This is a genomic window from Bacillus sp. OTU2372, from assembly GCF_038440275.1.
Taxonomy (GTDB): Bacteria; Bacillota; Bacilli; order Bacillales; family Cytobacillaceae; genus Neobacillus; species Neobacillus bataviensis_B.
In genome coordinates, this window is record NZ_JASATK010000003.1 from 230687 (window position 1) to 288357 (window position 57671).

Below are 57671 nucleotides of genomic sequence, written 5' to 3' on the forward strand. Positions count from 1 at the left end.
CTGGCACCGGTAAAACGCAAATGGTTCGAACGCTCGCAGGTCTTCTGGGAGGCAGCTTTAACCGGATTCAGTTCACACCGGATTTATTGCCTAGTGATATTACGGGCAGCACGATTTATAACATGAAAGAAAGTACGTTTCAAACACTTAAGGGGCCGATTTTTACCAATATCCTATTAGCTGATGAAATTAACCGAACCCCTGCTAAGACACAAGCCGCCCTTTTAGAGGCGATGGAAGAAAAGCAGGTGACCATCCAAGGAGAAACCTATCTTTTACCGGATGTATTTTTTGTGGTCGCTACGCAAAATCCAATTGAATTTGAAGGTACATATCCACTTCCAGAAGCACAGCAGGATCGTTTCTTATTTAAACTTTACATCGATTTTCCTTCCTTTGATGAGGAGAAAGATGTATTGAAGATGGTGATTGAAAACACTATTGAAGAAAGCTCGTTAATATCCATCTTGGATATGGACACTTTTATTGCGATAAGAAAAGAAATTGAAAATGTAACCATTAGTGAGACGGTGTTAGGGTATATTCTACAGATCGTTCGTAAAACACGAGAAGCGGAATCAATTCGTTTTGGAGCCAGTACGAGAGCGGGGATTTCAATTGGGAAAGCGGCTCAAGCCTGGGCCTATCTTTCAGGGAGAGACTATGTGACGCCAGATGATATTAAGATGGTTGCCAAACCGGCATTAAGACATCGGATTCAGTTATCCCCACATATAGAATTGGAGGGAGCAACCGTTGACCAAATCATTGAAGAGCTTGTGGGCTCGGTTCCTGTTCCAAGATAGAGGGATTTTGCCTACCAAACGGTTATTGTTCGTTTACCTCATAATTTCTCTAGTTTTTATGATCGGAACGATTATTGGTCTCTCATGGGCCTATGTCATTACCTTTAATATATTGGCACTTTGTATTAGTTTATTGGACTTACTTTTTTCACCTAGTAAACAGCAGCTCTCCTTTAACCGGACATTGCCTAAAGAATTGGAAAGAGGTATCTCTTATTCAATCGAGATCGAGGTTAGCAATTCCTCACCTTATTTCCTTTCCTACCAATTGTTGGACGGCCTGCCACAATACTTCGAAAGGCCGTTTCCACTTATGGGACAAATTCAAAAGGATTCTGCCGTAGTGATTACCTATGATACCACTGCTACGATTAGAGGAGAATATGAAGTACAAAAGTTGTATTTTCGATATAGTAGCCGCTTTGGTTTATGGGAAAAACAAACAACCATTTCATTAAAGGAAACGGTGAAAGTTATTCCAGATTTAACCGAGACAAAACATTATTTAGAAAATGCTCAAAGCTATTTAAAGTATGAAGGATTAAACATCCGCAGACAAAGGAGCGGTGTTGGTGATTTTTCAAAAATCCGAGAGTTTGTAGTCGGTGATGATCCGCGTAAGATTAACTGGAGGCAAACGGCCAAACTGCGGGAAGTCATGACAAATGACTATGAGCCAGAGCATGGCAAATATATAACGATTTTAATTGATTGTGGGCGTATGATGGGAGCCGAGTTGAAAAGGGGGAATCGGCTAGAAAAGGCGTTAGAAGCAGCCCTGACTGTCACGGCAGCCGCATTAAAAAAAGGTGATTATGTTTCTGTTCTTGCTTTTTCAAAGGAAATCCATGTTTTTGTTCCCCTTGCTAAAGGAATGTCTCATTTAAAGACCATTTTGCATGCTATTTACAATCTAAAGGTAGACGCATCTGAGTCTAATTATGGAGCTGTTTTACGGTATTTAGAAACGGTTCAAAAGAAACGAAGTCTGCTGCTCTTATTTAGTGATGTTCGTACTTTTTTACATGAGGAAAGTGCGTTAGTCTATTTACTACGGCTTCGTCAGCGCCATTTATTTTTGATGATCGGCGTGGAAGACCAGACTCTATTAAAGAGTGTAAAGGAAGTGCCTGAAACGGTACAGCAAGCAATGGTGAAAAGTATTGCTCAGCAGCAAGTCATTATAAAAAAGCGAGAAAAGAGCAAATGGGAGAAACAAGGCCTCCAGATGATAGAGGCCCGAGAGGAAAAGTTGGCTGTAACGGCCGTGTCCAATTATATTGAAATTATGAATCAAAATCTTTTATAGGCTGGGATTTGGCTAGTTTAAGTTTGCCAATTAACACATATAGGATAAGGCCGGCAACGGTTAGGACCGCAACGATATATTTTGCTTCCAACGAAATCTTTGCCGGTGTAATGAACCCTTCGATGATTCCAGCAATTACAAACAATGGAATTGTACCAAGCAAAAGCTGAACGGATCGTTTTGCATGGCGCTTTAATTGCCAGACTCTTGTGTATTGCCCCGGAACAAAGAGCTTATAGCCCATTAAAAGCCCGGCACCGCCCGCGATAAAAATAGCTGTAAGCTCGATCATTCCGTGTGGAACAATAAAGGCCCAAAAATCATAGGATTTGCCGTGATGCCAAAAAAGGGCAGCAAGTGCTCCAATAATAACCCCGTTATAGACCATTAAATAAACGGTAACGAGCCCAAAAGCAATGCCACCAGCAAAGGCAAAGATGCCGACTTTTATATTGTTAGTCATAATACTCGCTGACATCAGGGAAGAATCAACGGCACCAGAGCCTTTTCCTAATTTATCAGGATCAACGCCTTGAGAAATTTCCGCAGGGAGAATCGAATAAATATGGAGCGGGTCGTTCATAACCGATAGAAAGCTTCCGATGGCTCCAATTAAAAATAAAATCATCGCGGCGACGACAAATTTCCATTGCTCAAGCAATAAACCAATAAATTTAGTGCTAAAGAAATAACGAATCTGTTTAAAGCTCGAAACCTGGTCTTTGTACAAAATGTTATGTGCTTTCGAGACAAGGCCGTTTAAATAGGGCGTTATTTCATCATTTGGAAAATAAGTTTGACTGTAAGAAAGATTTTGTGCTGCCTTTTGATATAATCGATGAAACTGTGTAATGGTTTCACCGGTAAAGTCCCTTTTTCGCTTGCTTAATAGGGTAACGAATTGTTCAAGTTGTTTCCAATCTTCACGGTGCATTTTGACAAATTGCTTGAGATTCATTTTGACACCTTCTTTTACAGAACTATGTAAATTTTATACTTTTCTCCTTATTATAGAAAATTGGTAGGAAAATAGAAACCATATCAGAGAAAATCAACGAGATTTAAGGGGGAAATTTGATGACAGAAGATCATTTAGATATCAAAACACCAGAATATGTAGCCATACAGTTTCATATTGCTGGATTGGGGAGCAGAGCCGCAGCCTTTATTATCGATCAGGCCCTGCTTATGATCATAAATATACTGACAATCGTGATACTTTTTTTTGTAATGGATGGGATGGAAACGTCACCTTTTTTTCTTACGGATAGTACCTTTCCGATTGCGGTTGTTGTGATAGGTTTGTTTGTTCTAAATTGGGGCTACTTCTTTTTCTTCGAGTTTTTTTCTGGGGGTCGAACCCTTGGTAAAAAAGTGGTCGGGATCCGAGTTATTCAGGAAAATGGGCACAGCATTACATTGCTGTCTAGTTTTATTCGAAATCTTGTTCGTCTGATCGATTCACTGCCAACTGCTTATTTTCTTGGTATTATCCTGATATTTTTCCATCCTAAACATAAACGGCTTGGTGACCTTGTTTCAGGTACGATTGTCGTTCATGAACGAAAGGCCAAAAAGAAAAAGAAGCTTACACCCATTGAAAAAGAAATTAATCTCAGAGGACTTACGGAGAACGACCTTGTATTGGATGACTGGACGTTAAAATCATTTACAGCTAAGGATTGGAAGTTGGTGAGTACCTATGCAAGCCGTTTTCATCAGTTGCCAGTGGAGGAGCGAAATCAGCTGACAAAACAGATTGCTGATTTGCTGCTGACTAAGAAAGGAATCGAAGTGGCCGGAAAAACGGATACGGAATTAGAAAATACTTTACTTGTTCTTTACTTAGTTCTTAAAGATGAATGGGAATTTGAGCTTTAGATTTTTTACCTATAAAATTCAGTATGAAATTCTACAAATAGCACATAATTCCTTTAGGTATTACCAATATTCAAAGGAGTATTTCCATGCATTGGTATGAAAAATTAAATCAATATTTCCCGATTGAGGAAATGAAATCAAAAGAACATATGGAGACTTTAATGAAAGAACGCTCTGAAATCTATCATAAGGATGAAGGGCCCAATCATGTTTTAATGTATGTAGAGCTTGATAATTTTATTTTCATCGATTATCTTTTTGTATCTAAAAATGCCCGTGGTCAGGGACTCGGTCATAAACTTATGGAAAAAATGAAGCACAGAGGGAAACCGATTATTCTAGAAGTGGAACCGGTGAACTATGGAGACAGTGATACAGCAAAACGGCTTCGTTTTTATAAGCGAGAAGGTTTTGAACATGCAGAGTCAATTGGATATGCACGGAGGTCTTTAGCCACAAATGAAATTAATAAAATGGAAATACTTTATTGGGCTCCAAATAATGAGTCAGAAGAAATGATATTTGATGCCATGAAAAAAACGTATAACTTAATTCACACCTATAAAGACAAACGCTTCTATGGCGAATCCTATCAACCGGTTGAAGAGGTACTGACTTTTAACGAAGAAACTGAAAATGGAAATATACTTGATAATTTATAGTATCCTTTGTTCTAGTCATTAGGAACAATAAACCTCTGCCTTTGTAATTATAAAAAGCCTGACCTCACTCTTCTGAAGGTCAGGCTTTTTATCTTACTTCATAAATAACTTGATTTTTTCCAGTCCGTTCTTAACATTTGGATAGCGGAACGGTATATCAAACTTTGTTGTTTGTTTAAGGACACTTTTTTGATGAGAGAACGTGTCAAAATTCCCTTTTCCATGATAAGCCCCAATCCCGCTGGTACCAACACCGCCAAACGGCAGATATGGAGAGACAAAATGATAAACAGTATCGTTAACACATCCGCCCCCGAAGGAGACTTTATTTAAGACTTCCTCTTGGATGCTGTTATTTTCCGAGAAGATATAGAGAGCGAGTGGTTTTGGATGACGATGAATGCCTTCGATCACCTCTGATAGATCATCATATTCCAGCACGGGAAGAAGAGGTCCGAAAATTTCATCCTGCATAATCGATTCTTCCCAAGTGATATCAGTTAAAACGGTAGGCTCGATGGTTAATCGTTCCTTATCCGTATTGCCACCCATAAATAATTGCCTCTTGTCTAAAAATGAAGAAAGTCGATTAAAATGCCTTTCACTGACAATCCGCGTAAAGTCAGGATTCTTTAAAGGCTCTTTTCCATACAATTCAAGTGTTGTTTCCTTAAATTGCTGGAGAAACACATCTTTAATACTTTTATGAACATAAAGATAATCCGGAGCGATACAGGTTTGTCCGGCATTCGTAAACTTCCCCCAGGCAATCCGTTTGGCAGCCAGTGTAAGATTGGCATCCTCATGAACAATACAAGGGCTCTTTCCACCCAGTTCTAATGTTACCGGGGTTAAATGTTTTGCAGCCGCCTCCATAATAATTTTTCCGACAGGAACACTTCCTGTGAAAAAGATGTAATCAAGTTGTTCATTTAACAGGGCTTGACTTGTTTCGACGCCGCCTTGGACGACCGTAATATATTCCTCTGGAAAAATTTCTTTTATAAGGGTCTTTAATACCTCGGATGTTTTAGGTGTCAATTCAGACGGTTTGATTATGGCACAGTTTCCAGCAGCAATCGCACCAATTAACGGCGCGACTGCCAATTGAAATGGATAGTTCCAAGGTGCAATAATCAATGCTACCCCATAAGGCTCAGGATAAATATAACTATTGGAACCAATATGGGTAACCGGTGTTTTAACCTTTTTGGGGGCTGCCCATGAACGCAGATGTTTCATCGTAAAACGCAATTCTTCCAAAACAAATCCGATTTCTGATGTGTATGCGTCAAATTCTGATTTATTTAAGTCTGTTCTTAAGGCCTCCATTAGTGTTTTTTCATTTTTTTTAATGGCATTTCGGAACTTTTGAAGGGCTCCAATACGGAAATCGACATTTTTAGTTTTTTCCGTTTTGAAATATAATTTTTGCTTGTTAATGAGAGAACTGTAGGTCTCCATTCTTTAGCCACCTTTAATTTATTCCTTCTTGAAAACAGGATGCTATTCCTTTATTAGCTGGTAAAGTTGAAACAGGTCATCCTTATGAAGAATTCGCGGAACAGGATAGAGAGGATTTGCTTCTGCGAGAGCCCGCTCGACCATAACGGGAATATCACTTTCAATAATCCCGCTTACTTTTTTAGGGATGTCCAACCTTTCATTCAAATTCTTAATTGCCGCTATGAATTTCTCGGCATTTTGTGCGATTGATTTCTCCGGGTCAGCAATGCCGATGACGTCTGCAAGTTCAGCTAACTGCTTTTGGACAGAATCACCGTAATACTCGAGGACATAGGGTAAGATGATCGCATTTGCAAGCCCATGGGAACCGAATAGAATCCACCCAAGGTATGGGCAATCGCATGTACATAACCAACATACGCTCTAGTAAAAGCCATTCCAGCCAGATAGGCCGCCTTTTGCATATTTGAACGTGCCGCAAGATTGGTCCCGTTTGCGTATGCTTCATCGAGATTATCAAAAATTAATTTTACAGCATCGATACTGTACTGTGCTGTATTCTTAGTATTACTCCTGCCAATATAGGCTTCAACAGCATGTGTCAAAGCATCAATCCCGGTTGCTGCTGTAATATGAGGGCGGAGTTTGACGGTTAACAAGGGATCCAAAACGGCAAAATGCGGAATGAGAGATGTATCCATTATGGCATATTTTTCATGGGTTTCGCTATTAGAGACTACGGCTGCAAGGGTTGCTTCACTGCCTGTACCAGCTGTGGTAGGAATCGCAAAGAGGGGAGGGAGCTTCCTTAATATCTTTAATACACCTTTCATTTGCGGGACGGTTTTTTGGGGCTTAGCAACCCGGGCGCCTACAACTTTCGCACAATCCATTGGGGAACCCCCGCCAAACGCGACTAAGCCTTGACAGTTATTATCCAAATACATTTGTAATGCTTCTTCAATATTTTCGATCGTGGGATTTGGGACTGTTTTGTCATAGATTACGTAGCTAATTTTTTCACTGTGAAGATCTTCTAGAAATTCATCGATCAGTCCAACCGAGACGTTTCCTTGATCGGATACGATTAAAACGTTTTCAATTCCTTGGTCTTTAATAAGTTTGGTCAGTTTCCTTAGACTATTTTCTCCTTCTAATGGGTACGGTTCCCGCCAGGGCAGGAGGGAGGAGGTCGTTTTCATGACCCCTTGAAACGTTCGGCAATAAGCTTTGTACATAGCATTACCTCACTTTACCTAAGATCTAGTGATCCTTCTTTCTAAAATAAAGGGAATTTTAAATCTACCAAAATGCAAGGTAGGATAAGGAATAGTTTAAAAACCAGTGGTGTATACAAATTTATAACGTACTTAATTTCGAAAAGTCAAGTTAGTTTTATGAATATAATTAAAATTCAAAAAATATTACTAATGTTATGAAAAATCTGTTGGAAAAGATTATTCTGCGATTTTTTTGGACTTGAACAGGGTGAGAGAGGGAAGAAAAGATGGGTAATATAAAAAAAGCCTAGAAAACTAGGCTTTCATCTTAGTATGGGAATTGTGAAGAATAGTTGTTAAATTGCTGATATGCCTGATCGATTTTTTGCTGTTCTTCCGCTTCTAGCTTATACCAGCCATGCTGGAACATTAAGTTATAAAGCTCACGGCTACTTTGGTGCGTCTCATTAAGTATTTGCTGTAATTCTTGATGCAGCTGTTCATGGCTGGCTTCGCGAACGGCAATATTTAAGCTGTCAGTTAAATATTTGCAGGTACTAAGCGCATCATTCACATAGTCACGATCGTTCATTTCCGGACTTTTTACCTTTGGCAGTTCACCAGTTTGCGGATTTGCTATTTGATTCTTGTTTTGGCTTTGTTGTGATTGTTGGTTTTGCATCACTTAACCTCCGTTTTTCTTTTTTGAGATTATTGTAGTTGTGTATTAGGTAAGCTTGCTAAAGCTGCATTATTATCGACTTGTAGGTGACCAAGGATTCTTTGAAAATGATTTTGGTGCATTTGGCCGACTTTATCGAGCGCTTGCTTAAATTGTGGATTTTGCACTTGCTGAGCCATAGAATGAAATTTCTTAAATGCAAGCAACTCCCATGACATAGCATCCTTTAAATATAAAAGATCCTTTGTGGTAATGGCACGTGGCGGGTTGGGAATAGGCGGTTGATTATTTTGCATCATTTGCATAATAAGACTCCTTTACTATTTTAGTGTTTAACAAATATAGAATTTGCAATAGTGAGTGATTTTATGAAAAATACCAGTTGGTTAAAAAATAAAGACGCCTTATTTGGATATATTAACGTTGGAGGTGAATGTGTATGGATAAGAATAAAAAACAAGGCAGTCGCACCGTTGAAGATAACCAAGCGGAGGCATCGCGCCATCAAGCTGGTTCATCAGGAAAATACGGAACTGAATTTGCTTCAACAGACAATAAAGTTACAAGAAAAATTGAGCCGTAATAAGGCGCCCATTAAGGGTGCCATCTATTTTCTTTGATGTCCTGATAATTGATAAGGAAGAAGGCATATTTTGTGGAAACAGACCAAATACATAAAGTGAATTTTAAAATGGAAGACATGGATGGAAAAATTGAGGTTAAAGGAGAAATATCTGGAGCAGCAAAAATACCGAATCATGATGATCTCAAATTTAAAGCAATTATTGCATTACTTAATTCTATAGATAAACAGAACTTTATCATAACAGATAATCTTCCATTATTTGATACGTTTGTAACTGAAATCGAGGAAACCATAATTGAAGTCTCAAAGTACGAATCATTTCAAGGAAAGAATACTAAAAGAGAATGAACATCCTAAATTTTAGCTTATACCACTAATTTAGAACTATATTGGACGACAAACTGCCTAAAAGCATGAAGTATATCCGTTGTCAATTTTATGGAAAGGCTCATCTTTTTCCTAAAGTGCATACCATATCGGCAGGTGGTGAGTATATGTATAATCGAATCGACAATGAGTTGTATGAAAATGAATATCAGGACGCTAATTTTAATGGCGTAAGGCAGCAAATGGGTCTGCCAAGCGAGGAAGAAGCAGGGCAACTAGCAAATCATCATGGAATTGACAATGATTGGCATGGAAATAAAAATCAAGACTCTGATTTTAATGACCGTAGGCAGCAAATGGGGCTGCCAAGCGGGGAAGAAGCAGGGCAACAAGGAATTCATCATGTAATTGACAATGATTGGTATGGGAATAAAAATCAAGACTCTGATTTTAATGACCGTAGGCAGCAAATGGGGCTGTTAAGTGGGGAAGAAACAGGGCAACATGTAATGCATTATGAAACCGAAAATGATTGGTATGGAAATGAAAATCAAGACTCTGACTTTAATGACGAAAGGCAGCAAATGAGTCTGCCAAGTGGGGCAGAAGCATGGCAACAAGCCACCCAACAGGCTCGATATCAATCAGGGTTCCAGGCTGGATTCCAGGCAGGGTTCCAAACCGGATTCCAAACCGGATTCCAAACCGGTTATCAAACTGGTAACCAACCTCGATTACAAACAGGGGCACAGGCAGGTGTTCAAATGAGGACCCAAGTTGGGACACAGGCAAGAACACAAGCAGGAACTCCTCAAGATGGGGTACAGGCTGAAGCACACCCAGAGCAACAACTATGGCATCCTCACGCTGGGCATCAGTTTGGTCCAAGGGATTTAAGTTATGAGTAGATTCAGATAACCATTGATTTTAAAACCATGAATTCTATTTTTTAGCAGTAGACAAACAAAAAAAGGCGGATGGGATAACCAAATCCCTATCTGCCTTTCTTTAATTTATCAATATTGTCTTTTATTTTTGTATTCAAATTTAATAGTAAACTATCATCCCTATTCCGTTTTGGTAAGGTTCCAGAGGGCTTATCGGTTAAAAAGGGGCTTTTCTTTTTTCTTACTCCCACATGATCATCTCCCATACAAATCCCTGTCCATATATATACTGTTTGTATGGTCAAATTATGAAGGTTTTAATCAAAAAAGACAGGAGTATCTCCTGTCTTATCGTCTTATTTTGCGTAACGGCTATCTTTTAAGCGATCTACAGCTTCGTCACTTCTCTTAAATAATTCCCGTGTATACAATGATGGAGAAGTTCGTGGAATTGTTCGAGTAGTCTTCTCTTGTAAAAAAGGAGACTTCACTCTACCGCTGCGTCTTCCAACAATAGTTACTACATTTGCTTCTGGTTTGTTCGTACGCTCTGGCATTTTATCCACTCCTTTCCTATCTTTACCCTCATTTTATCAAACCTGCACTTTTTTATCTACAATGTTTGCCAATTCGTTTGTTCATCTTGTGGTTTTTTTAACCAGCTATGGATCAAAGCCAGATTAATGATGTGATCTATGTCTATATCCAACACATGTTCTTTTTCCGATTCAATCGAAATGACTACTGGAAAAACTTTTTCGAGGTAGGGGATAAGAACTGTTTGTTTGTTGATATGGACTACAGTATTGTCATTGATGGATTTCATTTGTTCTTCTGTAAGATTGATTCCAAGTACTGTACCAACCTCTTGTTTAAAATGAATGTCATGATCCTTCTTGAATACGGTAATCTCTTGTCTGCAAGTCTCCCCATATGAAAATAAAAAATCCTCTAAACTCTCTCGATAACTTTCTACTTCAGCCCATTCCTGCGTTGCAAAAGAGGCTATTTGGATCATGTCCAATAAGTATGTAAATTGTAAACTTCTATTCTGCGTTTGTGCAATGACTTTCTTCATTTCTTCATTGACACTTTCAACCTCATTGATTTGTTCCATTTCAGCCCCGCCGATTTTCTTGATAGATGGAGTAAGAAACAAGGCTAAATCAATAAAAATGAACATTCCTGCTAACAATGTATAACGTTGCCACTCTGTCACATCAAAACCAGTTTGATTGAGGAGCAGAACCACCCCAACAATAAACAAGAAATACCATGTTCTGCGAAGATTTTGTTTATGGCTGGTAAAAAAGTCTTTAAAGGCCCAGCTTATGTAAAGAATGACAGCTGAAAATACAGTAAGTATAAACCACTTGTTTTCCTGGGTGTAGGAGAGGATGGTATCTTTCCAGATCATCTTTACAAAAAGTAGAATAATTACAAGAATGATAGGGATTACTATTTTTAAAATGATTATGCAGTGGGGTTTCTTATACCATTTTTCAGGCACCTCTTGATTCCCTTCCATAATTCACCTCCTCTATGATTATATCATATTCTGGCAGGCGTACCTCTCAAGGAATTTTATCATAAATAATCGAATACTTTATGTTGAACACAATGAACGTAGGTAGTTTTTATAGTATTCAAGATGTTTTCATAGATAGAGATGGAACGATTAGTGGAAGTATGGAAGCAATTGAAAGACCAAAAGGGGAACTGATAATGAAGGAACTAAAATATTTTAAAGATTATAAGCATGATGAGGGCCTTAGAAAAAGCTTCAATGAACTTGCTGCGAAGGTATTTGGCATTAATTTTGAAAGTTGGTACCAAGTAGGATTTTGGAATAACCGATATATCCCGTTTTCTTATATTGATGATAGTAAAGTTGTCGCAAATGTTTCGGTTAATGATCTAAATTTAGTTATTAATGGTGAGAAAAAAAATGCATTACAGATTGGCACAGTTATGACCCATCCTGATTATCGAAAGAGAGGCCTTTCTGCAAGTTTAATGAACAAAATATTAGATAAGTATGAGAATGAGTACGATTATATGTACTTATTTGCTAACCAAACTGTTTTAGATTTTTACCCAAAGTTTGGGTTTAAGCCAGTTAATGAATATCAATATTCCATGCAATTTACACCGAGTCAAGCAGATGTTTCTGCTATTCGGAAACTTAATGGTCACAATCCCGAGGATCTTCATTTTATTTATGGATTCGCGGCCGAAAGATTACCTGTATCTAAACTGTTTGGAACGGAAAATACACAAGGGGTTTTAATGTTTTACTGTATGCACGTATTTAACAACGATGTTTACTATTTAGAGCGTGAGGATGTTATCGTAATCTACAAAAAGGATGAAAATAAAATTGATATTTTTGATATTATTTTTAAAAAGGAAATTAATATTCAAGATATTCTTTCTAAAATTACGGATCGACAAATCAATAAAATTGTTTTTCATTATACCCCCGATTATGAAGGAATAAATACAGATAGTAATCTATTTAATGGAAAGGAAGTATTGTTTGTAAGAGCAAGTAGTAACAATCGTTTACCATTACAAATTAAACATCCCCTTACAGCACAAGCTTAAAAAAACTACATTATTTAAATTAGTGTCAACTTATTTTTTATCAAAAAGTATGTTAGGAGTGAAAATAATTCTTAACGAGAAATCCATTAAATTTATGGGAATGGGGATTCACAGTCTTCAATTAGCTGGATTCATCCCAACTACCAATTCTCAAAGCATTCCAAGTATAGAATTTTTTGCACTTTATCCATCATGGGAAAGCACTATACCACAGATAATCCTAGTACTCATCGCAGCTTTTATTCTCTTGTTCAAAAATATAAAAAGCAAAAAACTTAAAACTTCTACAAACATTAATATTTAAAAAAGGTGGGAAATTTATTATGAAAAAGTTAACATCATTGGTCTTATCTATTGGTCTTGGAGGTTCTTTAATTTTAGCAGGATGTAGTTCTGATAACAGTAAAGTATCAGAAGGAGTCGCTCAAATGTTGGATACAACGGAACAGCTTTCAAACGCGATTGATAGTGGAGACCAAGCAAAAGTAAAAGAGGTTGGACCAAAATTAGAAGATCAATGGTCTTCATTCGAAGATGATGTCAAGAAGGACAACAAAGATCTTTATGAAAAAATTGAAAAATACCTAGATCCACCCATTGCTGGTTCGGAAGCAGCAACTATTGATAATGAAGCTTTAGGTACTCTAAATGACCAGCTAACGGTTTCATTAAAGGAATTGGATGAGAAAATAAAATAATGCTTGTAAAAAAAGAGACTTTCCTAAGGTCTCTTTTTTTTGGCTCCATTTAACAGGTTCGGTTCAGAGGGAGAACACAAGAACTAATCCTACAATTGGAGTTCAGGATTCGCAAGGCGATTAGCTTCAGTACATAGTGGTTTACAAAGCTAGTTTAACAACATATCAAACTTAATATTTCCTTAAAAAAATAGTAAATAATAAATTTTTACAATGAGTTCATAATAGATTTACAATTTTCGTTTATAGTAAAAAAGTCAGAAAGATTAAAAAATGATTAAAATCTCATTAGATTTTAATTAAAAAAGGGAGAGGAGAAAAATATTATGAAAACTGGCTTTAAGAAGAAGGCGATTCCTTTCATCGCCACGACAGTTCTCGCGACCACGGCTCTTACAACGCAAACTTTATTTAATGACGGTGGTAAACCAAACGCTAAAGCACAATCATTGTCAAAAGAAGAGGTGAAAAAGAATGGTGCATCATGGCTAGCAGGTGACCACCATGTACATAGTGAATGGAGTGTAGGTTGGGACAATTCTACAACCCCTCCTACTGCAATACGAGGCGGAGATGCCATTTATCCAATTGTTAAAAATGCAGAAAATGGTAAGAAGTATGGACTTGATTGGATGATGACAACCGATCATGGAGGTCCTAACCATTCCAAGGTTAACTTAGAACAAGCATATCCTGAATTATTAAAATCCCGTGAAGCTGTTCCTGACGTTCTTCAATTCTACGGAATGGAGCTTGATACACCAGGAGCTGACCACAGCACGCTAATGATTCCAAAAGGGGAAAATGAATCACAAGTGCTTTATGATCTTGAAAGCAAGTTTAATTCTCGTGAAGCTTATCCAAATGACCCAAGCCGTAACACTGAATCAAAAATGATTGAAGCTCTTAACTATATGAAACAAATGGACGAACTTCCAATCTCTATCGCACATCATCCATCCCGTTCAGCGACAGGTGTTGGTGTATGGGGACAAGATACTCCGCAAGAGTTCCGTAATTGGAATGATACAGCACCAAATATCTCTATCGGTATGGAAGGAGCTCCTGGTCACCAAGCAGGTGCTATTAATCCAGATGGATCTCTTGACCCTAAAGGGTCACGTGGCAGCTACTCAAACGTAAACGCTCCAACAATGGGTGGTTTCGATCAGATGAGTGCTATCGTTGGTGGTTTATGGGATTCGATGCTAGGTGAAGGAAGACACTGGTGGATTACGGCTACCTCTGACTCACATGTTAACTGGCGTGATGGAGGAAGTGACTTCTGGCCTGGTGAATATTCTAAAACATATGTAAAAGCAGAGAAAAATTATGAGGATGTAATGGAAAACCTTCGTAAAGGGAATGTATTTGTAACAACGGGTGACCTAATCTCAGAACTTGATGTTAAAGTACAAGCAGGAGGCAAATCACCATTGCATGCAGAGGCAAAAGGAAATTCAGCATCTATCGGTGAAACACTTACACTTCCAAGTAAGAAGTCTGATGTAACAGTAACAGTCCGCATCAAAGATCCAAACGCTGCGAACTCTCATGGAGATAAGCCAAATGTTCAACGTGTTGACTTAATCATGGGAGAAGTGAATGGAAAAGTGGAAGACCGCTCAACAGCTTCTAATCCTACAACAAAAGTAGTAAAGCGTTTCACAGAAAGTGACTGGAAAAAAGATGGTGAATACATCACCATTACTTATACTTTAAAAGACGTGGACAAAGATAGCTATATTCGTTTACGTGGTACTAACACGAATCAATTAGAACCGGTGCAGGATCCAAAAGGAGAGAATCCATGGAATGACCTTTGGTTCTACTCAAATCCGATTTTCATCCAAGCAGATAAGTAATTGGGGAAATGGAAAGACGAGGGGGGATTTAACACTCCTCGTCTTTCTATTATCTTATGTCACAACAACCTTGAATTGAAAACAAAAGGAAATGGACGTGGATCTTATGAAAAAGGTATGGTACTCGATTTTTCTCCTCTTACTCACATTTAGTTCAATTCTTCCTTCCCCAGCATCTGCTCATACCAATAATAGTGAGGGGTTTTCTAACATTGTAGTCAAAAATAAATCGTTAGATTACGAGTTGAAGCTCGATCTTGAAGAACTGGGGCACGCCCTTAATAAGGCAACAAATGAAAGGGAGTTAATTAACAATAAGATTGTGCAGCGTTATATCAATTCCCATATCAAGATATATGGTGATAGTGAATTACTTGAGGGCAGTGTACTGAAAACGGATATAGAAATGCTTAAGGAGCGTCCGTTTGCCGTAATAAAAATGGAATACAATACAAACCATAAACCCAAAAAACTAGTGGTTCAATATAATATGTTTATGGATGATTCCGATCCAAGTCATGCCAATTTTGCAACAGTAAAAATGGACGGGAAGCAACAAGAAAAGATTTTGACATTCGAATCTAGGGAATTTGAAATTGGCAACATAAGTTTCATGCAGAACGCTATACAATTTTTAACGCTGGGATTAAAACATATTTTCACTGGTTATGATCATATTCTTTTTGTCATTAGTTTGCTGTTTGGCGCGAAAACCATTCGTCATATTCTTTCCTTAGTAACAGCCTTTACAATTGCACACAGTATTACTTTGGCTCTGGCAACTTTAGATATCGTTCACCTGCCAACTAGATTTGTAGAGTCGGCTATTGCATTAAGTATTATTTATGTAGCACTTATGAATATTTTTAATCAAGACTCAAAACACCAGCCATGGCTTGCTTTTGCTTTTGGGTTAATCCATGGATTCGGATTTGCAGGAATTCTTTCTGAAATGAGATTAGATACGAACCATATGGCCGCATCACTTTTATCTTTTAATATCGGGATCGAAATAGGTCAACTATTAATTGTTTCGCTCGTTTTCCCGATTATTTTATGGGTTAAGAAGTTAACCGTGAAGCCAGTTAGATGGGTCATTCCTGGAACCTCAGCGGCAATATTAGCATTTGGTCTTGTTTGGTTTATTCAGAGAGCTTTTTAAGGATAGGGATAAAATGCAAAGTTTAAAGAGTATAGAGATAAAAAACGATACCCAGTCAATGTTAGCTGGGTATCGTTTTTTATTTTGGTTTGATTAATACTAACTTTTAACAGTCAAAACCATAAATTAATCAAAAATCGTTTTTTCAAGGAAATCCATGTCATTGGACAGGGGACAGTTCCAAATGTTAATGGTATCTCGTTAGACATTAATTAAATGACATTTAAAGGGAATAGGCGTTGAAATCCCACTTTCACATAATTACGTAAAATATAAATTTGACGTAATTATGACTATTAGGTAAAATATAGAAGTGAGGTGTTATTATGGTAAATCAGGATAAACAAACTAATTTCAAGAAATTACAAACCTTGCTGAACGAACTTCCTTGGTATGTTGAAGAATACATTAATCACAAGCTGCGGAAACTTTCGACCGCATCCTTATTTAATTACTGTCATGACTACAAGATCTTTTTCAACTGGATCATAATGGAGCAACTGTATCAAGGTCCTGTTAAGGATATCCCATTAGAACGTCTCGAACACATGACAGTTTTAGAGGTTGAAAACTTCTTAAACTATCTCCATTACCAATTAGATAACAAGGAATTGACCGTTAATCGTAAATTATCAGCCTTAAAGTCGTTATTCAACTACTTGCAAAATATTGCTGAAACGCCTGATTTAAAGCCATATATTAACCGTAATGTCATGGCTAAAATCGAATTTAATGAAGTAAAAGACAGCATGGAAACGAAAGCAAATAAAATGGAAGGTAAAATCCTTCTTGGCGATGAATATGAAAAGTTTCGTTTGTTTGTAGCGAATGATTATGGTGAATTAAATAAGGAAAATAAAAAGCTTTATAACTTTTATTTGTTAAATAAAGAACGCGATACAGCGATTGTTTCTTTAATTTTAGGATCAGGCCTGCGGCTTTCCGAGTTAGTCGGTATCGAATTAGACGATATCGATTTCAGTAAATACTGCGTAAGAGTGATTAGAAAAGGAAATAAAGAACAATTCGTATACTTTAGCCAGGTGGCCATGGCTGATCTCCAGGAATATCTTTCGGTGAGAGTTTCAAAGTATAAAGTCGATAAAACAAATAAAGCATTGTTTATTTCTGCACCGGTAGGTCCAAAAGGAAAATCACGAAGGCTAACAGCAAGATCTGTTGAAAAACTAATTGAAAAATATGCAGAGGCATTTGGTAAACCATCATTATCGGTACATAAACTGAGACATTCGTTCGCAACGAGATATCATGCTGAGATAAATGATGTGCCAAAATTAAGACGACAATTAGGTCATTCGTCTATACAAACAACGATGATTTATACACATATTAAGAATGACGATTTAAAAATAGCTGTAGATAAAATGGATATGCCTAAAGAACAAATTGAATAAAATAATGGAAAAGCTGCCCCTTCTCGGCAGTTTTTTCTAATTATATCAGTTTACATAATATTATTATGTAAACAAATGCATAAATTGTCTCATATCCTAAGTATACTTAAGAAAATGAGACGAGATTAAATTTTACATTAATGCTCCAGAGAAAAAAACGCCTAGGATCACCCTAAGCGCCATACATTAACCTACATTTGTCCGACCGGCAAACTGACTATTATATAGATCAGCATAAAAACCGCCTTTTTCCAATAATTCCTGATGTGTACCTTTCTCAAACACCGTACCATTATTCATGACAAGGATTAAATCAGCATCCCGGATGGTCGATAAACGGTGCGCAATCACAAAACTAGTGCGTCCCTTCATCAAATAATCCATTGCCTTCTGAATCTGTACTTCCGTTCGAGTATCGACACTGCTAGTTGCCTCATCAAGAATAAGAATCGCCGGATCCGCTAAGATAGCCCTAGCGATCGTGAGTAATTGTTTCTGGCCTTGAGATATATTCGATGCTTCTTCATTTAAAATCGTATCATAGCCTTCCGGAAGTGTTCTGATAAAATGGTCAGCATTTGCAGCCTTAGCAGCTGCTACAATTTCCATTTCCGACGCACCTTCTCTTCCATAAGCTATATTATCACGGATCGTGCTGTTAAACAGCCATGTATCCTGAAGAACCATTCCAAATAGACTTCTAAGTTTCTCTCTTTTTAAATCCCTTGTATCGATTCCATCGATTAATATTCGACCGGAATTAAGTTCATAGAACCTCATCAATAAGTTAATTAGAGTAGTTTTCCCAGCTCCAGTTGGACCTACAATCGCAACCTTTTGACCTGATTTAACATCGATGTTCATATCTTCAATCAACAATTCATCTTTCTTATAACCAAAGGAAACATGTTCAAAACTTACATTACCTTGTGGTAATTGAATTTCTTTTGGCTGAACCGCTTCTGGAACCTCTTCTGTTTCATCTAAGATTTCGAATACACGCTCTGCACTAGCAATAGTTGATTGGATGACGTTGGCAATTTGAGCTGTTTGTGCAATTGGCTGCGAGAATTGACGGGCATACTGGATAAAGGCCTGGATATCCCCGATTTCAATCGCCTTTTTAGTAACTAATAGGCCGCCCGCAACAGATACAAGCACATAGCCGATATTATTGATAAAAGACATAAGCGGCATAATCATTCCAGAAACAAACTGGGCCTTCCACCCTGATTGATAAAGTTTGTCGTTAATTTCTTCAAATTGTTCGATTGATTTCTTTTCATGCCCAAACACTTTTACCACTTTATGGCCCGTATACATTTCTTCCACATGCCCGTTCAACTGACCAAGTGATTTTTGCTGTCCTTTAAAATACTGCTGTGATTTTTTCGCAATGTTAGCCGTAGTAATAAAGCTCAGCGGCAGTGTAACGATGACAATCAAAGTCATTAATGGACTGATTGAAAGCATCATCACGATGACACCAATTAAAGTAACAACAGAAGTAATCAGCTGTGTTAAGCTTTGCTGCAGCGTAGTACTGATATTATCTACATCATTGACGGCCCTGCTTAGTATTTCACCATGGGTCTTAGAGTCAAAATACTTTAACGGCAGGCGATTCAGTTTTTCTTCCACTTCTTTTCTCAAATGATAGACGGTTTTTTGGGCTACCCCTGCCATGATATATCCCTGTAAATAGGCAAAAATCGCACTCAATATATAGAGCCCTATTAAAAGTAATATGATTTGACCGATATAATCAAAATCAATTTTAGCGCCGGGAACACCCTTTAACTTCATCATTAACCCTTCAAAGAGCTTGGTTGTGGCCTTACCCATTATTTTCGGGCTGACAATTGAAAAGATAGTACTAATGATTGCTGTGATAAGGACAGAAACAAGCTGCAATTTATATGGCTTTAAGTAGACTACGAGTCTTTTAAGAGTTCCTTTAAAATCTTTTGCCTTTTGGACAGGCATCCCCATTCCACGAGGTCCGAATCCTCCTCCTGGACCTAGTTTTTGTGGAGCTCCACCGTGTTCTGGACGCTGATTTTTTGAATCCGTACTCATGCAATTTCCTCCTCTGACAGCTGTGACATTACAATTTCACGATAAACTGAACAAGATCCCATGAGATCTTTATGTGTGCCAATCCCGGAAACTTTTCCATCATCTAATACAATAATTCGATCGGAATCCATAATCGTACTTACCCTTTGCGCCACAATCAAGACTGCAGAATCAACGGTTTCTTTTTTTAAGGCTGCACGGAGCTTTGCATCAGTCTTAAAGTCCAATGCTGAGAAACTATCATCAAAAATATAAATTTCCGGTTTTCTTACAAGGGCCCGCGCAATTGATAGGCGCTGTTTTTGACCGCCCGAAACATTCGTTCCCCCTTGGGCAATAATCGAATCGAAACCCTCAGGCATCGATGAAATAAATTCGTTTGCCTGAGCAATGTCTGCCGCATGATGGACTTCTTCATCTGAGGCATCCTCTTTCCCATAGCGGATATTTTCAGAGATCGTTCCAGTAAAGAGAACAGCCTGCTGGGGAATAAAACCAATTTTTTGTCGCAGCTGTTCTTGTGTCATCTCGCGAACATCTACTCCGTCTACCAGCACATGACCACTATCAACATCATAAAAACGTGGAATTAAATTAATAAGGGTTGATTTTCCTGAACCGGTACCTCCAATAATTGCCGTCACTTCGCCAGGATGCATCGAAAAAGAAATGTTTGAAATAGCTGGCATTTCAGCACCCGGATAGCTGAAAGTAACATCCCGAAATTCTACATGGCCTTTTTCTCCTTCAATGGATGCAGCAGATGCTGGGTCCTTAATATCGGCCACTGTCTCAAGTACTTCATTAATCCTTACAGCTGAAACAGAAGCTCGCGGGATCATAACAAACATCATTGATAGCATAATGAACGAGAACATGATCTGCATCGCATATTGGATAAATGCCATCATATCCCCTACTTCCATATGTCCATTGCTGATCCGGTGACTGCCGAACCAAATAATCGCTACCGTGGTAAGGTTCAGGACCACCATCATAATGGGCATCATCGCCGCCATAATTTTATTAACCTTAATGGCGGTTTGTGTTAAATCCCAATTCGCTTCATCAAAGCGTTTTTTCTCATGCTCTACCCGGTTAAAGGAACGAATGACCCGAATGCCAGTTAAATTCTCCCGTAAAACACGATTAAGTTTATCCAATTTAACTTGCATGGCTTTAAACAAAGGAATTCCTTTTCTAGCAATCACCACGATCGCTGCAATCAGAAAGGGAATCGCAACCGCAAGGACCAGAGTGAGTTTGGCATCTTTTGAATACGCCATGATAATGCCGCCAATACACATCATTGGTGCAGCGGCCATCATTCTTAGCATCATAATCATCACTTGCTGTATTTGCGTAATATCGTTCGTTGTTCTTGTAATAAGTGATGCTGTCCCTAGTTTATCAAACTCACTTAAGGAAAAATTCCCTACATGCGAGAAGACCTTGCTCCGTAATAATCTTCCGAAGCCGGATGCTGCCTTTGCTGAGAAAAAACTGGCGGCTATCGAACAAATCATACCGCCCGCGGCTACCAGCAGCATAAAACCGCCGATTTTCCAAATATAGTGGGAATCACCAGTCACGACCCCTTTGTCCACGATATCAGACATGAGTGTCGGTAAGTATAATTCTGATAGGGATTGTAAAAGGACAAGCACAAGGACGAGGTATATCGGAATCTGATATGGTTTAAGATATTTGATTAATTTTAACAAGAAGAACCCTCTCCATTTTCATGTTAAATTTTATTGGTTGTCTAATTGATTGAAATAATCGTGTACCTTAAAGAGTAGTTCCGCTAGCTGCTCGCTATCCTTTTCTCCTAGGTAATCGATTAAACCTAAAAAGGTTTCATTAAATTTCTTTCTGGCTTGTTCTGTTGCTTTTAGCCCGGCCTCCGTCAGGCTAATCTTTACAGCCCGGCGATCTTCAGGATTTACGGTCCGTTCAATATAACCATCCTTTTCTAGACCATTGATGATTTGTGTTACGGTTGGCGGGGTCACTCTCAATTTCTGACTAATTTCTGAAACCTTCATCTCATTATTGTTCTCATTTGCACGTTGAATTAGGAACAATACCCTGAATTCACTTGGGTTAAAACCGGCTATTTTCTTTTCATTCCTTCCAGTTTTACGGAATTGCTGAAAAGCTTTAATTAGTTTTTGTGCCGTCTCATTTTCATTACCAGCTTCATTACCAGCCATTTATATCACCTCTTTTATTTACCAGACTAATAGTTAGGCAACTTAATTATTTATAGACCTAAGTATATTACGCTTAAGGATGTTCGTCAATTTTTAATTAAAAGAAAAAACACAGAAGATATCTCCTGTGTTTTGAATGCGATTCACACCAAAATTTGCCAATTACGATGGTTTAACATCTGCTTTAAAAAGCTTCCATTGTCCATGATCATAATACCAAATTGATTCAACTAAAGCGATTGTATCGGCATTTGCGATCCCTGTCACCTTCTGCTGTCCCTTTAATCCGATTCTTTGTTTGTCGATGTGAATCGGTTCCACATTGTTATAAGTGTTTACTGTAAGTTCAGTTGGCTCATTTAATTTTCCTCTATAATAAAATCCGAGTTTTTTGTAATATTCTTTGCGCTCTTTTAAATCAAACAGATAGGATTTTCCAGAGTCGGATAATTTAATTTCTGCTTTGTATCCATTTTTAAATTTTGCATCCATCTCGAGAGGTTCAGGAACAGTTAACTCGGTTCGGACAAAATCCTTTAAGGTATACAAATAGCTTTTGACAGTGCCCTCGGTTCCACTTGATAATACGTTTGCAAATAAATCTTTCAATCCATCATGGTTTAAATCTACCATCTTCAGTGATGCCTTAGTACCACTTTCTAATGGGAGGCTGTATGTTCTGCCATTTGACGCCGATATTTCAATATAAATATTTTGTAAATTGGCCTCTTCGTCTTGATCAGGTACCCCTTTTAGGAAGATGGTCTCGTTCTGTCTATCGCCAGTCAAATCTGCCTCCAGTTTGGAAATGGTGACCGTTTTGTTTTTTTCTTCAATCGCATAAACCCCTGTTATGGTAGATAGCGATATAAGAAAAAACGAAATGATTACTAGCAGCATCTCTTTTTTCATCCAGTTCCCCTCCAAATCCTTTTGTTTTACTTAGCATGTCCAATTTTGGGAAAAAAATGAAAAGAACCTCCCAATTTCCTGGGAGGTTCTCTAATCTTTTTATTCGGTTACTGCTGCTGGTACGGATACCTTCCAAACGTTTGTTACTTTGCCGTTCTCATCCTCATCAAGGATAAATGAGCCGTTAGAATAACGGTCACTAAAGCTAATATCCGCTGTTTTTAGCGTTTCGGAATAGCCTTTTTCTGTCTCGATAATAATTAAGTCTTGTTCATTTGCGATGACAAAGCCAGTAATTCGATGCGGTTTTGCTTTAAGCTCCCTTAGAATGACGACACCACGCTTCGCACGAGTTGCTTTTTCAAACTCTTTTAACTTCATGCGTTTTAAGGCGCCGCGCTGGGTAGCTACGACAATCGATTCACTGCTGTCTGGAGTAATCAGCTTTCCACCAATGACAACATCGCTTTCTTTTAAGTTAATGCCTTTTACACCCGCAGCCCGCTGTCCGACGATACTGATCTCTTCCTCATGGAACCATAAAGCATATCCCAAGGTAGTGACTAAGAAAAGTTCTTTAGAACCATCAGTTAGATGAACATCAACCACCTGGTCGTCATCCTTAAGATTTACGGCAACAAGTGGTTTAGAGTAGCGCTGCGCTTTGTAGGCTTTCAACTCAGTCTTCTTAACCATGCCATTTTTCGTTACAAAAACAAGATAAGCATCGATCTCAAAGTCTTTAACGGAAATGGCGTGAATAATCTCCTCGTCACGGTCAATTGGAATAATGTTGGCTACATGCTGGCCAAGATCCTTCCAACGTATATCTGGCAGCTCATGAACAGGGCAGAACAGGTAGTTCCCCTTATTGGTAAAGAGCAATAATACATCTTTTGTATTCATATCTAATTGGGCAAGGAGACGGTCAATTTCCTTCATTGCCAAATCTTGTCCGCCGGATGCTGCAAAAGAACGCTGACTTGTTCGTTTGACGTAACCTTCTTTTGTCACTGTGACAATGACATCTTCACTTGGTACGGTGACATCAAGGTTGATTTTAATTTCTTCAATTTCCGCTTCAATCTTAGAACGGCGCTCATCAACAAAACGTTTTTTCACGTCTTTGAGCTCTTTTTTAATAACGGATAATAATTTTTTCTCGCTAGCTAAGATGCTAGTAAGCTCTTCCACTTTTTTTGCTAACTCTTCTGCTTCCTGTCGTAAAGCTGTGATGTCAGTATTTGTTAAACGATAGAGCTGCAAAGAAACAATCGCTTCTGCCTGTATTTCTGTAAAGGCAAATTTTGCAATTAAGTTATCTTTTGCATCCCGCTTGTCCTTAGATGCGCGGATGGTGGCAATGACTTCATCAAGAATCGATAAAGCCTTCATTAAACCCTCAACAATATGCTGGCGTTCCTTCGCTTTATTGAGGTCATATTGAGTACGTCTAGTCACAACTTCTTTTTGATGCCCAATATAGGCATCGAGTAACTCACGAATTCCCATAAGTTTCGGGCGCTTATTATAGATCGCAACCATATTAAAGTTATAGGTTACTTGAAGATCACTATTTTTATATAAGTAATTCAAGACACCTTCTGCGTGGGCGTCCTTTTTTAATTCAATCACGATTCTTAAACCGGTTCGGTCCGTTTCATCACGAACCTCTGACATTCCCTCAACTTTTCGATCGATTCGAAACTCATCCATCCTCTTGACGAGATTGGCTTTATTAATTTCGTAAGGAATCTCCGTAATCACGATTTGCTGCTTACCGCCGCGAACCTCTTCAATTTCGGCTTTTCCACGGACAATGATTTTCCCTTTACCAGTTTCATAGGCTTTTTTAATGCCTTCTATCCCTTGAATGATCCCGCCAGTAGGGAAATCTGGTCCTTTAATCACGGTCATGAGTTCATCTACGGTTGAATCTGGTTGATCCATTCTCATGATCACGCCATCAATGATTTCACCCAAATGATGTGGAGGAATATCAGTGGCATAACCGGCTGAGATTCCTGTTGACCCATTTACAAGTAAGTTTGGGAACATAGCTGGTAAAACAGTCGGTTCCTTTGAAGTATCATCAAAGTTTGGAATAAATTCTACTGTATTTTTTTCAATATCCCTTAAAAGTTCAGCGGCGATTGCCGAAAGTCTTGCTTCTGTGTAACGCATCGCAGCGGGCGGGTCACCATCGACACTACCGTTGTTACCGTGCATTTGAACAAGCACATTCCGAACCTTCCAATCCTGACTCAAACGCACCATGGCTTCATATACAGAAGAATCACCATGTGGGTGATAGTTACCAATAACATTACCGACTGTCTTCGCCGATTTACGAAACCCTTTATCAAATGTGTTGCCTTCCACATGCATAGCATATAAAATACGCCGCTGTACAGGCTTTAAACCGTCCCGTGCATCCGGCAGTGCACGTTCTTGGATAATATACTTACTATACCTTCCAAAACGATCACCAATTACATCTTCTAGAGGTAAGTCCCGAAATTTTTCAAGTGCACTCATCCTTCAGTAACCTCCTCGGAGACGGTAATATTTTCATTTTCTAAAATCGTATCATCTTCTTCTAAACCAAATGCTACATTACTTTCAATCCATTTACGGCGCGGTTCAACCTTATCACCCATTAGCGTAGTAACACGTCGCTCCGCTCTGGCGATATCATCAATCTTAACGCGGATTAATGTCCGTGTCTCTGGGTCCATTGTGGTATCCCATAGCTGGTCTGCATTCATTTCGCCAAGACCTTTGTAGCGTTGGATGATATATCCTCTACCGACTTTTTTAATAGCTCCTTGAAGCTCATCCTCGTTCCATGCATATTCGATGATTTCTTTTTTTCCTGAGCCTTTACTTACTTTATATAAAGGCGGAAGAGCAATAAATACTTTACCAGCTTCAACAAGCGGCTTCATATAACGATAAAAGAAGGTAAGCAATAGAACTTGGATATGGGCACCATCTGTATCAGCATCTGTCATAATGACAATTTTGTCATAATTGATGTCTTCGACCGCAAAATCGGCACCAACGCCGCCGCCAATTGCATGGATAATCGTGTTAATTTCTTCGTTTTTGAAGATATCAGAGAGTTTCGCTTTTTCTGTGTTGATGACTTTACCGCGGAGTGGAAGGACAGCTTGAAAACGGCGGTCACGGCCCTGCTTGGCAGAACCTCCCGCAGAATCACCCTCTACTAAGTAGAGTTCATTCTTTTGCGGATTTCGTGATTGTGCTGGTGTCAGCTTTCCAGAAAGGACGGTTTCTCCTCTTTTCTTCTTTTTGCCGCTTCGTGCATCCTCGCGGGCTTTTCTTGCTGCTTCCCGGGCCTGATACGCTTTAATCGATTTTTTGATTAATAAGGAACTAATATCAGGATTTTCTTCCAAGAAGTAGGAAAGATGTTCAGAAACAACGGAATCTACTGATGATCTCGCTTCACTCGTACCGAGTTTTCCCTTTGTTTGTCCTTCAAATTGTAGAAGCTCTTCTGGGATTCTTACGGAAATAATCGCCGATAATCCTTCACGAATATCGTTACCGTCTAAATTTTTGTCTTTTTCCTTAAGAAAAGCAACTTTACGGGAATAGTCATTGAATACCCTTGTCATGGCGGTTTTGGCGCCGGCCTCATGTGTACCGCCATCTCTTGTCCTTACATTGTTAACAAACGACAAGACATTTTCGGAATAGCCATCATTGAATTGAAATGAAAATTCTACTTCAATCCCGTTTTGAGTCCCTTCAAAGCTGACAACAGGATGGAGTGTCTCTTTATCTTCGTTTAAGTATTCAACAAAAGCCTCAATACCATTTTCATAATGAAAAACTTCGTGAATATCATTACGCTCATCAATAATTTCAATTTTTAATCCTTTTAACAAGAAAGCTGATTCTCTCAGCCGTTCAGATAAAGTTTCAAGGTTATAGGTCGTGGTCGAGAAAATGGTCGGATCCGGTTTAAAATGAATCGTTGTCCCCGTTTGATTAGTTTTGCCGAGTTTTTCGAGTGTTGTGACCGGTTTACCGCCATCCTCGAAACGTTGTTCATATACGAAGCCATCTCGTTTAATTGTTACGATTAACCATTCAGATAATGCATTTACGACCGATGCACCCACACCGTGCAAACCACCGCTGGTTTTGTAGCCGCCTTGGCCAAATTTACCGCCGGCATGGAGCACAGTTAAAATAACCTCAGGTGTTGGTTTTCCCATTTTATGCATACCTGTAGGCATTCCTCTACCCTTATCCATAACACTTATGGAATTATCTTTGTGTATTCTTACAATGATTTGATCACCAAATCCGCCTAGTGCTTCATCGACAGAGTTGTCAACGATCTCATACACAAGATGATGAAGACCGCGTGAATCAGTGCTGCCAATGTACATACCTGGGCGCTTTCTAACTGCCTCAAGACCTTCTAGTACCTGGATGGCATCATCATTGTAATCAAAAGCTTGCTGATTTCTTGCCACTAAAATACCCCTTTCATACCTAAAAAACATAAATGGCGTTCTCCGCCATTTTCACAATTAATTAGTAAAACATTCGTTTAAAAGAGTTCATTATCCTTTAAATTTATCCAATAGAACTAATGTTTGCCACATTTATTTTAACACATCTTCTTGCGGCGTCTATGCTTAATTGTAGCGATTAATTTCGATTTGGCAAATATGTATTTAAAAACAACATATTTTTGTAATACAATTTTAGCTGTTTTTAGGGGGCAAAAAAGAAAAAAACTGCTAAAAAATAGCAGCTTTTTATCTTGTCATTGCATATTCAATTTTAATACAGCGATCCATAATCACGGTATAGCCCTTTTCTTTTAAAAATTGATAGGCTTCTTCATTTGCAAGACCGAGCTGGGCCCAATATACGTCGGCATCAATCTCGTCAAATTCTTTCGCGACATCGAACAATTGTTCGGAACGTCGGAAAACATTAACAATATCTACATGCCCCTGGATATCTTTTAAAGAGGCGACTGCCTTGACACCTAGGACAGTGTCGACAGCTGGATTCACAGGTATGATTTCATAGCCTGCATCTTGCATAACTTGTGATACTTGGTAGGAAGCCTTTGCAGGATTGTCGCTTAAGCCCACAACAGCGATTCTCTTTGCCTTATTCAAAATTGAACCAATTTCCTCACGGCTTGGATTTTCAATTGCCATCATTACCACTCCTTGGAATTATTATCTTTATTCTACCCTTTTTGATAATAAAAGCCAAAATAAAACGCTTGCAAAATCGAAAAGCGAAAGTGCTTTGACCTGGGGCGCAAGGCTACAGTCGAGCCGGCGAGAAGGCTCGACTGTAGCCTTCTTGACGGATTGGCTTATGACCCCGAGCCCCTAGGCGCTGTAGCTAGCCCTTTAATTAGGAGCTTACCTTAAGAAACAGAGATTAGTTCTGGTTTAGCTGCTTCATTTACTTTTGGTACTGAAAGACAAAAACGGGCACCATGTTTATGGTTTTCTACCATAACCAATCCGTTCATATTTTCTAGTATCATCTTGGTCATATAAAGGCCCAAACCTGTACCGCGTGGCCTCGTTGTAAAATAGGGATCAAAAATTTTATCTAGGAGCTCAGGATCTATTCCACCTGCATTATCCGTAAATTCCGCTGTAATAAATTTTGATGTTTCACTTAATTTTATCGTTATTTTTCGATCCTTAATATCCCTTTGAATAAAGGCATCTCGGGCATTGGTTAAAATGTTCAACACCACTTGACTATATTCGTTCGGAAAGCCGTATGCCATCAGCTCACCCCGATATTCAAATTCCATCTCAATCCCATAATATTTTAGACTGGAAGAAAAAATCGACAAAGCATCCTCGATTGAACTTCCAATCGAAAAAGGGGCCCTTTCGTTATTAGGTTTATAGAATTTCCGAAAATCATTAATAGTACGGGACATGTGTTTGATCTGAATCATGCTTTCCTTCGTGAATTTATCAATATAGATTTCATCAAGCTGACCAAACTCATATTCCTCCCGTACATCTTGAATGATTAGGGATAAGCTATTTAAGGGCTGGCGCCATTGATGGCCAATACTGGCTATCATTTCCCCCATCGCAGCAAGACGAGAATGCTGAATTAGAAGATGATCTTTATGTCTGTTTTTTTCTACTTCATCTTGAATCTTTTTTTCTAGGTTTCGATTAATAGCTTCGTACTTTTTCGCTAAATCTCGATAACATCGTTCACTATCTTTCAGCTTCTTCAGCAGGACACGTCTCTTAAAAACATATAGACAAATAGTCAAAATGATATAACCAATCACCAAGGATAAGCTAATATATATAAATATCATAATTGCCGCCCCCTTAATGTTCTTTGGTGTATAATGTTACACAGTTTCGTCCATTATTTTTTGAAGAGGTTAAGGCGTGTTCGGCCTCTGCCAGTAATTCACTTTTTGTTTTTCCCGGAGCAAATTCAGCAACTCCAAAGCTGCAGGTAACCTTTCCGATTTTAAGAAAATGATATTCTTCAATTATTGAACGGATTGATTCGGCTAAAACAACAGCATTTTGTCCAACTGTCTCAGGAATAAGCAGGATAAATTCCTCTCCTCCCCAGCGGGCTAAAATATCGCACTCACGAATCCGCTGTTGAACAATGGTCGACACTGTGATTAACACCTTATCTCCTGCTGTATGACCTATTTGATCATTGAGTGTATGAAAGAAATCAATATCCATTAAAATAAGTGAGAAAGCCCGATTAAATTGTTCAGAACGCCTCATTTCGCTAGCCAAAATTTCCTTGAATTTCTGACGGGTATAACTCCTCGTCAATGGGTCCAGCTTAGCTAAATGATCTTTTTCTCGGCTTTCTTTCTCAATATCTGTTATATCTGTAAGCACGAATAAGGTTTGATTTGTACCTGGGATCGCTCCTGCTTTCATCACATAGTTATAATCGTTTCCAAGTGGTCCTTTCCAACGAACTTTTGCCATGTTTTTTCCGTTGGAAGAAAACTCCTCCATCCAACTGCCTTTATCCTTAGGATAAAAATAATGAGGATCCTCGACAAAAAAACTTGCCAGAAATTCACTTTGATAACATGTAGGATTATTTTTGTGAATACCCTTACCAGTTACATTGGTAAAGGCTTGATTCCATTCCACAAGCTCTCCGTTTTCAATTACGAAAATGAGATTATCCTGGAAATCAAGAATAGTACGGGTAAGATTCTTTTGTTTTTCAAGCTCTTTTTCGAGCTGGATCTGATAAACAGATTTTTGGATCGCTTGTAACAGTAAATCCAAATCAATCGGTTTTAAAATAAAATGGTTGACATTATTTTCAATCGATTGGACAAAAAAATCATTATCATCATGTGCGGTGGTTACTATGACTTGGACCTTTTCGTTTTGTGCACGGATGTTTTTTATCATCTCTAATCCGCTCATTTGATTCATTTTTATATCGGCAATTATTAAATCCGGTTTATATTTTTGATAGAGTTGTAGCCCTTCGACACCATCAATTGCAAAATGAATATTGGCAAACCTCCGATTCAAAACCCGTAGGAGTTTTTCACGGGAAAACCTTTCATCTTCTACATATAAAACTCTTATATCCGGGTATTGGTATTTAAGATATTGCAGAACACTTCTTGCCATGGGTTCATTCACCTCCTTCATAGATCAGTTATAAAAATTATGTAAAAAACCGATCTTTTACCCTCAGGATAAGGCCGGTTCTTTTGATGATCATTCGATTTTTCTTTATTATAGATTCCCATTTCCCGGCATTCAATCGATTTATCAACCGTTCCTAAATTCTCCATTGATTTGTAATAAATTTGACTTTTTTTGTCCTAACTTTTGACTTAATAATAATTTCCTTTATGAAAAGCGGGTTTAAAGAACCATTTTCACTAACTTTTTTACTTCTCTTTTAAACTTATCTTGGAAAGGAATAGTGCTTTTTCACAAATCCATGGTAAAATAGAAGAACTGGATCTTTTATTGAAGGAGAAATTTTGAATGGTTCAAATAATCTTGGTCTTGATCCTAGCCTATTTACTTGGCTCCATTCCATCTGGGCTAATAGTTGGAAAGGTATTTTACAAAACCGATATTCGGGAGCATGGAAGTGGGAATTTAGGAGGTACGAACACGTTTCGGACGCTCGGAGTTAAAGCGGGATTAGCGGTAACACTTGCTGATATTCTGAAAGGCACGTTAGCAGCTGCTCTTCCATTGATCTTCCATCTAAATATAAATCCATTGTTGGCTGGGATTTTTGCGGTTCTGGGACATACCTATCCAATTTTTGCAGGATTTCGTGGTGGAAAAGCAGTTGCAACATCTGGCGGGGTCGTATTGTTAGCAGCACCTTATATGTTTTTGACGGTAATTGTGGTATTTTTTATTAGCTTATACATAACCAAATATGTATCCTTATCATCCATGGTTGCAGGTATTACAGCTGTCTTGTATGCCGTCGTTTCAGGAATTGTCCGAAATTGGGACATCCCTTTATTAGTTGTGGTACTATTGATGGCATCATTTGTTATTTACCGCCACAGGGCTAATATTAAACGAATTGTTAATAAAACAGAACCAAAAATTAAATGGCTATAAAGGGACAATGTGTCTCTTTATAGCCATTTTTCACATACGAAACAGTTGAAAACGTTTGTTCCCTAATACATCTGCTACATAATCCAGTTTCGTATGATTAAAGTAAATCATATCTTTTTCATGAATAAGCACAGTAAGATCGTCAAATTGGTAAATACGATCTCCCTCAATCTTCCGCTCTTCCAGAGACAGATTTAATTTAGATCCGCCTCAGCCAATCCCCATGGTTAGTCGCAGGAAAAGCTGCTCATCATCTGTTATCTTTTCTTGGATAACAATTTCGGATAATTTCAGGTAAGCACTCTCTGTTATTTTAAACATGTCCTATTCCTTTCAAAACTTTTTTTAGAAAATTGCAAGAATAAATGTAAAATTATACTTAAATATAATATAGTATCATCAAGGAGTACAAAAGTAATTTGCTTTTAGTTTATTGATTAAAGGAGACTTTATGAGGAAAAGGGCCATTTTACCTTCAATGTTCATTATTATAGGTTGTATTACGACAGCGGCAGTTCTGATCATACAGCAAAAGCAATCTGCAAATCAGGAAAATAAAATTTATAGTGTACAAAAACATTCGATACGGCCATTATTTAATGTTAATCGAGATGTAACTCTGACTGAAAAAATATCCGTAGGGGCGGTTGGTGACATTCTTATTCATAACCCTGTCTATCAAGATGCCTTTAACGGTGCTGATTATAGTTTTGATCCCATGTTCGATCCAGTAAAATCAATCCTTGAAAAACCCGATATTCTAACTGCCAATCAAGAAAGTATGTTAGGAGGACTAGAACTGGGCCTTTCCGGATATCCGAGGTTTAATAGTCCACATCAGGTTGCTAATGCCCTGATCCATTCAGGCGTGGATATTGTTTCAACCGCCAATAATCACTCCTTGGATAAAGGAGAAAAGGGAATCCGATCAGAATCTGCCTACTTAGATCAAATTGGTTTACCCCATGTTGGAAGCTTTATTGATCCAATGGACCGTCAAAGATTACGGATTATCAATAAAAATGGGATTAAAGTTGCCTTCTTATCTTATACATACGGAACGAATGGCATTCCGATTCCAAAAGGGAAAGACTATCTTGTTAATTTAATTGATAAAAATGCCATGAAAGCAGAAATTAGACGGGCAAAAAGTAATGCCGACGTGGTAGTAATGAGTATTCACTGGGGGAACGAATACCAACGAATCCCCTCAAAAGAACAAAAGGATTTAGCACAATTTCTGGCAAATGAAGGAGTGGATATTATCTTTGGCTCCCATCCGCATGTACTCCAGCCAATGGAATGGATTAAAACAACAGATGGCAGAAAATCGTTTGTTATCTATTCATTAGGAAATTTTATTTCTGGACAGCACGGTAAGTATAGGGATATTGGTGGTTTAGCCACGATTGATATCACAAAAAAGATTGCCGCCGAGGGCAGCAAAATTGAGATTTCCAATCCAGTTTTTACACCCTCCTATGTTGCAAGTCAGAAAAACAAAAGCTTTCGTGTCGTTCCCCTTGAAATGGCTGAGACCTATGGGCTGAAAAATGCCCAAGCCAAATATGATGAAATTAAAAAACATATGTACCAGTGGATTCAATAAGAAAAGCGTAAGGCGCTTAGACTTCGGCGACAAGCACAAGTCGAGCCGGCGAAAGGTTGTTCTTTAACCTTTTGGACGGATTGGCTTGTGACCTCGAGCCGATGGCGCCTGGAGCTGGACAATTCTCGAAGGCAAAATTTATATCTTCTTATCTGATAAGAAAAAACCGGCACACTTGATCACCTACTCCTCAAGTGTGCCGGTTTTTTTGCCAAATATGTTCAATTAAGCCCTCTTTTTCTAAAATTTCGGTTTGCCGCTCACCTAATAAATCAAAATGGGAGTAACCATCCTTGCGATGATGAATCCATTCTTTTATTAATCCGTACTTTTTACCCCATTCAGCTAATTTATCAAGATCAAGACATCCAACTTTTGTGACAGTCTTGCAATCAGGAAAGCGATCATCCAGCCAATAATGAGTCAAAAATGCAATTTCGCTCTGGTCAATTTTCCTTTTCCATTCGTTTAGTTCTTGTCGGTTTATTCCAAAAGCCACATCAACACCTCATTTCTTGTTGGAAGGTTAACCTTAAAATGAGATTATTTTTTCTTTATTTCTTCATATTTCAAATACCATTCCGGAAAAGCTCTTTTAAAGGAGGTCGGTTTAAAGGTATCCTTTTTCACAATAATGTGGGTCGAAGTCCCTTCTGCACAGACCTCCTCCTCCCCGTTTACAATGGTATAAGCATAAATGGTCTTGATTCCATCATTTAATGTTACCCATGTTTTTACAAAGGCCTTGTCTCCATATCTTAATGGTTTTTTATAGGTAATGTTAATATCATAGACAGGAGCATAGTAACCCGAATCCTCCATTCCAAGATAGCTATAGCCGATGTCCTCGATAAAACCTGTCCGGCCTAGCTCGAAAAATTTTAAATAATTAGCATGATAAATGACACCCATCATATCTGTATCCGCATAATACAGTTGGATTTCCCTTGTTGAGACAAAATAATTTTCCACTATAAACCTCCTTTTCATTGTTAGTATGCTGAAGTTTTATCAAGTGCTTTTTCGATATCTTCTACTTCAAGTAATAGCGCTTTTTCTAATAGCCCTTCATCCTCTACTTCATCCATTAACCGTAATGCTTGTGCCTGAATCATTTCATCCACTAAATTGGTAGCAAATCGGCCATTCCCTTTAAAACTTTCAGCTTCCATTGTTTGAAGCAGTAAGTTTTTAGCGTCTTCTGTAAGCAGATATTGAAACTTACCCGCGTAGTTGATCATTATTTCAAGTAATTCTTCATTTGTATAGTCAGGGAAAAGGAAGAACTTTTTAAAACGGGAACGAAGGCCTGGATTACTCTCAAGCAGTTGGTTCATTTCATTAGGGTAGCCAGCTAAAACGACCACCAAATTTTCATTTTGTTTTGTCATTTCATCCACAAGAGTATCGATAACCTCTTTTCCAAAGTCACCTGCTGTTTGACTAATTAATGAATAGGCCTCATCAATGAATAGAACTCCGCCCAAGGCTTCCTTAATTTTTTGCTTTGTTTTTCCGGCTGTTTGTCCGACATAACCAGCAACAAAATCAGCTCGGCTCGCCACAATGAGATGACCTCTTTTTAAAATACCGCATTCCTTTAAAAACTCCGCGTAAATTTTAGCTACTGTTGTTTTCCCTGTACCTGGGTTTCCCGTAAAAACAGCATGCAGCTGTATCGGTACAATAGGGAGGCCCTTCGATCTTCTAAATTGCTGCATCTTGACGAATGAAATAAGTGATTTTAACTCTTTCTTTAAGGAAGTCAAACCGGTTAATTGGTTCAGCTGTTCCTGCGGTGATTCCGTAATAATCTCATTGTCAGTTTGAAAGTCTTCTTGGTCAAGCAGCATCATATCTAAAATGTCGCTGTCGGCTGCGTTGTTATGTGACCCTTTTTTAAAAATGGCATCCAAAACAATATTGTGGACCGTTCTGGCGTTACCAAAGGTATCATCTACCCGTTCCTTTTCAAGACGGTGATGAATTTCAATTTTAGATTCCTCTGTTAATAGATAATCATTTTCAGATGCAACTAACTCGGCAATATGAATTAGTTCATCGTTGGAGTAATTAGGCAAATGAATAAAGTTCGACTGAGGGAACCGGCTTCGCAGACCAGGATTCGCATTTAAGAAGGAACGCATCTCATCCGGATAGCCAGCTAAAATGACGGCGAACTTACCGCCATATTCACTGCTTGTCATTAGCGAAACAAGCGTATCAATGGCAGCTTGCCCATAATCATTTCCCGTTTGACCCTCACGTTTTAAGCTATAGGCTTCATCAATAAATAAAACGCCGCCAATCGAGCGTTCAACAATGGAACGAACATTTTCTTCCGTTTGCCCGACAAAAGAACCAACGAGCTGCGAGCGATTCGTTTCAATGACTTCCTCCCTTGGCAATGCCCCGAGTTCATGATAAATCTTCGCTAATAATCTAGCTAAGGTTGTCTTTCCTGTCCCAGGATTCCCGGTTAGAATCATATTAAGACTAAGCTCATCTTTAATCTGAAAGCCCAGTTCCTTCCGTTGTTTTTGGTACTTAAGAAACCGATAAAAATCGTTAATCCGTTTCTTTACTAAATCCATTCCTACCATATTTTGCAGCTGATCTAATGCATTCTCTGATTTTGCTGCAGGTGTCTCTTCCTCTACAAATTGCTGCAGCCATGTCTGTTTGATTTCATCTAAATTAGACATATGTAATTTTAAATCATCATAATAGGTCGAAGTATGGAAAACACCTGTTATCGATTGATTGTATTCCTCAGCCGCTTTTAACAAGCTTCCTGTTTCCTCAATCGCAGATGAAAGCAGTTCGGAAAGTTTTTCATATCTTTGTAAAAGCTCTTTCAAATCGATTCTTGAGACAGTATCAATCATTTTCTGCAATTCCTGAAGGTGTTCATCCGCTTCGGCTAAAAATCGCTGACATACTTCGATATACTCTTCTGCTGTTTTCTTTTTAGCTGTACGATTATCCGTTTCCCGCATGGACGGAAACGTCAATGGTGTCAATAAATGGTGCATCTTCTTCCAATCGGATTGAACAGTATGTTCCTTTGCTTTTTGGTTTAGAGGATTTAGCTTTAGTGCTTTTTCTAACCAAACCGCTGCGATGGAGTCATCTTTATGATCATGGAGTCTTGATAAAGCCCCAAACGTTAACAGTTTTGATAATGTTACAGGATTAGTTTCCTGACGGATAGCAGCTAGTAAGTTTGCCTCTTCAGTAATAAAACCTGTTTCATTCAGTTCTTGTTCCCACTTTTGGATTTGCTCGTTGGAATAGGAACGGTTGTTTTCTAATTGATTCAAAATCATCACTCTTCTATTTAAAATTCTTGTACTAAGTTTTACTCACTATCTTACCATAACAGGTTATCCTAGATAAAATGAGAGGTCTCAAAAAGGACCTGTTCGGATATGAACAGGTCCTCAGAAGGAGAAATTAACCTTGGTTGTTTGCCTCATCTTTAATTTCAGAGCGGAAAGAATCGATGCTTTCACGTCTACGTTCATTCTTAGCTTGAATTTGTTGCTTTTGCGTTTCACTGTCTGTAAGAGCAAGTGATTCTTCGGCAGCTTCCATATTTTCAATAGTATTTGTAATCATCGCTTGAAGTTTTTCAACGTTATCGCTACGGTCATCAGGATTTGGTTTATTGTTATAAGTCATTGTCAAAATCCTCCTAAAGGTGTATTTGGTACAGATATAGTTTGTTACCGATAGCAAAATTTATCACAGGAGAATCAATGGAAACTTAAAACAAAAAGACCCGCAAGGCTTGTGCCTGACGGGTCTTATTTATACATAGTATTATTCGCCTTTAGTTTGAATGACCTGAGCATGCTTCCCAGAAGTATCATTCATTTTTTTTCCATTATTGCCACTAAACCCCCTTGGTTGAGTACCTAAATGGCTAGGTGAGAAATGCTTAAAATCTTTTTTCGGATTACCCATGTTTCAATCCCTCCTTATTATCATTTTACCCATAAGGAGGGGAAGCATGATTGGAAACAAATGTGATTACTCAGCTTTGCCGAGCCGCTTTTCCTCTAATCGCTGTTCAATTTTTTCCATAGCAGCACTGTCTTTCATTAATTGTGATTTATTTTCTAATACTAGTTCTGCAAATGAGCGTTTTCTAGGTTTTCTCATTGTTATCACCTTCCTTATTACCTATTCTAACAGTTATTATTACCGGAAACGGTTGCAATTATTACAACTTTTTGAAAATTTGTTCGAAAAGCGAAAGCGCCTTGACAGAGGCTTATAACCTCGAGACCCTAGGCACTGAAACTGGACAATTTTCAAAGTACAAAAAAAGACATTGGCATATGCCAACATCTCTTGTTTAATTTAATTCTTGGGTATATTTTTTCATGATATCAAGCTTCATCGAGCCTGTATATTTGTTTTGGATAATCCCTTTACTATTAATAAAATAAGTCGTCGGGATAGAAAGAATTTGATACGCTTCATTAACTTTGTCTTCTGCATCTAGAAGGATTGGAAACGTTATTTTATTTTCATTAACAAATCCTTGCACATCTAATTGAGGATCGATATTAACTGCTAAAATAACGGTATCATCACCAATTTGTTTAGAAAACTGCTCCATTTCTGGCATTTCGGCTTTACAAGGCGGACACCATGTCGCCCAAAAGTTCAGCATGACTTTTTTCCCTTTTAGTTGTGATAACTTTACGGTGTCTCCGGTTAACGTTTTAAGCTCAAAATCAGGCGCTGAAGCCCCAATCGAAAGACCTTCTTTTGCTGCCGATGCTTCTGTCGCTGTTTTAGGAGTATCAGTCTTTTTTTCCATCGCTTGAACAATCGCTACTGTCAGTAAACTAACGAGTACGACAGCAGCAATCACTTTTTTAATCATCCCGGAACCTCCTTTGTCTCATCTTCTGCTATAATGATTTTACACTATAAACTCAGTTGAAACAAAATAACTGTATGCCAATGTTGTGACAACTTTAAAAATTTATTTTTTTATATTCCGTTTTTGTTGAAGAAGAAGGTTAAATTCTTGATCTAAAACTGGATACTTTGGATCTTTTTGATCCAGCATCGATAATTGTCCTAAAATTAGCGCAATCTTGTTTTCAATAATCAATAAATCATCTTCTCCATTATTCACATTATCTTTCTCAGGGTTTAAATATTCGTCCGGTGTCTTTTCCACTCGTTTAACCCGTTGATCCTCAAAGACAAGCAAACGATCACATAATTTATTAAGAAAATAATAATCATGGGATACGGTGAGGATGGTTCCCGTGAAATCAGCTAAGGTCTTTTCAAGCTGTTCCCTGCTCGCTAAGTCAAGATGATTGGTTGGCTCATCGAGAATGAGAACATCGTATTCTTTCATTAGTAAATCAGTTAGTTTAACTCTCGTTCGTTCCCCAAGACTTAATGTCTTAATCGGATTCAAGATATGTTGTTCCGTAAGACCTAAATTAGCTAATAAGGTTCTGGCTCTATGGATGTCTTGTCTGTCAGTAAACCCAAGTGCTTCTAGCGCATTTTTATCAGCAGGCAGATCGTCTACATCTTGACTCAAATAAGCAATTTTTAGCGAATCACTTTTCCAAATTTCACCCTCAAAGCGAGTCTCTTCACCTAAAATCATCTTGATTAAGGTTGTTTTCCCACTGCCGTTATCGCCTAAAAGACCGATTCGCTCCCCGTGATTAATATAGAACTGTGAACCTTGGAATAGGGTGTGGTCACCAAACCTTATTCCAAGGTTCTTTGCCTCGATAATACGCTTTCCTCTTTTCCCGCTTGCATCAAACTGGAATCTAACGGTAGTTTCTTCTGAAGGCTTTTCGATTCTATTTTTGGTCAATTCACTTTCCAATCGTTTCATTTTTGATTTAATTTGGCTGTCGCGCTTTTTAGCCTTCGCCCGATGAAATTCTTTAATACCAAATTGCCTTTTGGAAGGGCCTGAGCCTTTCTTAGTTGAATCACGGTGGGCCTTTTCAGACCACGACTTTAATTGCTCCATTTGTGATTCAACTAGTTCAATCTGACGCTGCTGGACGTGATAAGCATGCTGCTGGTTTTCGAACCTTTTTTGTTTTTCGATCAGAAAATCACTGTAGTTTCCGTTGTAAAAATGCAGTTTGCTATTTGCTAATTCAAATATTTGAGTAACAGATTGATCCAGGAAGTGGCGATCATGAGAGATGACCAGGACTGGTCCATTAAAGTTTGCTAATTCAGATACCAGCCAGTTTATTCCTTTAAAATCTAGATGGTTAGTTGGTTCATCTAGGATTAAAAAATCAGGTTTCGAGGCCCAGATGTCCGACAGCGCAAGTTTTAGTTTTTCTCCGCCGCTTAAATGCAACAGGCGTTCTCCGTTCCAGTCATAAACCTTATTGAGACCTAACTCCTTTGTATATTGGTATAAGTCTTCCCCATTATTTGAGTGATGCTGTCCGAATTCACTAACCTCAAAATCTATAGACTGTGATAAGTATCCTATTTTAATGTGTTCAGACTTTTCAATGGTTCCTTTATCAGGACGAAGTTTGCCAAGCAGGAGTTTGGCAAGGGTTGTTTTACCGGAGCCATTACCTCCCACAAGCCCGATTCGATCGCCACTTTTTATATCAAATTGAATATTTTCAAGTATCTTTCTTAGTTGAAAACTTTTATCTAGTCCACTGACTTTTAGAACGACTTTTTGATTTGTAAACATAAAAAAACTCCCTTCATTTGAACCTGAAAGTGAGTATTATGTCATTTAATGTTATATATCCATGAAAATCCAGCACAAATAAACCTATGAAGGATTCTTTGCAGTGATAAGATATAAACGATCAGGACATAAAAAAGGACAGACTCATCCTATTCTTCAGGTTCAACATTTTCGTAAATTTCGAATAATGTACTGAAAAATAAGATTAAAATTTCATGGGCCCTTTGTTCATTCCTTTACGTTTGATACTTCTATTTTATTTAAAATGAGCTAATTTTGTCAATCATTACATGAAAAAACACCATGCCTATTTAGACATGGTGTTAAAAATAGTTTAGCTACAGCGCCTAGGGGCTAAGAGGTCTACAGCCAATCCTTCAAGAAGGTTAAAAAGCAACCTTCTTAAAGGATTGGCTCATGCCTGTCGCCCCCTAGGAAAAAATGAACTACTTTTTTCCCTGGTAAAGGCGCTTTCGCTTTCTAATTAAGCTTGTAATTTTTCACGAAGAACCATTTGAAGAATTCCACCATGACGGTAGTAATCAATTTCCACTTCGGAATCAAAGCGTACAAGAACTTCAAATTCTTTCTTGTTGCCAGCTTCGTCAGTAGCTGTTACTTTTACAAGATCACGTGGTTTTACATTTTCGTCTACTTGTACTTCGAAAGTTTCTTTACCACTTAAACCAAGTGATTCAGCGCTGTCGCCATCTTTGAATTGTAGTGGAAGCACGCCCATTAACACTAGGTTAGAACGGTGGATACGTTCAAAGCTTTCGGCAAGAACTGTTTTAATGCCAAGAAGGTTTGTACCTTTAGCAGCCCAGTCACGTGAAGAACCCATTCCGTAGTCCTTACCAGCAAGAACCATTAATCCAGTGCCATCTGCTTTGTACTGCATGCATGCATCATAGATAGATGTAACTTCGCCAGTTGGCCAGTAAGTTGTGAAGCCGCCTTCTGTACCTGGTGCGATTTGGTTACGGATACGAATGTTTGCAAACGTTCCACGCATCATAACTTCATGGTTACCACGGCGGGAACCATAGGAGTTAAAGTCACGAGGCTCAACGCCTTTTTCTAATAAATACTTACCAGCTGGAGTGTTTTTGCCAATAGCTCCTGCAGGTGAGATATGGTCAGTTGTAACAGAATCACCGAACTTGCCGACAACACGAAGTCCTGCTAAAGGTTCAACTGTACCTGGTTCAGGTGATAAGCCTTCAAAGAATGGCGGGTTAGCAATGTAAGTTGAATTTTCATCCCAAGTATATAATGGCTCATTGCTAGTTTTGATTTGGTTCCAGCGCTCGTTGTCACCGAACACATTCTCGTATTCTCTACGGAATAATTCTGGTGTAACAGTGCGTTTTACAACATCATTTACTTCAGCAGTTGATGGCCAAATATCCTTGAAGAATACATCGTTACCATCTTTATCTTTACCGATTGCTTCATTAGCAAAGTCGATGTTTACAGTACCTGCAAGGGCGTATGCAACAACTAATGGTGGTGAAGCAAGGTAGTTAGCTTTTACAAGCGGGTGAATACGTCCTTCGAAGTTACGGTTACCTGAAAGAACAGACGTAACTAAAAGATCGTTTTCCGCGATTGTTTTTTCAATTTCTTCTTTTAATGGACCGGAGTTACCGATACATGTTGTACAACCATAACCTACAAGGTTAAAGCCGATTTGCTCTAGGTATGGTAGTAAGCCAGAATCACGAAGGTAACCTGTTACAACCTTTGAACCTGGGGCTAAAGAAGTTTTAACGAATTTAGGAACTTCCATTCCGAGTTCTACAGCCTTTTTCGCAACAAGTCCTGCACCAACTAGAACATATGGGTTAGATGTGTTTGTACAGCTAGTAATGGAAGCAATTGCAACTGCACCTGTTTTAATATTAGCTTCATCGCCATTATTAAATTTAACCACAGCAGACTTTTCAAGCTCATCTGCTTGTAAGCCGAAGCCTTGGTTTCCTTGTGGAGCAGAAACAGCCTTCACGAATTCTTCTTTCATTTTTGAAAGAGGTATTAAATCTTGAGGGCGCTTAGGTCCAGAAAGATTTGCTTCGATTTCAGCAAGGTCAATTTCGATGACATCTGTGTAAACAGGCTCAAATGAAGGATCAAAGAATAAACCGTTTGCTTTGCAATATTCTTCTACAACTTTCACTTGCTCTTCGTCACGTCCAGTTAGGCGCATGTAAGCAAGTGACTCGTCATCAATGGCGAAGAATCCGCATGTTGCACCGTATTCAGGAGCCATGTTTGCAATTGTTGCACGGTCAGCTAGTGGTAATGATGACACACCAGGTCCGAAATACTCAACGAATTTGCCAACTACACCATGTTTACGTAATACTTGAGTTACTTTAAGTGCAAGGTCAGTAGCTGTTGCACCGTTTGGAAGCACTCCAGTTAATTTTACACCGACAACTTCTGGTACTGGGAAGTAAGAAGGTTGTCCTAGCATGCCAGCTTCTGCTTCGATACCGCCAACGCCCCAGCCAAGTACGCCAAGGCCGTTGATCATTGTCGTATGGGAGTCAGTTCCTACTAATGTATCAGGATATGTTTCAAGTTCGCCATCAACTTCAGCCACATGTACAACATCTGCTAAATATTCAAGGTTTACTTGGTGAACAATCCCTGTTGCAGGTGGAACCGCACGATAGTTGTTAAATGATTTTTGTGCCCAGCTTAAGAATTGGTAACGTTCAGCGTTACGTTCGAATTCGTAATCCATGTTGATTCTTAATGAATCAGATGAGCCATAGGCATCAACTTGTACTGAGTGGTCAATAACAAGATCAACCGTTTTTTCTGGATTAATTTTGTCAGGGTCCCCGCCAAGGTCAGCCATTGCTTTTCTTAATGAAGCAAGGTCAACAACTGCTGGAACACCAGTGAAGTCTTGAAGGATAACACGAGCTGGTTTAAATGGAACGTCTACCTCTTTTAGCTCTGCTGTTCCCCATTTTGCTAAGTTTTCAACATGCTCTTTTGCGATTACACGGCCATCATATTGGCGAAGTACAGATTCAAGTAAAACTTTTACGGAATAAGGCAATTTAGATACATTGCCAATACCTGCTTCTTCCAATGCGTTTAAACGGTAGTAGTGGTAACGTTTACCGTTAGCTTCGAAGGAAGAACGAGCGTTAAATACATCGTTTTTTACCATGTGTAATTCCCCCTGTTCGTTTTTATACCTAAAATTAACGAAAAGTCTTGAAAGTTTGAATTTTCCCATTCATTTTCACTTTTCTCACAATTCTTATCTTAATACAACCTATAATATAAGTAAATAACAAGAAAGTTATTGTGATTGATAAGTTTTTCTTATTGCTTTTTATGTATTTTGTTCAGAATATTTTGTAAATCTCAACGATACACAAGTGAATTTAGAATTTTAGGAAAATACCCTTTCGATAATATTATCGCAAAAAACTTTTATTTTGTCATTATTTATGTGTAGGAGGAAATATTAAATTACAGGAGGTGATTGGAATGGTAAAACGAAAGTCTAATCATGTAATTCCAGGGATGAATGCAGCAAAAGGTCAAGGAAAAGGCGCCGGTTTCAATGAGGAATTTGCCAGTGAACCAGAATTAACTGCAAAAGAAAGAATGAACAACAAAAAACGTAAAAAGAATCAGTAGCTTAAATAGTAAAGCAGGAGGATCTCCCTCCTGCTTTTTTAGTCTTCTTGATTGACTTCTGACACCATTGTTTGAAGATCTTGCTGAAAACGTTGTAATTGTGCTCTCTGATGTTCTGAAGCAACCTCGAGAGCATTTTCGATTTGCTGGTAGGCCTCATTTACTTCATCTTTTAAATGCTTCAGCTGATGACCGTAGCTGGCGCTGTCACTAACAATCGTCTCATACAGGCCTTGAGCATTTTCGTATCCTTGCTGTGCTGCTTGAAAAGCTTGTTGTTTGTCTTTATTATAAGGATATTTTTGCATTTTCTAATCCACTCCTTCATTTTATATACCGTTAAATTGCACAGAAAAATACAATTTATTCAGCATAAAAACACTTATTGACTGCATCCTAACAGATAGGAGGGATGAAATATGGTAAACAAAAATGATGGAAATGATATGCGTAAAAATGCACCAAAACAATCAGGCCAGCCAGAACCCATGAGTGGCTCTAAGAAAGTAAAAAATCGCAACCATTCACGTAATAACCATAATGCAGGACATGATATGTAGATAAAAGTGGAAGCGCCAGTTTATGGTAACTTGGCGCTTCCCGTTTTTATGAATTATTCAGGATTAATATTTACTATTGCATCTAGCAATAGGTTTTCTTCCTCAACAGAAACGGTTCTTAAATCAATAAATAATTCATCCTTTTGAATACGGGCAATAATGGCAGGTTTCGTTTCCGTTCGTAATTTTCTGCCGATCTGCTCTGCTGAAAGCTTTTCATGCTTTAAGGCAATAACCATGGTTGGCAGTAAAACATCCGGCATTGTTCCCCCGCCGACTTGGCTTGAGTCTTGGAAAATAGTAGCTTGAAAATGACTCGTTTTTTGTAATAATTTTGTAACGAATAATTGTGCTCTTTCGTCTAATTGATGAATAGAAACTAATAAATCACGAATTGTTGGGATATTTCTCATTGCGGTTTCCCCTCGGGCATAATCAATAAGTGTTCCCTCTAGAGCTGCCAATGTCATCTTATCAACCCGAACTACTCTGGCTAATTGATGTTTTTTCAATTGGTCAATAATAGCTTTCTTTCCGGCAATAATCCCTGCCTGTGGTCCGCCAAGGAGTTTATCTCCACTAAACGTAACAACATCCGCCCCCATTTCGATGACCTCTTTAACGACAGGTTCATCGCCTATACCATGCTTCTTAAAGTCATACAGCGCGCCGCTGCCAAGATCCTCATAGAAGATTACATTTTCTTGCCTTTTAGTTAGCTGTACGAGTTCTTCTGTTTCAACTGATTTTGTAAAGCCGATCACTTTAAAATTGCTGGTATGTACTTTCATGATGACAGCGGTATCTGGTGACAATGCATTTTCATAGTCATACAGGTGGGTTTTATTTGTCGTGCCGATCTCTTTTAGGATGGCACCGCTTTCCTCCATGATGGATGAAATGCGAAAGGATCCGCCAATCTCAACAAGCTGTCCACGGGAAACAATGACCTCTTTTTGTTTAGCTAATGACCTTAATACAAGATAAACAGCCGACGCGTTGTTATTGACGACCATTGCTGCTTCAGCGCCTGTAATTTCTCTAATGAGTGATTCTACATGACTATGGCGTGAGCCCCGTTCCCCTTCCTTCAACCTATATTCTAGATTGGAGTAATTTCTTGCCGTTTCGACCACATGCGTAATCGCATTTTCACTTAGTCTTGCCCTGCCAAGGTTTGTATGTAAAATCGTCCCTGTTGCATTGATGACTTTTTCTATCGTATAGGAGTATTGCTTTTGAATATTTTCTTCAAGTGTTTGAAACAATTCTTCCATAAAAGTATTGGTTCCAGGTGTGGCTCCTTGCCATTGCTCTTTTAGTATTAAATTCCTTATTTGATCGAGCACGTCTTTTAGTTGTTTTGTAAGCTGCGGGTTATCAAGTTGATTTTCGTTATAAAGTTTGAGAAAATTCTCGTGGTTTTGTAGCTCATGGATGGCCGGTAGTGAACGTAACCATTCTTTCACAATAAAAAACTCCTTCTATAAACTAGCTGCGGGTGTTTGACTTTTCGTATGGTAGAAGGGCAATTTAGCCGCCTGCCTTCGAATTTTTGCAGCTCGTCCGTTGGCAAAATTTCTTTTCCTATTATATCATAACCGGTTCACATTTTAAGTTCGGATAGAATAAAATGAACGAGCAAGGGGGATTAAAATGAGGAAAAAACATCTGCAAAATCAAACCTTTGATTTTGCCTTAGTGGAAAAGTGGCTGGAAAACTATTTTCTGGATCCGCTCACAGCTTATTACGACCAAACACAATTTCAAATTGACTTGTTCGAGACCGATCAAGAGTGGATTGTTGAAGCGATTTTAAGTGATTTTGAGGCATCAGATATACGAGTATATATAGAAGAAAAAAAATTAACCATCTTGGCAGCGAAACACCCCCCTTACACAACCCATTATAAACGGTCACGTTCAATTGATTTTCCATTTTATATCAAAGAACAGGATATATCTGCGGCTTTTACAAATGGTAGATTAGAGATTTTTATCTCTAAAACGAAAAAAGGATCAGGGAAAAATAGATATATTACTTTACCTTAAACCTGTGTTTAAGGATGATTTTTTCAGTCTGGGTTAACATAATATGATTATGCATATAAAAATAAGCCCTCGTTTTTTTGAGGGCTTTTGTCATTTAGTCTTAATAATTTCAATCATTTCTTCTGTATCTGGGAACACTCCGGTTTCAAGCTTGGAATAAATCTTTTCCCCATTAACGGTCACTTCGAAAGCGCCGCCTGAACTAGGAATCAGTTCTAATTTTTGTATGTCCCGATAAAAATGGTTAAATAGCTCTTCCGCGAAACTCGCGGCTTTTGGTGCGTAGTTTCATTGCATACAAAATTCTACAATAACATGGTAGTTTTTCACACGTTCACTCCCTATATTTAGGTTTTCCTATATCAACATAGTAAAAATATTTTACCGTATCCCCTCACCTTCTGCAAATGTTCTGCATGATTGGTGCGGATTTACACGGAAAGAGGTATACTATGAAAATGGAGGTGGACATGTTGAGTGAACAAGAGAAAATTCGCCTAACCTCTTTTTCGACAAAAGCTGGTTGAGGCTGCAAAATTGGTCCTGAGGACCTGGCGCAAGTTTTGCGTAAATTACCTAAACAAGAACCTGTCCCTGAATTGATTGTGGGGCTTGATACATCAGATGATGCTGGGGTTTATAAATTAACTGACTCCATTGCTCTCATACAAACGGTTGACTACTTTACGCCGATTGTCGACGACCCTTATATGTTCGGTCAAATTACGGCAGCAAATGCTTTAAGTGATGTCTATGCAATGGGTGGTCAGCCGAAAACGGTAATGAATATTGTGGGCTTTCCAATTAAAAAGCTTGGAGCTGAAATGCTTTCCGATATCCTTCGCGGTGCGGCTGATAAAGTAAAAGAAGCAGGCGCGATTACGGTTGGCGGTCACTCCATAGATGACCAAGAACCTAAGTTTGGTTTATCTGTAACGGGTATCGTTCACCCTGACAAGGTATGGAAAAATGTCGGCGCCAAACCCGGTGATTTTCTTGTGTTAACTAAACCGATTGGCGTTGGGATCATAACCACTGGTATTAAAAGAAGTGTCGTAACACTTGCACAAGAGCAGTTGGTTACAGAAACAATGGCAATGCTCAATAAGACGGCAGCTGAAGTATTGACCAATTATCAGCCGCATTCTGTAACAGATGTAACGGGATTTGGTTTGCTTGGTCATGGCAGTGAGATGGCACGCGGCAGTGATGTGAGCTTTGAAGTTTACTGGAGTCAGGTGCCAATTTTAGAAGGTGCGGTTGAGTTAGCGAAAAACGGTGTTGTTCCTGGAGGTTCTAAGTCCAATCATAAATGGATCAGTGATGATACATTTTATGAGGATATTGCTTCAGAGGAGCAGCTTGTCCTTTGTGATGCGATTACATCAGGGGGCTTGCTGGTTTCCATGGATGAAGTGGAAGCAAGAAGTTATGTGGAGCAACTGCATGCAAGCGGCGTTGTCCAAGCGGCGATCGTTGGCCGTGTCATTGAGAAACAAGAGAAACTTATTTATGTAAAAAGATAAACAGCGAAGCTGATCAGGCTCGCTGTTTCTTTTTCGAGAGATAAGTTTCCTATTATTAGAAAAACAGCCGTAAAATTATGAAAATGAGCCGTACACGATAACACAATAAAAAACCTGGGCCATTTTGGCTCAGGTTTCGATAATCTACAATTTATACCGCAGCTTCTCGATCATATCCTGCGTCATTTTATCCAAATCATACTCATATTTGAAGCCCCACTCTTCTCTTGCCGCACTAGCATCAATCGAATCTGGCCAGCTCTCGGCAATACTCTGCCGAGCGGGATCTACCTTATAGTTAATCTCAAACCCTGGTATAAACTTAGCGATACTTGCAGCAATATCCTCGGGTGCAAAACTCATCGCTGTGACATTAAAAGAATTACGGTGCTTGAGGTTAGATGCATCCGCTTCCATTAAGTCAATAATGGCGTTCAATGCATCCGGCATGTACATCATGTCCATTAAGGTACCTTTATTAATATAGGAAGTATATTTTCCTTTTTTAACTGCTTCGTAATAAATTTCAACAGCATAGTCCGTTGTTCCCCCTCCAGGAAGGGTAACATGTGAGATTAGGCCGGGGAAACGCAATCCGCGTGAATCGACGTCAAATTTGTGATAATAGTAATCGGCTAGCAATTCTCCGGCAACCTTATTGACCCCATACATCGTAGTCGGCCGCATAATGGTATCCTGTGGAGTATTATTTTTAGGTGTGGATGGTCCAAACACTCCAATTGAACTAGGTGTGAAAAATTGGGCTTTCAGCTCCCTCGCCGTTTCAAGAGCATTCATCAATCCGCCCATATTCAAACTCCAAGCAAATACAGGTTTTGCTTCGGCTGTTGCTGAAAGGAGCGCAGCTAAATGCATAATTGTATCAACTTTGTATTTTTTTGCCGTCTCCATCATTTTGTTTAAATCAGTTACATCTACTGTTTCAAAGGGGCCACTTTGGGCAGCTATACTATCGTTCTTCCTAATATCAGTAGCAATGACATGATCTGCTCCATAGATCTCCCTTAATCTTAATGTTAATTCTGATCCAATCTGTCCTAATGCGCCTGTGATTAAAATCCGCTTCATTGTTTCTCCGTCCTCTTTACTTTTGCTGAAAAATTCTTTAATGTAAGGATACGTTACTTAATTGTGTAAAGTGTCTCTGTTTTCATTTAAATAACGCCCATTTCCTTACCGACTTTTTCATAAATGGCAATTGCTTGATCAAGCATTTTCTTAGAATGAGCGGCAGTTGGCATATTACGGACGCGGCCAGTACCCTTTTGTACAGTTGGGAACACGATCGCTTTAGCGTAAACTCCTTCTTCATTAAGTCGTTTACTAAATTGTTGTGTGAGCGACTCGTCGCCGATGATGCAAGGTGTGATTGGAGTTTCGCTATTTCCAATATTAAACCCTAATTCTTTTAATCCCGTTTTCAAGTAATGGCCATTATCCCATAACTTCTTATTAAGATCGGTGCTTTCCATTAAAATTTCAATCGACTTTTTGCATGCTGACACATCCGCAGGGGTCAAGGATGTGGAAAATAGGAATGGACGGCTGCGAACCTTCAACCAGTCAATCAGATTTTTCTTGCCAGCTACATATCCTCCAACAACACCAATCGCTTTTGATAAGGTCCCGATCTGAAAATCAATCTTATCGGAAAGTCCGAAATGCTTAACGGTCCCTGCCCCTTCCCCAAGGACGCCGGACCCATGGGCATCATCGACGTACGTAATTAAATCAAACTCCTCTGCAATCTTTACTATTACTGGTAATAAGGCAATATCACCATCCATTGAAAATACGCCATCGGTAATCACCATAATCTTGTTATATTGACCTGATTCCTTTGCTTCTTTGGCTTTAGCACGTAAATCCTCCATATCGGAATGTTTGAATCGGATAATTTTTGCCTTAGAAAGTCTGCAGCCATCAATAATCGAGGCATGGTTTAATTCATCTGAAAGGATCGCATCGTTCGCATCCATAACAGCTGAGATAGCGGCCATATTACAATTGAAGCCTGATTGGTAAGCAATCGCAGCTTCCGTATGTTTAAACTCAGCCAATTTTTCCTCTAACTCTACATGAAGTTTAAGCGTTCCATTGATGGTTCGAACAGCCCCTGCACCGACACCGTATTTCTTAATGGCATCATTTGCTGCATCTTTAAGTCTCTTATCTGTTGCTAAACCTAAGTAATTGTTAGAGGAAAGGTTAATTAATTCCTTGCCATTAATCGTAATGACTGGTCCATTTGGACTTTCCAGTGGATCGATGACATTATACAAACCTTTGCCCTTTAAGTCTTCAATATTTTCATTTAAAAAGGTTTCTAAAATATGGCTGGACACAAAAAATTCCCCCTTAGTATTGAAGTTGGATGTGTAAAAAGGAAAAACACAATTGTCCTCCTGGGATGGATATAGGTAAGCGCTTTAAATATTGATGTGTAAGTGTTTGTATTGCGTATTTTATCGTATTTTCGGACGTTTGTTCACCATATATGGACAATTATTTTTTAAAAATATTAATGTACACAGGTTAAAATAGTTTATTTCTCCCTATATCTTATTCAAGCAGCCAAACAAATCATTTCTAAATTTCTCCTTTTTCGTTATAATACACTTTGTACAATTTACACCTGCTTCTTAGAAAGGATGTCTATCATGACAGTCATAACTTCCGCCCTATATTACGTTGTCATCGGTGCTGTGTTTATCTATCTTTTTATTTATGCTTATGATATCTTTTACGGTGAAAAACCGGAGAAGCAAATAAAAAAGATCCATAAACATTTCCGTAAAGAGACGATTAAAAACATTGATCGGTTGGAAATTGAACCGCGTAAATATACCCTCTACCAAGTCACCACAGACAACGGCAAAAAAAAGGTGAAATTAAAACCTGGTTATAAAGTGGTCAATATTGTTGCAAAAAAGGAAAATAACAGGAAACAGAAAAAAGGAACCGTTTAATGATTCGGTTCCTTTTTTCTGTTAATATCCTAGTTTTCCATCACCGCTTTAGTTGACACCCACACTTGTTAATTTTCCAGCAAAGCTATTAATCTTTTGAAGTGCTTCCCTATATTCAAGTTCCAATCGACCAATAATATCCGCAGCGGATTCAATTCGGTCAATTGCCCCTACTCCATGGCCGGCAGACCAGATATCCTTCCAGGCCTTGGCATTTGTTTCTTTTTGCATATCATCAAAGTTCACTTGGTCTTTTTTGACTAATTGTTTGGGGTCAAGCCCTGCATTCTTAATACTCGGGATCAGCATGTTTGCTTTCACACCAGAAAACGCATCGGTTAATATCAAATCTTCTTGAGTGGCCTCTACAAGCATCTTCCGGTAATCATCGTTAGCCATACTTTCCGTTGCTACGATAAAACGTGTACCCATATAGGCAAGATCAGCACCAGCCGTTTGAGCTGCTAAGATTCCCTTACCAGTGGAAATAGAACCGGCAAGAATGATGATTCCGTCCCAAAATGACCGGACCATATCAACAAACGCAAAGCTGTTAATTTGCCCAGCATGACCGCCGGCGCCGCTTGCTACGAGGATGAGGCCATCAACACCTGCTTCGGCCGCTTTTTTGGCGAACTTTAAATCGCTGACATCTGAGAAAACAAGTCCGCCGTATTCATGAACAATCTCCACTACATGTTTTGGACTTCCCAAAGAAGTAATCACTAATTGCGGCTTATGTTTCTTAATTAAGTCAAGTTCATCCTGCAGGCGGCTATAAGAGCTATGTACCACCATGTTCATGGCCCACGGAGCAATTTTTCGATCTGGTTCATTTGCTCGTGCCTCTGTAAGCTCTTGATTTAACTGTCCCATCCACTGATCTAGCACCTCAATTGGTCTTGCGTTTGGAGCAGGAAATGATCCAATCACACCGTTCAAACAGCATGATTTAACGAGTTCGGTGCCTGACACCAAGAACATCGGTGCAGAAATAACGGGCAGCCTCAGTTGGTTCCACCAGCTTTCAGGTATTGTTTTTTGCAAAATAAACCCCTCCTCGATTTGGAATATTCTGACTAAACATCTGTATTTTAATAGTACTCGAAACTGAATCGCTATTCAATATTTGTTTTTTGAACAGTAATAAATGATTGAAAGTGCTTTCTAAGGCGAATGATAGCCTATTTTTTTTCGTTAATGTTCGTTTTTTGATGAAAAAGTGATTGATTTCCCCTTTTTGCATGTTATAATGTGATTACATAAAAGATAAGTTTCTCTCATATAATCGCGGGAATATGGCCCGCAAGTTTCTACCAGATTGCCGTTAACAATCTGACTATGAGTGGGTAATGTGATTAAGTTATTGTGCTTATTTCTACTATTTTTCGATGGAAATTAGAGCCCAATGGTCATTGCCTCACTCTATTACAGTGTGAGCAATGACCATTGGGCTCTTTTTATTTTTCAAGGGGGATTTAACATTATGAGATTACTAGAGGAAAAAATTAAATCGGAAGGAAGGGTATTGTCAGATCAGGTCTTGAAGGTGGATTCATTTCTTAACCATCAAATTGACCCTTTCCTAATGAATGAGATTGGAAAAGAATTTGCCTCACGGTTCGCTAATGAAGGAATTACGAAAATCGTGACACTTGAATCTTCTGGTATCGCACCAGCTGTAATGGCTGGATTATATATGAATGCACCTGTTGTTTTCGCTAGAAAAAGAAAATCATTGACACTTACAGATGATTTACTTTCCGCTTCGGTCCATTCATTTACTAAAAATGAAACAAACGAAATCTCTATCTCCAAAAAGTATTTAGATGAAGATGACCGTGTTCTAGTAATTGATGACTTTCTTGCTAATGGACAAGCGGCGCTTGGATTAGTAGAGATTGTCAAACAAAGCGGAGCCAAGGTAAATGGGATTGGCATTGTAATTGAAAAGTCTTTTCAGCAAGGAGCAGAAAAACTGAAAGAATTAGGGTTCAGGGTGGAATCATTAGCAAGGATCGCTTCCCTATCAAACGGAGAAGTTCAGTTTATCAATGAAAAAGTGGAGGAATTAGTCTAATGAAACAAGGTCCATGGAAAACTGCATCTTTAGGAATTCAACATGTTTTAGCAATGTACGCTGGGGCTGTTATCGTCCCGCTAATAATCGGCGGTGCACTTCATTTATCTGGTAAACAATTAGCTTACTTAGTTTCTTTAGATATCTTAACGAGCGGAATCGCTACTCTCTTGCAGGTATGGCAAAATCGTTATTTTGGAATCGGACTTCCAATCGTCCTGGGCTGTACATTTACGGCAGTTGGTCCAATCATTGCGATCGGCGGGCAATATGGTATGTCTGCGATCTATGGATCGATACTGGTTTCCGGAATCATTGTAATCCTTATTGCTTCTTTTTTTGGAAAGCTTGTCCGCTTCTTCCCTCCTGTTGTAACTGGTTCAGTTGTAACAATCATCGGAATTACCCTTATTCCTGTTGCAATGAATAACGTGGCCGGGGGTCAAGGAAGCCCAGACTTTGGATCAGTAACAAATCTATGTCTTGCATTTGGTACATTATTATTTATCATTGTTCTTTATCGCTTTTTTAAAGGTTTCATTCGTTCAATATCTATTTTGCTTGGTTTGATTGCCGGTACGATTGCGGCAACACTTTTAGGCAAAGTTGATTTTTCTGCTGTTGGAGCGGCATCATGGTTCCACATGGTTGCTCCCCTGCACTTCGCTGTACCAACGTTTGAACTAGCTCCAATCATTACGATGACCCTAGTTGCGATTGTAAGTCTTGTTGAATCAACAGGTGTATATTTTGCATTAAGTGATATTACTGGAAGAAAATTAACCGAACAGGATTTGGTAAAAGGATATCGTGCAGAAGGCCTTGCAAGTATCGTAGGTGCACTATTTAACTCCTTCCCTTATACGACTTATTCGCAAAATGTTGGACTTGTTCAATTTTCCGGTGTGAAGTCGAAAAATGTGATCTATACAATGGCTGGTATTCTGATTTTCCTTGGATTTGTTCCTAAAATTGCTGCGTTAACAACGGTAGTGCCTACCTCCGTACTAGGGGGTGCCATGGTAGCCATGTTTGGAATGGTTATTGCTTCCGGGATTAAAATGCTAAGCAAAGTCGATTTTTCATCTCAGGAAAACCTATTAATTATTGCCTGCTCTGTTGGTGTAGGTCTAGGGGTTACAGCGGTTCCTAATTTATTTGATGCCCTGCCAGAAAGTGTGAAAATATTAACTAACAGTGGAATTGTTGCAGGTAGTTTAACGGCGATTTTACTCAATCTCATTTTTAATGTGGCGAAACCTAAGCAGCAAAGTCAAGCGATAAACAATAACAATCAAAGTGTTGCATAAAGATTCTATAAACACAACTTATATCCAACATATTACTGACTAAAATATGTCGATACGTTGCCTACATTTTCTTAGCAAAAATGTATTTATGAGGTGACGTTTATGAAAAGAAAACGAATAACAAGTAGGACCGTAAACGAAGAATCAAGAACTGCATATTTTACTTTTGAACAGGCTTATAATTATTTCTTGTCTTCAAAAAAATTTGAAGGATTAAGACAACCTACCTTAACCAGTTATCATGAACATTTTAATTTTTATTTTAACTGTTAAAGGAATTTCAATCTGACATTACTACTATTGATCAACTAACTGTTCCACTCGTAAGGCAATATGTTAATTATTTGAGGGAATCTCATTAATAAGTTGTAAGTAGTCAAAATTATCTGTTAATATTAATTAAGTTGATAATATGTAATGTGGCTAAATATTTTCACACATTAATGCTTTAAACCGTTGAAACAATATTCCGAAAATGCTAATATTTATTTATGTTTAAATTCTTCAGAATTTAGACCTCCTAATTAGGCTTAGCCTAGACAACTAAGCCCCCAATTTTACCTTTGATCATTAGGTCAAAGGTCTTTTTTATGCTGAACAAAAAAGCGAACATTAAATGATGACCTAAAAAGCACGTTATGAACATTCAAAATTTCAGTAAGACAAAATTAATTTCTAATACTCCATGTTTGTCCATGACTATTTAAGACAACCTTTCATAATTTAAAAGTATCCTTTAAAAAATGTAAGCATTTACAAACTACTTTTTAACGAAGCGTCTAAATGGCGCTTTTTTTCTTTGGAATGTAGATTAATGCTTCATATTATACGTTCTCTTAAGAGACTATTTTATAAAAAAAAAAGCACCCATAACCATGAACGCTAATTAGATTTTATAATTAATTTAGTTTTTAATGAGACTGCAATAGGATCTTTTTCAATACAAAATTTCAACAATGATATTTTTCCTTCACGTTCTAATTGATGTGCCAAAAAAACCAAATTTTCTGCTTCATCTTTAGATGAAATGGGAGATAATCGTACATTACCATTATTTAGTACAATTTGATTAAATAAATCATACTTATTCAAATTATCAGCCCCTCATTAAAGTAATTACTTTTTGATTACCCAATGTACCAATGAATTAAACAATCAACTTAATCTCTGAAAAACATTTCCACTAATAATAATTAGAATCAATATCCACCATAAGTAAAAAAGGGGGTTACTTATGTTTAATCAAAAGGTTTTGCGACTATTGTTAGGAAGTACAATTTTATCGAGTATTTTTAGTGTTGCTATGATTGCACTAACTATTTTCCATCATCTGAAAATGCAAGAAATGATTAGGGAACATAGCCAGCAATAGCAATTTCCATAAACCTTCATTTAAAGTTGATATGTCTCATTTGGCTATCAGCTTTTTTTATGCATTTAAATAAGAAAAGAGTGAGCTAAATTAGCCACCTATTAAACATTTGTATCCTTATTTAAGATGGAGTTATATATATATGCTTTCCCTTTAACCTTACTTTCATTTAAAGAGATATATTCATTCCCATTAATTTATATATATATACCTTGCAGCAAATAAATAATTTCTGAAAATCCTAAAAAGGTCATTCCTGAGACAAATTCAATTGTTGACCAAAGAAGAAATACTGCCCAATTCGTACCAGAGTCAAATAAACTATGGGTATTTCCTAAAATAAATCCTACAATGACTCCTGCTATCATATTTAATATTCCTATTTTTCGTAAAATGTTTCCAACAGCATTATCCATTATAGCTCCCCCCTTATTCTACATAGGTCAATTTTACCTAGATAGAAGTTGGGTTAATTAGAAGTTATCGACAAGTTTTTTAAATCGTACTTGAATTTATTGTTCTCTTATTATGCTAACGACAGTTTAGTTAAGAAGAAAAATTAAAATAGAATTAATAAATTTGGAAATAATAACCTTTAATAACAACCATAAGGGAAAGATTTATCTATGATTAAGGTTATTTAGTATGAATTGAAATTACAAAAAACAAAAATCAAACAGAAAGTCGTTTGGGATAATTTTTCCCTTTTAGAAATGACAGTGAGGCGAGTAATGGAAACAATAAAAATATCATCTTTTCAATTGTTTTCCCTTATTTATTTGTTTGAATTAGGAAGTGCTATTCTAATTGGTATCGGATCGAGTGTTAAACAAGACGCATGGATAGTGATGCTTATCGGACTAATGAGTGGCTTATTATTGTTTCTTATTTATCACCGTTTGTTCTTATATTATCCAGACCTCCCCTTAACAAGCTATGTTCAACAATTAACAGGTAAATTTTTAGGTCGTATCCTTGGTTTTATTTATATTATTTACTTTATTTATGATGCATCAAGGGTATTACGTGATTTCGGCGAATTATTAACGACAACTATTTATACAAATACACCCCTTTTTGTTATTAATACATTAATGATTCTAACCAGTATCTATGCAATCCATAAAGGTCTTGAAGTATTGGGTAGAGTGGGTGAGCTTTATTTTATAGCAGTTTTTTTTATGTCCATACTCGGTTTTTTCTTAATATTATTTTCGGGAATAATCCATTTAGAAAATCTAAAGCCAATTCTGGAAAACGGCTATATACCAGTGTTAAAAACATCTTTATATGAATCGGTCCTATATCCATTTGGTGAAATGATTGTATTTTCTATGATACTTCCACAGATAAATGAGTTCAAAAAAGCAAAAAATGTTTGCCTTTTAGCGATACTTTTGAGTGGGATCGATTTAGCCATTGCCACAATCATAAATATTGCTTCTCTTGGGGTGGATGCTTATGTTCGCTCACCATTCCCTTTATTTTCCACAATTAGGAAAATTCATTTTTTAAGACCTGATGTACTATTTATGCTCCAACTTGTCATTGGAGGTTTTTTTAAAATTACCCTCTTCTTTTATGCTGCCGTAACCGGCGTTACAGATATATTTCGATTTAAAAATCCTCGAGCACTTAGTTTTCCTATTGGATTCATTATTTTATTTGCCTCCATGGGTATAGCATCAAGTACTGCCGAGCACTTTAAAGAAGGGAATAAAACAAGTTATTTATATTGGCCAGTAGAAATTATTATTCCTATGCTTTTGTTTCTCATTGCATATTTTAAAAATAAAAAAAAGCAGTTACAAGCTAATAAATAAAAAAAGTGAGCCTAATAAGCCCACTCCTAACACATTATAAATCGTATCATTATTTAAGATGAGTTATTTACGTTTGATGCTTTAAAAAGTAATTTAAATCCTAACCATTCAAGAATAGAAATTTTAAAAAAGGCATTCTAAGTAAAAATGTAAAGGAACTTTAGATATGTCAATGAAAAATAAGTGGTTATTTAATATTTCAATGATAGTACTCTCATGGATACCAATGCCCTTTTTGGGATGGAAAAGTATAAAGAGATTTTTCCCTGCCTTTATCTTCGTTTATTTACTCAATTGTATCGATGTTCCTATTGGAAAGAAACGTAGATGGTGGTGGTTCTATAATAAACCAAATTCCTTTTTTTATAACGAATTTCCGTTTTTAATAGGTCCAATGTTGTTGGTGGCTTTATGGTCATTAAAATGGACTTTCGGAAATTTCAAAAAGTTTCTGATGCTAAGTGCCTTTATTCATTTTATTTTCACTATCCTAGCTAAAAGTTTTTTTCCGAAGATTA

General features: G+C 38.0%; 56 protein-coding genes, 1 pseudogene and 1 riboswitch (1 of these 58 cut by a window edge). Of the genes and pseudogenes, 23 read left to right on the forward strand and 34 right to left on the reverse strand.

Going from position 1 to position 57671, the window contains the following annotated elements; translation table 11 throughout:
• Both AAHB15_RS08875 and AAHB15_RS08880 read left to right on the forward strand, forming a co-directional pair.
• A protein-coding gene (locus tag AAHB15_RS08875; RefSeq protein ID WP_335575733.1) for an AAA family ATPase crosses the window boundary here: on the forward strand, nt 1-806 show its 3' portion. 124 nt of this gene lie to the left of the window's left edge; the window shows 806 of its 930 coding nt (coding positions 125-930); its start codon lies off the left edge, out of view; the stop codon is at nt 804-806.
• Nucleotides 757-2115: a DUF58 domain-containing protein gene (locus tag AAHB15_RS08880; RefSeq protein ID WP_342042225.1), complete on the forward strand. Its 1359-nt coding sequence runs from the start codon at nt 757-759 to the stop codon at nt 2113-2115. The genes AAHB15_RS08875 and AAHB15_RS08880 overlap by 50 nt, the downstream gene beginning before the upstream one ends.
• Here the strand turns inward: AAHB15_RS08880 and AAHB15_RS08885 are convergent.
• Entirely contained in the window at nt 2093-3073 is a 981-nt protein-coding gene (locus AAHB15_RS08885; protein ID WP_335575735.1) for a stage II sporulation protein M, read from the reverse strand. The genes AAHB15_RS08880 and AAHB15_RS08885 overlap by 23 nt on opposite strands.
• Before the next feature lie 119 nt (nt 3074-3192).
• On the opposite strand from AAHB15_RS08885, the gene AAHB15_RS08890 reads away from it, so the two are divergent.
• Both AAHB15_RS08890 and AAHB15_RS08895 read left to right on the forward strand, forming a co-directional pair.
• A complete protein-coding gene (locus tag AAHB15_RS08890; protein ID WP_335575736.1) occupies nt 3193-3996 on the forward strand; it encodes an RDD family protein in 804 nt (267 codons plus the stop codon).
• Nucleotides 3997-4082: 86 nt separating this feature from the next.
• Nucleotides 4083-4658, forward strand: coding sequence for a GNAT family N-acetyltransferase (locus AAHB15_RS08895; protein WP_144564901.1), 576 nt, complete (start codon nt 4083-4085; stop codon nt 4656-4658).
• A gap of 93 nt (nt 4659-4751) precedes the next feature.
• Here the strand turns inward: AAHB15_RS08895 and AAHB15_RS08900 are convergent, their stop codons facing one another.
• From AAHB15_RS08900 to AAHB15_RS08915, 4 genes and pseudogenes are all read right to left on the reverse strand, one after another.
• A complete protein-coding gene (locus AAHB15_RS08900; protein WP_335575737.1) occupies nt 4752-6122 on the reverse strand; it encodes an aldehyde dehydrogenase in 1371 nt (456 codons plus the stop codon).
• Between the two features lie 42 nt (nt 6123-6164).
• Nucleotides 6165-7363 (reverse strand): annotated as a pseudogene (locus AAHB15_RS08905) (iron-containing alcohol dehydrogenase).
• Between the two features lie 310 nt (nt 7364-7673).
• A complete protein-coding gene (locus AAHB15_RS08910; RefSeq protein ID WP_335575738.1) occupies nt 7674-8027 on the reverse strand; it encodes a spore coat protein in 354 nt (117 codons plus the stop codon).
• A 29-nt stretch (nt 8028-8056) separates the two neighbouring features.
• Nucleotides 8057-8326, reverse strand: a complete 270-nt coding sequence (locus AAHB15_RS08915; RefSeq protein WP_176541327.1) for a ferritin-like domain-containing protein — start codon at nt 8324-8326, stop codon at nt 8057-8059.
• 140 nt (nt 8327-8466) lie between these two features.
• On the opposite strand from AAHB15_RS08915, the gene AAHB15_RS08920 reads away from it, so the two are divergent.
• The 3 genes from AAHB15_RS08920 (at nt 8467) to AAHB15_RS08930 (ending at nt 9848) form a co-directional block, all read left to right on the forward strand.
• On the forward strand, nt 8467-8610 hold the full coding sequence (locus AAHB15_RS08920) for a hypothetical protein (protein WP_186446444.1): 144 nt from the start codon (nt 8467-8469) through the stop codon (nt 8608-8610).
• Between the two features lie 72 nt (nt 8611-8682).
• Nucleotides 8683-8961, forward strand: a complete 279-nt coding sequence (locus tag AAHB15_RS08925; protein ID WP_335575739.1) for a hypothetical protein — start codon at nt 8683-8685, stop codon at nt 8959-8961.
• A gap of 146 nt (nt 8962-9107) precedes the next feature.
• Nucleotides 9108-9848 carry a hypothetical protein gene (locus tag AAHB15_RS08930; RefSeq protein ID WP_342042226.1) on the forward strand — a complete coding sequence of 247 codons (741 nt, stop codon included), beginning with the start codon at nt 9108-9110 and terminating at the stop codon, nt 9846-9848.
• Between the two features lie 86 nt (nt 9849-9934).
• Here AAHB15_RS08930 and AAHB15_RS08935 read toward each other — a convergent pair whose 3' ends face one another.
• The 3 genes from AAHB15_RS08935 to AAHB15_RS08945 form a co-directional block, all read right to left on the reverse strand.
• On the reverse strand, nt 9935-10078 hold the full coding sequence (locus AAHB15_RS08935) for a hypothetical protein (RefSeq protein WP_335575741.1): 144 nt from the start codon (nt 10076-10078) through the stop codon (nt 9935-9937).
• Between the two features lie 105 nt (nt 10079-10183).
• Entirely contained in the window at nt 10184-10384 is a 201-nt protein-coding gene (locus AAHB15_RS08940; protein ID WP_342042227.1) for a hypothetical protein, read from the reverse strand.
• Nucleotides 10385-10440: 56 nt separating this feature from the next.
• The gene (locus AAHB15_RS08945) at nt 10441-11355 is read right to left on the reverse strand and encodes a type II toxin-antitoxin system SpoIISA family toxin (protein WP_335575743.1); all 915 of its coding nucleotides are present in this window, start codon (nt 11353-11355) and stop codon (nt 10441-10443) included.
• A gap of 92 nt (nt 11356-11447) precedes the next feature.
• Here AAHB15_RS08945 and AAHB15_RS08950 point away from each other — a divergent pair, with 92 nt between their 5' ends.
• From AAHB15_RS08950 to xerS, 5 genes are all read left to right on the forward strand, one after another.
• A complete protein-coding gene (locus AAHB15_RS08950) occupies nt 11448-12434 on the forward strand; it encodes a GNAT family N-acetyltransferase (RefSeq protein ID WP_342042228.1) in 987 nt (328 codons plus the stop codon).
• A 323-nt stretch (nt 12435-12757) separates the two neighbouring features.
• Complete coding sequence (locus tag AAHB15_RS08955; RefSeq protein ID WP_342042229.1) at nt 12758-13132, forward strand: hypothetical protein; 375 nt, start codon at nt 12758-12760, stop codon at nt 13130-13132.
• 326 nt (nt 13133-13458) lie between these two features.
• Entirely contained in the window at nt 13459-14997 is a 1539-nt protein-coding gene (locus AAHB15_RS08960) for a phosphoesterase (protein ID WP_335575746.1), read from the forward strand.
• Nucleotides 14998-15103: 106 nt separating this feature from the next.
• A complete protein-coding gene (locus tag AAHB15_RS08965) occupies nt 15104-16159 on the forward strand; it encodes a HupE/UreJ family protein (RefSeq protein ID WP_335575747.1) in 1056 nt (351 codons plus the stop codon).
• Nucleotides 16160-16485: 326 nt separating this feature from the next.
• Complete coding sequence (gene xerS, locus AAHB15_RS08970; RefSeq protein WP_335574897.1) at nt 16486-17574, forward strand: tyrosine recombinase XerS; 1089 nt, start codon at nt 16486-16488, stop codon at nt 17572-17574.
• Between the two features lie 186 nt (nt 17575-17760).
• On the opposite strand, the gene AAHB15_RS08975 is transcribed toward xerS, so the two are convergent.
• The 9 genes from AAHB15_RS08975 to AAHB15_RS09015 form a co-directional block, all read right to left on the reverse strand.
• Nucleotides 17761-19653, reverse strand: coding sequence for an ABC transporter ATP-binding protein (locus AAHB15_RS08975; RefSeq protein ID WP_342042230.1), 1893 nt, complete (start codon nt 19651-19653; stop codon nt 17761-17763).
• Nucleotides 19650-21377 (reverse strand): ABC transporter ATP-binding protein, encoded by a 1728-nt coding sequence (locus AAHB15_RS08980; RefSeq protein WP_342042231.1) that lies wholly within the window; start codon nt 21375-21377, stop codon nt 19650-19652. The genes AAHB15_RS08975 and AAHB15_RS08980 overlap by 4 nt, the downstream gene beginning before the upstream one ends.
• 30 nt (nt 21378-21407) lie before the next feature.
• Nucleotides 21408-21869: a MarR family winged helix-turn-helix transcriptional regulator gene (locus AAHB15_RS08985; RefSeq protein ID WP_335574900.1), complete on the reverse strand. Its 462-nt coding sequence runs from the start codon at nt 21867-21869 to the stop codon at nt 21408-21410.
• Between the two features lie 162 nt (nt 21870-22031).
• Nucleotides 22032-22781 carry a hypothetical protein gene (locus AAHB15_RS08990; protein ID WP_335574901.1) on the reverse strand — a complete coding sequence of 250 codons (750 nt, stop codon included), beginning with the start codon at nt 22779-22781 and terminating at the stop codon, nt 22032-22034.
• A 99-nt stretch (nt 22782-22880) separates the two neighbouring features.
• Nucleotides 22881-25319, reverse strand: coding sequence for a DNA topoisomerase IV subunit A (parC, locus tag AAHB15_RS08995; protein WP_342042232.1), 2439 nt, complete (start codon nt 25317-25319; stop codon nt 22881-22883).
• Nucleotides 25316-27295 carry a DNA topoisomerase IV subunit B gene (parE, locus tag AAHB15_RS09000; protein WP_342042233.1) on the reverse strand — a complete coding sequence of 660 codons (1980 nt, stop codon included), beginning with the start codon at nt 27293-27295 and terminating at the stop codon, nt 25316-25318. Before parE ends, parC begins: the two co-directional genes overlap by 4 nt.
• A gap of 288 nt (nt 27296-27583) precedes the next feature.
• Entirely contained in the window at nt 27584-27997 is a 414-nt protein-coding gene (locus tag AAHB15_RS09005) for a CoA-binding protein (RefSeq protein WP_342042261.1), read from the reverse strand.
• Between the two features lie 218 nt (nt 27998-28215).
• Nucleotides 28216-29148, reverse strand: coding sequence for a sensor histidine kinase (locus AAHB15_RS09010; protein WP_342042234.1), 933 nt, complete (start codon nt 29146-29148; stop codon nt 28216-28218).
• A 13-nt stretch (nt 29149-29161) separates the two neighbouring features.
• Nucleotides 29162-30466, reverse strand: coding sequence for a GGDEF domain-containing response regulator (locus AAHB15_RS09015; protein WP_342042235.1), 1305 nt, complete (start codon nt 30464-30466; stop codon nt 29162-29164).
• Nucleotides 30467-30832: 366 nt separating this feature from the next.
• On the opposite strand from AAHB15_RS09015, the gene plsY reads away from it, so the two are divergent.
• Together plsY and AAHB15_RS09025 are read left to right on the forward strand one after the other, a co-directional pair.
• Entirely contained in the window at nt 30833-31432 is a 600-nt protein-coding gene (gene plsY, locus AAHB15_RS09020) for a glycerol-3-phosphate 1-O-acyltransferase PlsY (protein WP_342042236.1), read from the forward strand.
• A gap of 451 nt (nt 31433-31883) precedes the next feature.
• On the forward strand, nt 31884-33041 hold the full coding sequence (locus tag AAHB15_RS09025) for a CapA family protein (RefSeq protein WP_342042237.1): 1158 nt from the start codon (nt 31884-31886) through the stop codon (nt 33039-33041).
• A gap of 190 nt (nt 33042-33231) precedes the next feature.
• Here the strand turns inward: AAHB15_RS09025 and AAHB15_RS09030 are convergent, their stop codons facing one another.
• From AAHB15_RS09030 to acnA, 9 genes are all read right to left on the reverse strand, one after another.
• Nucleotides 33232-33540, reverse strand: coding sequence for a hypothetical protein (locus tag AAHB15_RS09030; RefSeq protein ID WP_342042238.1), 309 nt, complete (start codon nt 33538-33540; stop codon nt 33232-33234).
• A 44-nt stretch (nt 33541-33584) separates the two neighbouring features.
• Complete coding sequence (locus tag AAHB15_RS09035; protein WP_342042239.1) at nt 33585-34013, reverse strand: acyl-CoA thioesterase; 429 nt, start codon at nt 34011-34013, stop codon at nt 33585-33587.
• Nucleotides 34014-34033: 20 nt separating this feature from the next.
• Nucleotides 34034-36370, reverse strand: coding sequence for an AAA family ATPase (locus AAHB15_RS09040; protein WP_342042240.1), 2337 nt, complete (start codon nt 36368-36370; stop codon nt 34034-34036).
• A gap of 127 nt (nt 36371-36497) precedes the next feature.
• Nucleotides 36498-36725 (reverse strand): small acid-soluble spore protein Tlp, encoded by a 228-nt coding sequence (tlp, locus tag AAHB15_RS09045; protein WP_098532136.1) that lies wholly within the window; start codon nt 36723-36725, stop codon nt 36498-36500.
• A 141-nt stretch (nt 36726-36866) separates the two neighbouring features.
• Nucleotides 36867-37010 carry an acid-soluble spore protein N gene (locus tag AAHB15_RS09050; RefSeq protein ID WP_098532143.1) on the reverse strand — a complete coding sequence of 48 codons (144 nt, stop codon included), beginning with the start codon at nt 37008-37010 and terminating at the stop codon, nt 36867-36869.
• 66 nt (nt 37011-37076) lie between these two features.
• Nucleotides 37077-37208 carry an FbpB family small basic protein gene (locus tag AAHB15_RS09055; protein WP_098532144.1) on the reverse strand — a complete coding sequence of 44 codons (132 nt, stop codon included), beginning with the start codon at nt 37206-37208 and terminating at the stop codon, nt 37077-37079.
• A gap of 196 nt (nt 37209-37404) precedes the next feature.
• Nucleotides 37405-37941 (reverse strand): TlpA disulfide reductase family protein, encoded by a 537-nt coding sequence (locus AAHB15_RS09060; protein ID WP_335574910.1) that lies wholly within the window; start codon nt 37939-37941, stop codon nt 37405-37407.
• 102 nt (nt 37942-38043) lie between these two features.
• Nucleotides 38044-39771, reverse strand: a complete 1728-nt coding sequence (gene abc-f, locus AAHB15_RS09065; protein ID WP_342042241.1) for a ribosomal protection-like ABC-F family protein — start codon at nt 39769-39771, stop codon at nt 38044-38046.
• Between the two features lie 484 nt (nt 39772-40255).
• Nucleotides 40256-42961, reverse strand: a complete 2706-nt coding sequence (gene acnA, locus AAHB15_RS09070; protein ID WP_342042242.1) for an aconitate hydratase AcnA — start codon at nt 42959-42961, stop codon at nt 40256-40258.
• 326 nt (nt 42962-43287) lie between these two features.
• Between acnA and sspO the strand changes: the two genes are divergently transcribed.
• Entirely contained in the window at nt 43288-43440 is a 153-nt protein-coding gene (gene sspO, locus AAHB15_RS09075; protein ID WP_098532148.1) for a small acid-soluble spore protein O, read from the forward strand.
• A gap of 38 nt (nt 43441-43478) precedes the next feature.
• Here the strand turns inward: sspO and AAHB15_RS09080 are convergent, their stop codons facing one another.
• Nucleotides 43479-43748: a hypothetical protein gene (locus AAHB15_RS09080; protein WP_335575691.1), complete on the reverse strand. Its 270-nt coding sequence runs from the start codon at nt 43746-43748 to the stop codon at nt 43479-43481.
• A gap of 111 nt (nt 43749-43859) precedes the next feature.
• Between AAHB15_RS09080 and AAHB15_RS09085 the strand changes: the two genes are divergently transcribed.
• Entirely contained in the window at nt 43860-44000 is a 141-nt protein-coding gene (locus tag AAHB15_RS09085; RefSeq protein WP_342042243.1) for a small acid-soluble spore protein P, read from the forward strand.
• 53 nt (nt 44001-44053) lie between these two features.
• Here AAHB15_RS09085 and selA read toward each other — a convergent pair whose 3' ends face one another.
• Nucleotides 44054-45469, reverse strand: a complete 1416-nt coding sequence (gene selA / locus AAHB15_RS09090) for an L-seryl-tRNA(Sec) selenium transferase (RefSeq protein ID WP_342042244.1) — start codon at nt 45467-45469, stop codon at nt 44054-44056.
• Nucleotides 45470-45656: 187 nt separating this feature from the next.
• Here selA and AAHB15_RS09095 point away from each other — a divergent pair, with 187 nt between their 5' ends.
• Nucleotides 45657-46052, forward strand: coding sequence for an Hsp20/alpha crystallin family protein (locus AAHB15_RS09095; RefSeq protein WP_342042245.1), 396 nt, complete (start codon nt 45657-45659; stop codon nt 46050-46052).
• Between the two features lie 90 nt (nt 46053-46142).
• Here AAHB15_RS09095 and AAHB15_RS09100 read toward each other — a convergent pair whose 3' ends face one another.
• Entirely contained in the window at nt 46143-46349 is a 207-nt protein-coding gene (locus tag AAHB15_RS09100) for an Rdx family protein (protein ID WP_342042262.1), read from the reverse strand.
• A gap of 173 nt (nt 46350-46522) precedes the next feature.
• Between AAHB15_RS09100 and selD the strand changes: the two genes are divergently transcribed.
• The gene (gene selD, locus AAHB15_RS09105; protein WP_446715851.1) at nt 46523-47578 is read left to right on the forward strand and encodes a selenide, water dikinase SelD; all 1056 of its coding nucleotides are present in this window, start codon (nt 46523-46525) and stop codon (nt 47576-47578) included.
• A 144-nt stretch (nt 47579-47722) separates the two neighbouring features.
• On the opposite strand, the gene AAHB15_RS09110 is transcribed toward selD, so the two are convergent.
• Both AAHB15_RS09110 and AAHB15_RS09115 read right to left on the reverse strand, forming a co-directional pair.
• Nucleotides 47723-48667, reverse strand: a complete 945-nt coding sequence (locus AAHB15_RS09110) for an L-threonine 3-dehydrogenase (RefSeq protein ID WP_342042246.1) — start codon at nt 48665-48667, stop codon at nt 47723-47725.
• Nucleotides 48668-48753: 86 nt separating this feature from the next.
• Entirely contained in the window at nt 48754-49944 is a 1191-nt protein-coding gene (locus AAHB15_RS09115) for a glycine C-acetyltransferase (RefSeq protein WP_342042247.1), read from the reverse strand.
• 315 nt (nt 49945-50259) lie between these two features.
• Here AAHB15_RS09115 and AAHB15_RS09120 point away from each other — a divergent pair, with 315 nt between their 5' ends.
• Nucleotides 50260-50568: a hypothetical protein gene (locus AAHB15_RS09120; protein WP_335575522.1), complete on the forward strand. Its 309-nt coding sequence runs from the start codon at nt 50260-50262 to the stop codon at nt 50566-50568.
• A 48-nt stretch (nt 50569-50616) separates the two neighbouring features.
• On the opposite strand, the gene AAHB15_RS09125 is transcribed toward AAHB15_RS09120, so the two are convergent.
• Nucleotides 50617-51615 carry an NAD(P)H-dependent flavin oxidoreductase gene (locus AAHB15_RS09125; protein WP_342042248.1) on the reverse strand — a complete coding sequence of 333 codons (999 nt, stop codon included), beginning with the start codon at nt 51613-51615 and terminating at the stop codon, nt 50617-50619.
• 213 nt (nt 51616-51828) lie between these two features.
• A riboswitch (purine riboswitch) is annotated at nt 51829-51930 on the forward strand.
• Nucleotides 51931-52054: 124 nt separating this feature from the next.
• Between AAHB15_RS09125 and AAHB15_RS09130 the strand changes: the two genes are divergently transcribed.
• Nucleotides 52055-52648, forward strand: a complete 594-nt coding sequence (locus AAHB15_RS09130) for a xanthine phosphoribosyltransferase (RefSeq protein ID WP_335575524.1) — start codon at nt 52055-52057, stop codon at nt 52646-52648.
• On the forward strand, nt 52648-53958 hold the full coding sequence (locus AAHB15_RS09135; protein WP_335575525.1) for a nucleobase:cation symporter-2 family protein: 1311 nt from the start codon (nt 52648-52650) through the stop codon (nt 53956-53958). Before AAHB15_RS09130 ends, AAHB15_RS09135 begins: the two co-directional genes overlap by 1 nt.
• A gap of 882 nt (nt 53959-54840) precedes the next feature.
• Here the strand turns inward: AAHB15_RS09135 and AAHB15_RS09140 are convergent.
• Nucleotides 54841-55050: a hypothetical protein gene (locus AAHB15_RS09140; RefSeq protein WP_342042249.1), complete on the reverse strand. Its 210-nt coding sequence runs from the start codon at nt 55048-55050 to the stop codon at nt 54841-54843.
• A 142-nt stretch (nt 55051-55192) separates the two neighbouring features.
• On the opposite strand from AAHB15_RS09140, the gene AAHB15_RS09145 reads away from it, so the two are divergent.
• Nucleotides 55193-55330 (forward strand): hypothetical protein, encoded by a 138-nt coding sequence (locus AAHB15_RS09145; RefSeq protein WP_335575923.1) that lies wholly within the window; start codon nt 55193-55195, stop codon nt 55328-55330.
• Between the two features lie 197 nt (nt 55331-55527).
• Here AAHB15_RS09145 and AAHB15_RS09150 read toward each other — a convergent pair whose 3' ends face one another.
• On the reverse strand, nt 55528-55746 hold the full coding sequence (locus AAHB15_RS09150; RefSeq protein WP_335575922.1) for a hypothetical protein: 219 nt from the start codon (nt 55744-55746) through the stop codon (nt 55528-55530).
• A 315-nt stretch (nt 55747-56061) separates the two neighbouring features.
• On the opposite strand from AAHB15_RS09150, the gene AAHB15_RS09155 reads away from it, so the two are divergent.
• Nucleotides 56062-57153, forward strand: a complete 1092-nt coding sequence (locus AAHB15_RS09155; RefSeq protein ID WP_342042250.1) for a GerAB/ArcD/ProY family transporter — start codon at nt 56062-56064, stop codon at nt 57151-57153.
• Nucleotides 57154-57671: the final 518 nt, after the last annotated feature.

What these genes read in the sequence shown, in the direction of transcription:
- AAHB15_RS08885 (WP_335575735.1), bottom strand. Translation starts at nt 3,073, where the DNA reads ATGAATCTCAAGCAATTTGTCAAAATGCACCGTGAAGATTGGAAACAA.
- AAHB15_RS08890 (WP_335575736.1), top strand. Translation starts at nt 3,193, where the DNA reads ATGACAGAAGATCATTTAGATATCAAAACACCAGAATATGTAGCCATA.
- AAHB15_RS08895 (WP_144564901.1), top strand. Translation starts at nt 4,083, where the DNA reads ATGCATTGGTATGAAAAATTAAATCAATATTTCCCGATTGAGGAAATG.
- AAHB15_RS08900 (WP_335575737.1), bottom strand. Translation starts at nt 6,122, where the DNA reads ATGGAGACCTACAGTTCTCTCATTAACAAGCAAAAATTATATTTCAAA.
- AAHB15_RS08910 (WP_335575738.1), bottom strand. Translation starts at nt 8,027, where the DNA reads ATGCAAAACCAACAATCACAACAAAGCCAAAACAAGAATCAAATAGCA.
- AAHB15_RS08915 (WP_176541327.1), bottom strand. Translation starts at nt 8,326, where the DNA reads ATGATGCAAAATAATCAACCGCCTATTCCCAACCCGCCACGTGCCATT.
- AAHB15_RS08920 (WP_186446444.1), top strand. Translation starts at nt 8,467, where the DNA reads ATGGATAAGAATAAAAAACAAGGCAGTCGCACCGTTGAAGATAACCAA.
- AAHB15_RS08930 (WP_342042226.1), top strand. Translation starts at nt 9,108, where the DNA reads ATGTATAATCGAATCGACAATGAGTTGTATGAAAATGAATATCAGGAC.
- AAHB15_RS08940 (WP_342042227.1), bottom strand. Translation starts at nt 10,384, where the DNA reads ATGCCAGAGCGTACGAACAAACCAGAAGCAAATGTAGTAACTATTGTT.
- AAHB15_RS08945 (WP_335575743.1), bottom strand. Translation starts at nt 11,355, where the DNA reads ATGGAAGGGAATCAAGAGGTGCCTGAAAAATGGTATAAGAAACCCCAC.
- AAHB15_RS08950 (WP_342042228.1), top strand. Translation starts at nt 11,448, where the DNA reads ATGAACGTAGGTAGTTTTTATAGTATTCAAGATGTTTTCATAGATAGA.
- AAHB15_RS08955 (WP_342042229.1), top strand. Translation starts at nt 12,758, where the DNA reads ATGAAAAAGTTAACATCATTGGTCTTATCTATTGGTCTTGGAGGTTCT.
- AAHB15_RS08960 (WP_335575746.1), top strand. Translation starts at nt 13,459, where the DNA reads ATGAAAACTGGCTTTAAGAAGAAGGCGATTCCTTTCATCGCCACGACA.
- AAHB15_RS08965 (WP_335575747.1), top strand. Translation starts at nt 15,104, where the DNA reads ATGAAAAAGGTATGGTACTCGATTTTTCTCCTCTTACTCACATTTAGT.
- xerS (WP_335574897.1), top strand. Translation starts at nt 16,486, where the DNA reads ATGGTAAATCAGGATAAACAAACTAATTTCAAGAAATTACAAACCTTG.
- AAHB15_RS08975 (WP_342042230.1), bottom strand. Translation starts at nt 19,653, where the DNA reads ATGAGTACGGATTCAAAAAATCAGCGTCCAGAACACGGTGGAGCTCCA.
- AAHB15_RS08985 (WP_335574900.1), bottom strand. Translation starts at nt 21,869, where the DNA reads ATGGCTGGTAATGAAGCTGGTAATGAAAATGAGACGGCACAAAAACTA.
- AAHB15_RS08990 (WP_335574901.1), bottom strand. Translation starts at nt 22,781, where the DNA reads ATGAAAAAAGAGATGCTGCTAGTAATCATTTCGTTTTTTCTTATATCG.
- parC (WP_342042232.1), bottom strand. Translation starts at nt 25,319, where the DNA reads ATGAGTGCACTTGAAAAATTTCGGGACTTACCTCTAGAAGATGTAATT.
- AAHB15_RS09005 (WP_342042261.1), bottom strand. Translation starts at nt 27,997, where the DNA reads ATGGCAATTGAAAATCCAAGCCGTGAGGAAATTGGTTCAATTTTGAAT.
- AAHB15_RS09010 (WP_342042234.1), bottom strand. Translation starts at nt 29,148, where the DNA reads ATGATATTTATATATATTAGCTTATCCTTGGTGATTGGTTATATCATT.
- AAHB15_RS09015 (WP_342042235.1), bottom strand. Translation starts at nt 30,466, where the DNA reads ATGGCAAGAAGTGTTCTGCAATATCTTAAATACCAATACCCGGATATA.
- plsY (WP_342042236.1), top strand. Translation starts at nt 30,833, where the DNA reads ATGGTTCAAATAATCTTGGTCTTGATCCTAGCCTATTTACTTGGCTCC.
- AAHB15_RS09025 (WP_342042237.1), top strand. Translation starts at nt 31,884, where the DNA reads ATGAGGAAAAGGGCCATTTTACCTTCAATGTTCATTATTATAGGTTGT.
- AAHB15_RS09040 (WP_342042240.1), bottom strand. Translation starts at nt 36,370, where the DNA reads ATGATTTTGAATCAATTAGAAAACAACCGTTCCTATTCCAACGAGCAA.
- tlp (WP_098532136.1), bottom strand. Translation starts at nt 36,725, where the DNA reads ATGACTTATAACAATAAACCAAATCCTGATGACCGTAGCGATAACGTT.
- AAHB15_RS09050 (WP_098532143.1), bottom strand. Translation starts at nt 37,010, where the DNA reads ATGGGTAATCCGAAAAAAGATTTTAAGCATTTCTCACCTAGCCATTTA.
- AAHB15_RS09055 (WP_098532144.1), bottom strand. Translation starts at nt 37,208, where the DNA reads ATGAGAAAACCTAGAAAACGCTCATTTGCAGAACTAGTATTAGAAAAT.
- AAHB15_RS09060 (WP_335574910.1), bottom strand. Translation starts at nt 37,941, where the DNA reads ATGATTAAAAAAGTGATTGCTGCTGTCGTACTCGTTAGTTTACTGACA.
- abc-f (WP_342042241.1), bottom strand. Translation starts at nt 39,771, where the DNA reads ATGTTTACAAATCAAAAAGTCGTTCTAAAAGTCAGTGGACTAGATAAA.
- acnA (WP_342042242.1), bottom strand. Translation starts at nt 42,961, where the DNA reads ATGGTAAAAAACGATGTATTTAACGCTCGTTCTTCCTTCGAAGCTAAC.
- sspO (WP_098532148.1), top strand. Translation starts at nt 43,288, where the DNA reads ATGGTAAAACGAAAGTCTAATCATGTAATTCCAGGGATGAATGCAGCA.
- AAHB15_RS09080 (WP_335575691.1), bottom strand. Translation starts at nt 43,748, where the DNA reads ATGCAAAAATATCCTTATAATAAAGACAAACAACAAGCTTTTCAAGCA.
- AAHB15_RS09085 (WP_342042243.1), top strand. Translation starts at nt 43,860, where the DNA reads ATGGTAAACAAAAATGATGGAAATGATATGCGTAAAAATGCACCAAAA.
- AAHB15_RS09095 (WP_342042245.1), top strand. Translation starts at nt 45,657, where the DNA reads ATGAGGAAAAAACATCTGCAAAATCAAACCTTTGATTTTGCCTTAGTG.
- AAHB15_RS09110 (WP_342042246.1), bottom strand. Translation starts at nt 48,667, where the DNA reads ATGAAGCGGATTTTAATCACAGGCGCATTAGGACAGATTGGATCAGAA.
- AAHB15_RS09120 (WP_335575522.1), top strand. Translation starts at nt 50,260, where the DNA reads ATGACAGTCATAACTTCCGCCCTATATTACGTTGTCATCGGTGCTGTG.
- AAHB15_RS09130 (WP_335575524.1), top strand. Translation starts at nt 52,055, where the DNA reads ATGAGATTACTAGAGGAAAAAATTAAATCGGAAGGAAGGGTATTGTCA.
- AAHB15_RS09135 (WP_335575525.1), top strand. Translation starts at nt 52,648, where the DNA reads ATGAAACAAGGTCCATGGAAAACTGCATCTTTAGGAATTCAACATGTT.
- AAHB15_RS09145 (WP_335575923.1), top strand. Translation starts at nt 55,193, where the DNA reads ATGTTTAATCAAAAGGTTTTGCGACTATTGTTAGGAAGTACAATTTTA.
- AAHB15_RS09150 (WP_335575922.1), bottom strand. Translation starts at nt 55,746, where the DNA reads ATGGATAATGCTGTTGGAAACATTTTACGAAAAATAGGAATATTAAAT.
- AAHB15_RS09155 (WP_342042250.1), top strand. Translation starts at nt 56,062, where the DNA reads ATGGAAACAATAAAAATATCATCTTTTCAATTGTTTTCCCTTATTTAT.